General features: G+C 66.0%; 55 protein-coding genes (1 of these 55 only partly in view). 27 read left to right on the top strand and 28 right to left on the bottom strand.

The features are described 5' to 3' along the window. Positions 1-1,435, top strand: the 3' portion of a protein-coding gene (locus Q0R27_RS10530; protein WP_293944189.1) for a DUF2309 domain-containing protein. Its footprint begins 950 nt before the window's first position; 1,435 of the gene's 2,385 nt are visible here — the last part of the coding sequence; its start codon lies off the left edge, out of view; its stop codon occupies positions 1,433-1,435. A gap of 38 nt (positions 1,436-1,473) precedes the next feature. Here Q0R27_RS10530 and Q0R27_RS10525 read toward each other — a convergent pair whose 3' ends face one another. Continuing rightward, a complete protein-coding gene (locus Q0R27_RS10525) occupies positions 1,474-4,542 on the bottom strand; it encodes a TonB-dependent receptor (protein ID WP_293944187.1) in 3,069 nt (1,022 codons plus the stop codon). 140 nt (positions 4,543-4,682) lie between these two features. Here Q0R27_RS10525 and Q0R27_RS10520 point away from each other — a divergent pair, with 140 nt between their 5' ends. From Q0R27_RS10520 to Q0R27_RS10500, 5 genes are read left to right on the top strand one after another with little or no spacing between them, the layout of a single operon-like run. Then, positions 4,683-5,540: a GntR family transcriptional regulator gene (locus Q0R27_RS10520; RefSeq protein ID WP_293944185.1), complete on the top strand. Its 858-nt coding sequence runs from the start codon at positions 4,683-4,685 to the stop codon at positions 5,538-5,540. Beyond that, complete coding sequence (locus Q0R27_RS10515) at positions 5,540-7,072, top strand: NAD(P)/FAD-dependent oxidoreductase (protein WP_293944180.1); 1,533 nt, start codon at positions 5,540-5,542, stop codon at positions 7,070-7,072. Before Q0R27_RS10520 ends, Q0R27_RS10515 begins: the two co-directional genes overlap by 1 nt. Further along, positions 7,069-7,890 (top strand): SDR family oxidoreductase, encoded by an 822-nt coding sequence (locus tag Q0R27_RS10510; protein ID WP_293944175.1) that lies wholly within the window; start codon positions 7,069-7,071, stop codon positions 7,888-7,890. The genes Q0R27_RS10515 and Q0R27_RS10510 overlap by 4 nt, the downstream gene beginning before the upstream one ends. Beyond that, on the top strand, positions 7,887-8,834 hold the full coding sequence (locus Q0R27_RS10505; protein WP_293944173.1) for an alpha/beta hydrolase: 948 nt from the start codon (positions 7,887-7,889) through the stop codon (positions 8,832-8,834). Before Q0R27_RS10510 ends, Q0R27_RS10505 begins: the two co-directional genes overlap by 4 nt. Then, complete coding sequence (locus Q0R27_RS10500; protein WP_293944171.1) at positions 8,827-10,491, top strand: choline dehydrogenase; 1,665 nt, start codon at positions 8,827-8,829, stop codon at positions 10,489-10,491. The genes Q0R27_RS10505 and Q0R27_RS10500 overlap by 8 nt, the downstream gene beginning before the upstream one ends. An 11-nt stretch (positions 10,492-10,502) precedes the next feature. Here the strand turns inward: Q0R27_RS10500 and Q0R27_RS10495 are convergent, their stop codons facing one another. Further along, the gene (locus tag Q0R27_RS10495) at positions 10,503-11,930 is read right to left on the bottom strand and encodes a coniferyl aldehyde dehydrogenase (protein ID WP_293944170.1); all 1,428 of its coding nucleotides are present in this window, start codon (positions 11,928-11,930) and stop codon (positions 10,503-10,505) included. A 174-nt stretch (positions 11,931-12,104) separates the two neighbouring features. On the opposite strand from Q0R27_RS10495, the gene Q0R27_RS10490 reads away from it, so the two are divergent. The 3 genes from Q0R27_RS10490 to Q0R27_RS10480 are packed head-to-tail and all read left to right on the top strand — an operon-like array spanning position 12,105 to position 14,961. Continuing rightward, positions 12,105-12,680, top strand: a complete 576-nt coding sequence (locus Q0R27_RS10490; protein WP_293944166.1) for a hypothetical protein — start codon at positions 12,105-12,107, stop codon at positions 12,678-12,680. A gap of 8 nt (positions 12,681-12,688) precedes the next feature. After that, complete coding sequence (locus tag Q0R27_RS10485; protein ID WP_293944165.1) at positions 12,689-13,810, top strand: CaiB/BaiF CoA-transferase family protein; 1,122 nt, start codon at positions 12,689-12,691, stop codon at positions 13,808-13,810. Further along, the gene (locus Q0R27_RS10480; RefSeq protein WP_293944163.1) at positions 13,807-14,961 is read left to right on the top strand and encodes an aminotransferase; all 1,155 of its coding nucleotides are present in this window, start codon (positions 13,807-13,809) and stop codon (positions 14,959-14,961) included. Before Q0R27_RS10485 ends, Q0R27_RS10480 begins: the two co-directional genes overlap by 4 nt. On the opposite strand, the gene Q0R27_RS10475 is transcribed toward Q0R27_RS10480, so the two are convergent. Further along, positions 14,933-15,763 carry an EAL domain-containing protein gene (locus Q0R27_RS10475; protein WP_293944161.1) on the bottom strand — a complete coding sequence of 277 codons (831 nt, stop codon included), beginning with the start codon at positions 15,761-15,763 and terminating at the stop codon, positions 14,933-14,935. The genes Q0R27_RS10480 and Q0R27_RS10475 overlap by 29 nt on opposite strands. A 13-nt stretch (positions 15,764-15,776) precedes the next feature. Beyond that, entirely contained in the window at positions 15,777-16,175 is a 399-nt protein-coding gene (locus Q0R27_RS10470) for a response regulator (protein WP_293944159.1), read from the bottom strand. A gap of 126 nt (positions 16,176-16,301) precedes the next feature. Here Q0R27_RS10470 and Q0R27_RS10465 point away from each other — a divergent pair, with 126 nt between their 5' ends. Genes Q0R27_RS10465 through msrA form a run of 3 tightly spaced genes read left to right on the top strand, consistent with a single transcriptional unit; the run spans position 16,302 to position 18,397 of the window. After that, on the top strand, positions 16,302-17,003 hold the full coding sequence (locus Q0R27_RS10465; RefSeq protein ID WP_293944157.1) for a PilZ domain-containing protein: 702 nt from the start codon (positions 16,302-16,304) through the stop codon (positions 17,001-17,003). Positions 17,004-17,057: 54 nt separating this feature from the next. Beyond that, positions 17,058-17,813, top strand: coding sequence for a queuosine precursor transporter (locus Q0R27_RS10460; protein WP_293944155.1), 756 nt, complete (start codon positions 17,058-17,060; stop codon positions 17,811-17,813). A gap of 44 nt (positions 17,814-17,857) precedes the next feature. Beyond that, on the top strand, positions 17,858-18,397 hold the full coding sequence (msrA, locus tag Q0R27_RS10455; protein ID WP_293944153.1) for a peptide-methionine (S)-S-oxide reductase MsrA: 540 nt from the start codon (positions 17,858-17,860) through the stop codon (positions 18,395-18,397). Positions 18,398-18,502: 105 nt separating this feature from the next. Here msrA and Q0R27_RS10450 read toward each other — a convergent pair whose 3' ends face one another. Beyond that, on the bottom strand, positions 18,503-19,420 hold the full coding sequence (locus Q0R27_RS10450) for an L-threonylcarbamoyladenylate synthase (RefSeq protein WP_293944151.1): 918 nt from the start codon (positions 19,418-19,420) through the stop codon (positions 18,503-18,505). 47 nt (positions 19,421-19,467) lie between these two features. On the opposite strand from Q0R27_RS10450, the gene Q0R27_RS10445 reads away from it, so the two are divergent. Beyond that, positions 19,468-21,138, top strand: a complete 1,671-nt coding sequence (locus tag Q0R27_RS10445; protein ID WP_293944149.1) for an acyl-CoA dehydrogenase — start codon at positions 19,468-19,470, stop codon at positions 21,136-21,138. On the opposite strand, the gene Q0R27_RS10440 is transcribed toward Q0R27_RS10445, so the two are convergent. After that, positions 21,135-21,491 (bottom strand): GntR family transcriptional regulator, encoded by a 357-nt coding sequence (locus Q0R27_RS10440; protein ID WP_293944147.1) that lies wholly within the window; start codon positions 21,489-21,491, stop codon positions 21,135-21,137. The two genes, Q0R27_RS10445 and Q0R27_RS10440, sit on opposite strands and share 4 nt — an antisense overlap. A gap of 39 nt (positions 21,492-21,530) precedes the next feature. Further along, complete coding sequence (locus Q0R27_RS10435) at positions 21,531-22,118, bottom strand: nitroreductase (protein WP_293944144.1); 588 nt, start codon at positions 22,116-22,118, stop codon at positions 21,531-21,533. On the opposite strand from Q0R27_RS10435, the gene Q0R27_RS10430 reads away from it, so the two are divergent. Further along, on the top strand, positions 22,111-23,139 hold the full coding sequence (locus Q0R27_RS10430) for a J domain-containing protein (protein WP_293944142.1): 1,029 nt from the start codon (positions 22,111-22,113) through the stop codon (positions 23,137-23,139). The genes Q0R27_RS10435 and Q0R27_RS10430 overlap by 8 nt on opposite strands. On the opposite strand, the gene Q0R27_RS10425 is transcribed toward Q0R27_RS10430, so the two are convergent. From Q0R27_RS10425 to Q0R27_RS10400, 6 genes are all read right to left on the bottom strand, one after another. Further along, positions 23,136-23,588 carry a hypothetical protein gene (locus tag Q0R27_RS10425; protein WP_293944140.1) on the bottom strand — a complete coding sequence of 151 codons (453 nt, stop codon included), beginning with the start codon at positions 23,586-23,588 and terminating at the stop codon, positions 23,136-23,138. The two genes, Q0R27_RS10430 and Q0R27_RS10425, sit on opposite strands and share 4 nt — an antisense overlap. Positions 23,589-23,620: 32 nt before the next feature. Then, entirely contained in the window at positions 23,621-24,718 is a 1,098-nt protein-coding gene (locus tag Q0R27_RS10420; RefSeq protein ID WP_293944138.1) for a cell wall hydrolase, read from the bottom strand. Between the two features lie 33 nt (positions 24,719-24,751). After that, positions 24,752-24,949, bottom strand: a complete 198-nt coding sequence (locus Q0R27_RS10415; protein WP_293944136.1) for a DUF2842 domain-containing protein — start codon at positions 24,947-24,949, stop codon at positions 24,752-24,754. Next, on the bottom strand, positions 24,946-25,533 hold the full coding sequence (locus tag Q0R27_RS10410; protein ID WP_293944134.1) for a 5-formyltetrahydrofolate cyclo-ligase: 588 nt from the start codon (positions 25,531-25,533) through the stop codon (positions 24,946-24,948). The genes Q0R27_RS10415 and Q0R27_RS10410 overlap by 4 nt, the downstream gene beginning before the upstream one ends. A 153-nt stretch (positions 25,534-25,686) precedes the next feature. Then, positions 25,687-26,001, bottom strand: a complete 315-nt coding sequence (locus Q0R27_RS10405) for a cell division protein ZapA (protein ID WP_293944132.1) — start codon at positions 25,999-26,001, stop codon at positions 25,687-25,689. Further along, entirely contained in the window at positions 26,002-26,178 is a 177-nt protein-coding gene (locus Q0R27_RS10400; protein WP_293944131.1) for a hypothetical protein, read from the bottom strand. It abuts the gene before it with no gap. Between the two features lie 131 nt (positions 26,179-26,309). Between Q0R27_RS10400 and tkt the strand changes: the two genes are divergently transcribed. The 4 genes from tkt to Q0R27_RS10380 all read left to right on the top strand — a co-directional run bounded on the left by tkt (position 26,310) and on the right by Q0R27_RS10380 (position 30,804). Then, on the top strand, positions 26,310-28,298 hold the full coding sequence (gene tkt, locus Q0R27_RS10395) for a transketolase (RefSeq protein WP_293944129.1): 1,989 nt from the start codon (positions 26,310-26,312) through the stop codon (positions 28,296-28,298). Then, positions 28,295-29,302 carry a type I glyceraldehyde-3-phosphate dehydrogenase gene (gene gap / locus Q0R27_RS10390; protein WP_293944127.1) on the top strand — a complete coding sequence of 336 codons (1,008 nt, stop codon included), beginning with the start codon at positions 28,295-28,297 and terminating at the stop codon, positions 29,300-29,302. Before tkt ends, gap begins: the two co-directional genes overlap by 4 nt. A 102-nt stretch (positions 29,303-29,404) precedes the next feature. Next, positions 29,405-30,481, top strand: coding sequence for a dihydropteroate synthase (gene folP / locus Q0R27_RS10385; protein WP_293944126.1), 1,077 nt, complete (start codon positions 29,405-29,407; stop codon positions 30,479-30,481). Between the two features lie 20 nt (positions 30,482-30,501). Continuing rightward, positions 30,502-30,804: a hypothetical protein gene (locus Q0R27_RS10380; RefSeq protein ID WP_293944125.1), complete on the top strand. Its 303-nt coding sequence runs from the start codon at positions 30,502-30,504 to the stop codon at positions 30,802-30,804. 543 nt (positions 30,805-31,347) lie between these two features. Here Q0R27_RS10380 and Q0R27_RS10375 read toward each other — a convergent pair. Next, on the bottom strand, positions 31,348-32,781 hold the full coding sequence (locus Q0R27_RS10375) for a sigma-54 dependent transcriptional regulator (RefSeq protein WP_293944123.1): 1,434 nt from the start codon (positions 32,779-32,781) through the stop codon (positions 31,348-31,350). Positions 32,782-32,898: 117 nt separating this feature from the next. Between Q0R27_RS10375 and Q0R27_RS10370 the strand changes: the two genes are divergently transcribed. After that, positions 32,899-33,051, top strand: coding sequence for an aa3-type cytochrome c oxidase subunit IV (locus Q0R27_RS10370; RefSeq protein WP_293944121.1), 153 nt, complete (start codon positions 32,899-32,901; stop codon positions 33,049-33,051). Between the two features lie 4 nt (positions 33,052-33,055). Beyond that, positions 33,056-34,180, top strand: a complete 1,125-nt coding sequence (locus tag Q0R27_RS10365) for an NAD(P) transhydrogenase subunit alpha (protein WP_293944119.1) — start codon at positions 33,056-33,058, stop codon at positions 34,178-34,180. Between the two features lie 300 nt (positions 34,181-34,480). Here the strand turns inward: Q0R27_RS10365 and Q0R27_RS10360 are convergent, their stop codons facing one another. Beyond that, on the bottom strand, positions 34,481-36,751 hold the full coding sequence (locus Q0R27_RS10360) for an EAL domain-containing protein (protein WP_293944117.1): 2,271 nt from the start codon (positions 36,749-36,751) through the stop codon (positions 34,481-34,483). A 182-nt stretch (positions 36,752-36,933) separates the two neighbouring features. Here Q0R27_RS10360 and Q0R27_RS10355 point away from each other — a divergent pair, with 182 nt between their 5' ends. The 3 genes from Q0R27_RS10355 (at position 36,934) to Q0R27_RS10345 (ending at position 39,577) form a co-directional block, all read left to right on the top strand. Next, on the top strand, positions 36,934-37,215 hold the full coding sequence (locus Q0R27_RS10355; RefSeq protein WP_293944115.1) for an NAD(P) transhydrogenase subunit alpha: 282 nt from the start codon (positions 36,934-36,936) through the stop codon (positions 37,213-37,215). A 1-nt stretch (position 37,216) separates the two neighbouring features. Continuing rightward, a complete protein-coding gene (locus Q0R27_RS10350) occupies positions 37,217-38,650 on the top strand; it encodes an NAD(P)(+) transhydrogenase (Re/Si-specific) subunit beta (protein WP_293944113.1) in 1,434 nt (477 codons plus the stop codon). A gap of 207 nt (positions 38,651-38,857) precedes the next feature. Further along, complete coding sequence (locus Q0R27_RS10345; RefSeq protein ID WP_293944111.1) at positions 38,858-39,577, top strand: amino acid racemase; 720 nt, start codon at positions 38,858-38,860, stop codon at positions 39,575-39,577. 9 nt (positions 39,578-39,586) lie between these two features. Here the strand turns inward: Q0R27_RS10345 and Q0R27_RS10340 are convergent, their stop codons facing one another. After that, positions 39,587-39,769, bottom strand: coding sequence for a hypothetical protein (locus Q0R27_RS10340; protein WP_293944109.1), 183 nt, complete (start codon positions 39,767-39,769; stop codon positions 39,587-39,589). Between the two features lie 112 nt (positions 39,770-39,881). On the opposite strand from Q0R27_RS10340, the gene Q0R27_RS10335 reads away from it, so the two are divergent. Next, positions 39,882-40,091 (top strand): hypothetical protein, encoded by a 210-nt coding sequence (locus Q0R27_RS10335; RefSeq protein ID WP_293944107.1) that lies wholly within the window; start codon positions 39,882-39,884, stop codon positions 40,089-40,091. Between the two features lie 92 nt (positions 40,092-40,183). Then, positions 40,184-41,563, top strand: a complete 1,380-nt coding sequence (locus Q0R27_RS10330; RefSeq protein WP_293944235.1) for an amino acid permease — start codon at positions 40,184-40,186, stop codon at positions 41,561-41,563. On the opposite strand, the gene Q0R27_RS10325 is transcribed toward Q0R27_RS10330, so the two are convergent. The 12 genes from Q0R27_RS10325 to map form a co-directional block, all read right to left on the bottom strand. Further along, positions 41,560-42,597, bottom strand: a complete 1,038-nt coding sequence (locus Q0R27_RS10325) for a glycosyltransferase (protein WP_293944105.1) — start codon at positions 42,595-42,597, stop codon at positions 41,560-41,562. The genes Q0R27_RS10330 and Q0R27_RS10325 overlap by 4 nt on opposite strands. Beyond that, positions 42,594-43,730, bottom strand: coding sequence for a glycosyltransferase family 4 protein (locus Q0R27_RS10320; RefSeq protein WP_293944103.1), 1,137 nt, complete (start codon positions 43,728-43,730; stop codon positions 42,594-42,596). The genes Q0R27_RS10325 and Q0R27_RS10320 overlap by 4 nt, the downstream gene beginning before the upstream one ends. A gap of 71 nt (positions 43,731-43,801) precedes the next feature. Further along, a complete protein-coding gene (locus tag Q0R27_RS10315) occupies positions 43,802-44,767 on the bottom strand; it encodes a UDP-glucuronic acid decarboxylase family protein (RefSeq protein WP_293944100.1) in 966 nt (321 codons plus the stop codon). 77 nt (positions 44,768-44,844) lie between these two features. Further along, positions 44,845-45,768, bottom strand: coding sequence for a PilZ domain-containing protein (locus tag Q0R27_RS10310; protein WP_293944098.1), 924 nt, complete (start codon positions 45,766-45,768; stop codon positions 44,845-44,847). Positions 45,769-45,898: 130 nt separating this feature from the next. Further along, entirely contained in the window at positions 45,899-47,308 is a 1,410-nt protein-coding gene (gene glnA / locus Q0R27_RS10305; protein WP_293944095.1) for a type I glutamate--ammonia ligase, read from the bottom strand. 192 nt (positions 47,309-47,500) lie between these two features. Beyond that, positions 47,501-48,073, bottom strand: a complete 573-nt coding sequence (locus tag Q0R27_RS10300; RefSeq protein WP_293944093.1) for a hypothetical protein — start codon at positions 48,071-48,073, stop codon at positions 47,501-47,503. A 342-nt stretch (positions 48,074-48,415) separates the two neighbouring features. Then, positions 48,416-50,104 carry a tetratricopeptide repeat protein gene (locus tag Q0R27_RS10295; RefSeq protein ID WP_293944091.1) on the bottom strand — a complete coding sequence of 563 codons (1,689 nt, stop codon included), beginning with the start codon at positions 50,102-50,104 and terminating at the stop codon, positions 48,416-48,418. A 157-nt stretch (positions 50,105-50,261) separates the two neighbouring features. Further along, a complete protein-coding gene (locus Q0R27_RS10290; RefSeq protein ID WP_293944089.1) occupies positions 50,262-51,560 on the bottom strand; it encodes an amidohydrolase family protein in 1,299 nt (432 codons plus the stop codon). 99 nt (positions 51,561-51,659) lie between these two features. After that, positions 51,660-51,875 carry a helix-turn-helix domain-containing protein gene (locus Q0R27_RS10285; RefSeq protein WP_293944087.1) on the bottom strand — a complete coding sequence of 72 codons (216 nt, stop codon included), beginning with the start codon at positions 51,873-51,875 and terminating at the stop codon, positions 51,660-51,662. A 49-nt stretch (positions 51,876-51,924) separates the two neighbouring features. Further along, on the bottom strand, positions 51,925-52,932 hold the full coding sequence (locus Q0R27_RS10280) for an LLM class flavin-dependent oxidoreductase (RefSeq protein ID WP_293944233.1): 1,008 nt from the start codon (positions 52,930-52,932) through the stop codon (positions 51,925-51,927). Between the two features lie 78 nt (positions 52,933-53,010). After that, entirely contained in the window at positions 53,011-53,349 is a 339-nt protein-coding gene (locus Q0R27_RS10275) for a P-II family nitrogen regulator (RefSeq protein WP_293944085.1), read from the bottom strand. A gap of 108 nt (positions 53,350-53,457) precedes the next feature. Further along, positions 53,458-54,285, bottom strand: coding sequence for a type I methionyl aminopeptidase (gene map / locus Q0R27_RS10270; protein WP_293944083.1), 828 nt, complete (start codon positions 54,283-54,285; stop codon positions 53,458-53,460). A gap of 48 nt (positions 54,286-54,333) precedes the next feature. On the opposite strand from map, the gene Q0R27_RS10265 reads away from it, so the two are divergent. Both Q0R27_RS10265 and Q0R27_RS10260 read left to right on the top strand, forming a co-directional pair. Next, a complete protein-coding gene (locus tag Q0R27_RS10265; RefSeq protein WP_293944231.1) occupies positions 54,334-55,089 on the top strand; it encodes a molybdopterin-binding protein in 756 nt (251 codons plus the stop codon). A gap of 147 nt (positions 55,090-55,236) precedes the next feature. Next, positions 55,237-56,268: FAD-binding oxidoreductase (locus Q0R27_RS10260; protein ID WP_293944081.1), on the top strand; the 1,032-nt coding region annotated here is incomplete at its 3' end.

The following is a 56,268-nucleotide window of genomic DNA, read 5'->3' as shown; positions in this document are numbered from 1 at the left end:
CGCCGCGCCGGCATCGGCCGCTGCGAAGTGGCAAGCCGCCTTCTGCATCGATGTCCGTTCGGAACGGTTTCGCCGCGCGCTGGAAGTTGCCGATCCAACCGTCCGCACACTGGGGTTCGCGGGCTTCTTCGGGCTCCGTGCGGCGCATCGGCGGTTCGGATCCGACGTTGTCGAGCAGCATCTTCCGGTACTGTTGTCGCCCACCGTTTCGTCCCGATCGGGTGGCCCCGGGGAAGAAGCACGCGAGCTTGACGATCGGACCAGGGCGCGCGCCGCACGCGCGTGGGGGCGATTCAAACTCGCCGCCGTATCGTCATTCGCCTTCGTCGAAGCGGCGGGACCGATGTACGTCGCCAAGCTGGTCCGCGACGCACTTGGATTGAGCCACAGGTCTGGCGGCGTCGAACCGGCCCCGCGCTTCGATCCGCCGCTTTCTTCCGCTGACCGGATTGCCACGGCCGAGGCGGTCTTGCGCGCAATGTCGCTGACGAGCGACTTCGCCTCGCTGGTCCTGCTCGTCGGCCACGGCGCGGGCGTGACAAACAACCCGCATGCCAGCGGCCTGCACTGCGGCGCATGCGGCGGATATGCCGGCGACGTGAATGCGCGCCTGCTGGCGGGGCTGCTCAATGACCCCGACGTGCGCCTTGGGCTCGCCGAACGGGGGCTTGTCGTTCCCGCCGCGACCCGCTTCGTCGGCGCTTTGCATGACACGACCAGCGACCGAGTGACCATCTTTGCCGATGGAGCGAAACCGGAGCAGATCGGCCCGATCGAATTGAGCCTGACCGCGGCGGGACGCGCCACCCGCGGCGAACGCGCTGCGTCTTTGCCGCGCGCGAGAAACGAAACGATGGTCGCCAGACGAGGCAAGGATTGGGCCGAGGTTCGTCCCGAATGGGGACTTGCCGGCTGCCAGGCCTTCATCGCCGCCCCGCGCACGCGCACCGCGGGTCGCAACCTCGCGGGTCGCGCCTTCCTCCACGACTATGATTGGCAGGACGACGAGGGGTTCTCGACGCTCGAACTGATCCTCACCGCCCCGGTCGTCGTGGCAAGCTGGATCAGCCTGCAATATTATGGCTCGACCGTCGTCCCGGCGCTGTTCGGGGGCGGCAACAAGCTTCTCCACAACGTGGTTGGCGGCGTCGGCGTCCTTGAAGGCAATGGTGGACCGATCCGCGCCGGCCTGCCCTGGCAGTCAGTCCACGACGGCCATGACTTCGTCCACGATCCGCTCCGCCTGACGGTCTGCATTGAAGCACCCGGCGACGCGATTTCGGCTATTCTGGAAAGACATGACGGGGTCCGTGCACTGTTCGAAAATCGTTGGCTCAGCCTGTTCATTCTTGACGAGCGGGGAACCCTGTCATCGCGCTACACGGGGGCAGGAAACTGGCAGGCTTGCGCGCTTGGCGAGAGCGGCCACGAGTGACCGGCTGAAACGGGCAACCCAATCGGCGATCGCATGGCCTAGAATTTGACTCCCGCGCTCATGCCATAGCGGCGCGGCTCGAGCGTGAAGACGTTGGTGAACAGGCCCGCCGACTGATCGGTCAGATACTGGCCGGTGATCGAATTGCTGTTGGCCAGGTTCTGGACGAACGCGCGAACGAAATAACGATCGTCGGGGGCGTTGAGCTGCACTTGTGCGTTGACCACGGTGAAGCCCTTGATGCGGTCGATCGGCTGGTTGAAGCTGCGCGAGAAGAAACGCCCGGTGAACGCGACATCGACGCGCGGCACGAGCGTGAATCCCTGTCCGAAGCGGAAGGTATATTGCGCGCCCGCAGCCAGCTTGACGTTCGGCGCCTGGGGCAATTGATTGCCGGTAACGTTGATCGCGTTGCCGTCGCTCACGATGAACGGCAGCGCCCCGATAGGCACGCCGAACGCAGCGCGCAGTGCCGGTGACGGGTTGGCGGCGGCGCCGGCGAGCACGGAACACAGCCCGAAGGCGCCCGTCGTCCCGGTTCCCGGCACTGGGACCGGGGCGGTAAGGCCGATCGCGCCATTGACCGCCCCGACGAACGCGTTGGCGCCCGCTCCATTGCCTGCGGTGGTCGGGGTGACGACGCAGTTGGAGGCATTGGAGACGTCCTTGATGATCACCGAGTCGGTGCGGCCGCCGGCGACATTGCGCGGATCGACCAACGATAGATTGCCGATCTTCGACTTGAGGTAGCTCGCCGAGACGTTGAACAGCAGGTCGCGGGTCGGGCGGAACACGCCTTCGGCCTCGAGACCGTAAATCTTGGCGTCGGTGTTGTCGTTGACTGAGGTGCGCGCGACGATCCGGCTCAGCTGCAGGCCCTTGTAGTCATAGTAGAAGGCGCTGAGGTTGAGACGAACAGCGTTGTTCAGGAAGCCGTTCTTCGAGCCCAGTTCGAAGGCGTTGATGCTTTCGGGTTGGAAGAAGCGGTTGACGTTGAAGCTCGGATCAACCGGCGGGTTGATGCCGCCCGATTTATAACCGCGCGAATAGGACGCGTAGACGAGATTGTCGCGGCTGAGCTGATAGTCCGCGACGAGGCGACCGGTGACGCGACCGAAACGCACCTTGTCGCGAACGAAATCCTGAATTCCGGGAGTAAGCGGGTCGGCGTCATAACCGGCCGCGAACGGTGAAGCGTTGGCGTCGGTAATTCCGAACGGCACCGCGAAGGCCAGGAGCGGAGCGCGCGCTACCTGGGTCTTGCGATCGTCGCTGTAGCGGACACCGGCGGTGAACTTGAGCTTGTCACTGGCCTGGAAATAAGCCTCCCCGAACACGCCGTAGCTCTTGAGCCCGAACGCCCTGACTTCGTTGATGAAATAGGGCGGCGAAAGGAACACGTTCGGATATGTTGAGGCCCCAAGTGCATGAGCGCCGAGTGTTGTAGCAGCGCCGAGGATGCCGGCGCCGTAATCAAGACCGAACGAGGCAACGTAATAGTTGGAATCCGTGAAGCGGTTGTCGAGGTAAATGCCGCCGATCAGGAAATTGAATGGCCCGCTGAACTTGCTGTCGAGATGCGCCTCGATCGAAATCTGCCGGGAATGGTCCACCGAGCGGTCATAGTCGGCGCTTCCCGCAGAGCATGCCTCGGAAAAGCCGCCGTAGATGCCGGTATTGCTGGCGTTGATGGTCGACGTGCAGACCCCGCCCGCGGGGCCGCGCGGGATCAGCGCGGCGGCGACGGGGGTGAACGGATTGCTGCCGCCGAACACCGCGCCGGGGAGGGCGGCAAAGCCCGCAAGATTGAGCAGTCCGAAATTGTTGGCCAGACTGCTTCCGGTGAGCAGATTAAAGTCTGTTTTGCTGTCGACCGACTCGGTGTGATAGCCGCCGGTCACGGTCAGACCGAAGGTCGTGCCGATGTCCTGCTCGAGGCGCGCTTCGATGAAGCTTTCCTTGGCCTTGTAGCTCGGGTGATAGTCAGAGTTGACCGTGCGCAGATCCTGCGGGTTCTGCGTGTCGCCGAAGAAAGGATCGGGCGCGGTGGGGGTGAGGTCGACGAGGCCGAAATTCGTAAAGAACGGCCCGGCCTTGAGCGTGAACAGCTGGCGCGACGACAGCGCCGCAGCGATCGAAGCCTTGCCGTTGGTGGTCTCGTACGCCAGCGAGTCGGGCTGGCAGCCGAGGATCCCGGTCGGGTCGCGGTGGCATAGCTGCTTGGTCGCGCGCGAGCGGTCGTCGCTTTCGTGGAAGGTGTAGCCGATGATGTCGAGCGTGGTGCTATCCGTCGGGCGGATGCGCAGAGTGCCGCGCAGCGCGTAGAGGTCGCGCCCGTCGATGCGGCCGCCGTCGAACAGGTTCTTGGTAAAGCCATCGCGCTTCAGATAATATCCCGCGGCGCGCAAGCCGACGCCGCGCATCAGCGGGATGTTGATCATCGCGTTGAGCTTGCGGCTTTTGTAATTGCCGATTTCGGCCGAGGCACTGGCGTGGACGGCGGATAGATCCGGGCGCGCGGTGATGAAGTTGACCACGCCCGAGGTCGCGTTGCGGCCGAACAGGGTGCCCTGCGGACCGCGCAGCACCTCGACGCGCTCGAGGTCGAAATATTCGGTCTCGAACAGGCGGGTGGAGACGAGCGGCATGTCGTTGACATGGATGCCCGTCGCGCCGTCGCAGCTGAAGCCGACGCACAGGTCGCCGATGCCGCGGATGGTGAAGCTCGACGAGGTGAAATTGGTCTTGGTGAACGTGACGTTGGGGAGGCTGAGCTGGAGGTCTGAGGCGTTGTTGATCTGCTGCCGCTCGAGCGCCTGAGCATTGAAGGCCGACACCGCGATCGGCACGCGCTGCAGCGATTCTGCGCGGCGCTGCGCGGTGACGATGATGTCGGTCGGGTCGCCCGTCTGCTGCGCCGAGCGCTGACCGGCCTGCGCCGTGCCACTCTGCGCCGGGGCGGAGGTGCCGGGGTTGGCGCCGGGGCCGACGTCGGTCTTCTGCTGCGGCTGGTCGCCGGGGGCGGGGATTGTCTGCGAGGCTGCCGGCGTGACCGCGACCAGGGCGCCAAGCGAAATGCCACCGAGATACATTGCCAGACGCTTCATCGTTTTTCCCCTAGATCGGCCGCACGGCAGGCGGTTCAGTTCCCTTTCGAACTATCGTCGACTTGTTGAACAAGTCTGACGAACTTGTCGTACAATCCACTTGCGGACCGCGCCCTGTCAAGGCACTTGTGTGCGGGTAGATGACAGACGCGAAACAGATCGGATTAGACCGCGAAGCGCGGCGCAGCGTGCCCGAGTGGATCGCCGATGCGATTGATTACGACATTGCGGCGCAAACGCTGGTGATCGGCGAGCGGCTGGTCGAGAAGCAGATCGCCGAGCGTCTGGGGGCCAGCCGCGGGTCGGTACGCGAGGCATTGCGATTGCTGGCGAGCCGCGGGTCGGTCGAGCTGACCCCCCAGCGCGGCGCGGTAGTGACGGGCTATTCGCTCGATCGCATGGCCGATGTGTTCGCGGTCGGCGGGATGCTGATGGCCTTGGCGGCGCGCTATGTTGCGCGGCACCGGAATGCCGGCAGCCTGCAACGGATCGGTGAGCGTGTCGCGCGGGTCGAGGCAATGACGGCGCGGGGCTTTTCGCCGCCGCTCGACTTTGCCACCGCGCTTGGTGGAGTTACCGCAGCAGTGGTGGTCGAAAGCGGCAATCCGGTCATCCGGGCGGAAGTGTCGGCGGTGTTCAACCGCTCGGTATGGCGGGCGATGTGGGAACATCCGTGCGATCATTTGACGATCGAACGCCAGCGCGAGGAAGCGGCCTTCGCCCGGCGCCTGCTTGAGGCTATCGGCGACGGCGACGCTGATCGCGCCGAATTCGAATTGCGGCAGTTCCAGCAGCGCCTGGCCGACCGGGTAACGACCGAACTGGCGCGGCAGCGCGGCGAGCGTCCGCCCGCGAGCGCGCCCCTGGGGCTGGATTCGCCGCAGATCGGAGACCAGGAGTTCGATGACCGACTGGCGCGTATCGAAGCCAAACTCGACGCGCTTTGCGAACCGTCGGCGTCGGCCATGCGCCCGCCCTCTCTGGCAAAGGTGCGCTGATGGCCGATTTTGATCCTCGACCCGCGTCCCGTGCGGCGACCGGTGGCCAGCCGGGCGTCGTCGATGTCGACGTACTGATCGTCGGCGCCGGCCTGTCCGGAATTGGCGCCGCCTGGTATCTCCAGCATCTCTGTCCCGACCGTAGCTTCGCGATCCTCGAGGGGCGCGGCGCAATTGGCGGGACGTGGGACCTGTTCCGCTATCCGGGGGTCCGCTCTGACAGCGACATGTTCACGTTGGGCTATGCGTTCCGACCGTGGACCGAGGCCAAGGCGATCGCCGATGGGCCATCGATCCTGCAATATGTCCGCGATACCGCGCACGAGGCGGCGATCGATCGCCACATCCGCTTCCACCATCACGTCAAGCGCGCGAGCTGGTCGAGCGAGCAGGCGCGCTGGACGGTCGAGGCGGAGCGCCTGGACAGCGGCGAAACGGTGACCCTGACCTGCCGCTGGATTCACATGTGCAGCGGCTATTATGATTACGCCGAGGGGCATCTTCCCGAGTTCGCCGGGCGCGAAGCGTACAAGGGCGATTTCGTCCACCCCCAATTCTGGCCCGAGGATCTCGATTATTCGGGCAAGCGCGTGGTGGTAATCGGCAGCGGCGCGACGGCGGTGACGCTCGTCCCCGAAATGGCCAAGGCGGCGGCGCATGTGACGATGCTGCAACGCTCTCCAACCTACGTCGTCAGCCGCCCGGCGGAGGACGGGGTCGCCAATTGGCTGCGCCAGAAGCTTCCGGCCCAGGTTGCCTATGCCATCGTGCGCTGGCGCAACGTGTTGCTGCAACTGTTCTTCTTCCAGCTGTCGCGGCGGCGCCCGGCGATGGTCAAGAAGCAGATGGTGAAGGGCGTAAGCGACGCGCTCGGACCCGATTACGACGTCGGCAAGCATTTCACCCCGAGCTACAATCCGTGGGACCAGCGCGTCTGCCTGGTGCCCGACGCCGATTTGTTCGAGGCGATCAACAGCGGCAAGGCCGAGGTCGTGACCGACACGATCGACACGCTGACCCCCGACGGCATCCGCCTGCGGTCGGGGGAGGAGCTGAAGGCCGACGTGATCGTCGCCGCGACCGGGCTCAAATTGCAATTGCTGAGCGATGTCGAGTTCAGCGTCGATGGCGCGGTGCGGCGATTGAACGAAACGCTGACCTACAAGGGGCTGATGTTCAGCGACGTGCCCAATCTGAGCTACAGCTTCGGCTACACCAATGCGTCGTGGACGCTGAAGGCCGACCTGACCGCGGGATTCGTGTGCCGGCTGCTCAACCATCTTCGCGACCGGGGCTGCCACATTGCGGTAGCGCATCGCGACCCCGGCGTGGCCGAGGCGCCGTTCCTCGATTTTACGTCAGGCTATGTCCAGCGCGCCGCCTCGATCCTGCCCAAGCAGGGCGCAACCAAACCGTGGAAGCTTAACCAGAATTACGCGCTCGACATGGCCGCGCTGAAACTCGGCAAGCTGGACGACGGAGTGATGAAGTTCATGCGCTGCGGAGCGCCGGTGGGGGTTAAGGTGGCATGAAACTTGGCGGACGGACGGCGGTAATCACCGGCGCGGGAAGCGGGATCGGTCGCGGCATTGCCCTCGCCCTGGCAAAGCGTGGCTGCAACCTCGCGCTGGCCGACGTCAATCAGGCGGGCATCGACGAGACCGCGGCAATGGTCGGCAACGTCGAGGTCAGTACTCATTGCATCGACGTCGGCGACCGCGAGCAATGTCTGGCGCTGCCCGCCGCGGTGCTCGCTGCGCATGGCCGCGTGGACCTGCTGTTCAACAACGCCGGGGTCGCGATCGGCGGGACGTTCGAGCAGGTCGACGAGGCCGATTTCGACTGGCTGATGGGAATCAACTTCGCTGCGGTGGTGCGACTGACGCGGGCGTTCCTGCCGCATCTGAAAACACGCGACGCGGCGCGGATCGTGAATACTTCGAGCCTGTTCGGACTGATCGCCCCGCCGAACAATACCGCTTATTGTGCAAGCAAGTTCGCGGTGCGCGGCTTTTCGGAATCGCTGCGCAACGAGCTGGCGCTGGCCGGGTCGAAGGTCGGGATAAGCGTGGTACATCCAGGCGGGATCCGCACCTCGATCGCGCGCAATGCGCGGGCACCAAAGCACGTCACCAACGCCGAGGCGGTCGAGGCCGAGGCGATGCGCGCCAAATTCGACACGAAATTCCTCAAGATGCCGCCCGAGCGCGCGGGCGAGATCATCGTCAGCGGGGTCGAACAGGATCGCCCGCGGATCATCGTCGGCAATGACGCGAAGTTCGGCGCCCTGATCGAACGATTGGCGCCGGTGAGCTATTGGAAATTCCTCGGGCGGAGCATGAGCGCATGAAAAAGGGCAGGCTGGCAATCGGCGCGGCGACTGCGGCGGCGGCGGCGGGCGCGTTATTCTTCACCGCAAGGACCGCGCGCAAGGTAGAGGCACTGGTGCCGCGCGACGGGCGCATGGTCGAGGTCGACGGGCAACAACTGCATGTCGCCGAGGAAGGCGCTGGTCCGCCGTTGCTGCTGATCCATGGGCTGGGCGGGCAGATGCGCAATTTCGGGCGCGACCTCATCGACGATCTGGCTCGCGACTACCGCGTGATCCGCGTCGATCGGCCCGGCTCGGGATATTCGCCGCGTGCCGCCGGGACTCCGGCCGACCTGCGCACCCAGGCCAGGCTGATGGCCGGGCTGATCGACGAATTGCGGCTGGAGAAGCCGTGGCTGGTCGGGCATTCGCTCGGCGGCGCACTCGCGCTGACGATCGCGGTGCTTCATCCCGACAAGGTCGGCGGCCTGTTGCTGATCGCGCCCGCATCGCAGCCGGTGACGGAGGTGTCCAAGGCGTTTAAGGGGCTGATGGTGCCGCCGCGGATGCGCGGCATGATCGCGCACAGCATCGCGGTGCCGATGTCGATCCTGGCTTCCAAGGCGGTGATGGCCGAGGTGTTCAAGCCCGAGCCGGTGCCAGAGGATTTCGCGATTGCGGGCGGTGGCGCGCTGGGGATGCGGCCATCGGCGTTCATCGGGGCGTCGGCCGATCTGGCCGAGGCGGGGACCGACATGTCGGATGTCGTTGCCGGCTATGCCGATCTCACGCTGCCGACGCACATCCTGTTCGCGCGCGGCGACGCCCTCCTCGACCACCGCGATCACGGCGAGCGCACCGCACGTGAAATCCCCGGCGCGCGGCTGACGCTGGTAGAAGGCGGCCACATGCTGCCCTTCACCCAAGGCCGCGAGACGGCGCAGTGGATCCGCCAATCGATCGAGGCAGGCGCCAATGGCTGACATCACCGAGGCCGATTATGTCATCGTCGGCGCGGGCTCTGCCGGGTGCGTGCTCGCCGCGCGGCTCAGCGAAGATCCCGACACGCGCGTGGTGCTGCTCGAGGCGGGAAATGACGACCGGCCGATGAAGGCTCCGGGGCAATTCCTGTCGAACGTGATGATCCACGTCCCCGTCGGCTATGCGCAAACGCTCAAGGATCCCAAGGTCAACTGGCTGTATGTGACCGAGCCCGACGCGGGGACGCACGGGCGCCCGCATGTCTGGCCACGCGGCAAGGTCCTCGGCGGGTCGTCGTCGATCAATGCGATGCTGTACGTACGCGGGCAGCGATCGGACTATGACCACTGGCGCCAGCTCGGCTGCGAGGGCTGGGCGTGGGACGATGTCTTTCCGTATTTTCGCAAATCGCAGGACCAGGAAAATGGCGCGTGCGAAAACCATGCCGTCGGTGGTCCGCTGCATGTCTCCGACGTGCGCGACAAGCATGCGATTTCCGAGGCGGTGATCGAAGCGTGCGAGGCGCTGGGCCTGCCGCGGCGCGACCCGAATGGGCCGGAGCAGGAGGGCGCGAGCTGGTTCCAGCTGACGATCAAGGAAGGCAAGCGGCACTCGGCGGCGGTGGCCTATCTGCATCCCGCAATGGGACGCGCCAATCTGGCGGTCGAGACGGGCGCGCTGGCGAGCCGCGTCCTGTTCGAGGGCAAGCGCGCGATCGGGGTCGAGTTCTCCCAAGGTGGCCGAACGCGTACGGTGAAGGCGCGACGCGAGGTGATCCTGGCGGGGGGCACGATCAATTCGCCGCAACTCCTCGAGCTGTCGGGGATCGGCCAGGGCGAGCGGTTGCGCGCGCTCGGGATCGACGTGATCGCCGATCTGCCAGGCGTGGGCGAGAATCTTCAGGACCATTTCGTGGTTGGCGAACGCTTCCGGCTCAAGGCAAACGTGATGTCGGTCAACGAAATGGCGCGCGGGGTGCGGTTCCTTGGCGAGGCCGCCAAATATCTGTTCCAGAAGCGCGGGCTGCTGACGCTGTCGGCGGCGCATATCGCGGTGTTCTGCCGCTCGCGCCCCGAGCTTGCCGGGCCCGACATTCAGTTTCACATTCTGCCCGCGACGATGGACATCGACAAGCTCGCCAACGAGCAGAAGATGGAGCTGGAGAAGCAACCCGGGCTGACCATTGCGCCGTGCCAGCTGCGCCCCGAATCGCGAGGCTCGGTGCACCTGCGCAGCGCCAACCCGGCCAATCATCCGGCGATCCAGACCAATTATCTGAGCGCCGCAGAGGATCAGCGCGTGATCGTCTCGGCGCTTCGGTGGGGTCGGCGGATCGCCGCCCAGCCGGTTCTCGACCGTTATATCGATCATGAGATGAACCCCGGGCCGGAGTTACAGTCGGACGAACAATTGCTCGAATTCGCGCGGGAAACGGGGACCACCATCTATCACCCGGTGGGTACTTGCGCGATGGGGCATGACGCGCGCGCGGTCGTCGATCCGCAGTTGCGCGTGCACGGGGTCGAGGGGCTTCGCGTGGTCGATGCCTCGATCATGCCGCGGCTGATTTCGGGCAATACCAATGCGCCGACGATCATGATCGCGGAGAAAGCCGCCGACATGATCCTGGGCAAACGGGCGCTATCGGCGGCGGCCTAGCGGCCAGCGCGCTAACGGGTCAGCATTCTCGCAACGAAGGCGGCGGTCTTGCCCCACGGCGGCCCCATCCGCTCGAACACATTGACCGCGCCGATCTTGTGGATCGCGCGGGCGTGGCTGAAGCGCTTGAACCCTTCCTCGCCATGATAGGCGCCGATCCCGCTCGCGCCGACCCCGCCGAAGGGCAGGCTCTCCTGCGCGATGTGCATCAGCGTGCCGTTGAGCGTGACCCCGCCCGAGATGACCCGGTCGAGCAGGCGCCAATGGTCGGACGAGCGGTCGCTGAACGCATAAAGCGCCAGCGGGCGTTCGCGCGCCAGCATGAAGGCAATCGCCTCGTCTTCGCTGTCGTAGGGGATGATTGGCAGGATCGGACCGAAGATCTCCTCGCCGAGCAACAGCCCTTCGGCGGGGGCGCCCAGCACGATCGTCGGGCCGATCTTGCCCGCCGCACTTGTCCCCTCATCCTCGTGCGCGAGGATGGTGGCCCCCGCGTCACGCGCCGCCTCGATGGCGCCCGTCAGACGCAGGCGATGGCGTTCGGAGATGACTCCGGAATAGTCGGCATTGCCGGCCACCTGGGGGTAGGAGTGCCGCGTCTGGGCGAGGATCGCCTCGGCGAGCGCCTGTGCCTTGGCCCTGGGGACGAGCACATAGTCGGGCGCGATGCAGGTCTGGCCGGCATTGACGAACTTGCCAAAGGCAATGCTGCGCGCGGCCTTCTCGATCGAGTAATCGTCGAACAGCATCGCCGGCGACTTGCCGCCAAGCTCGAGCGTTACGGGCACCAAATTGGCCGCGGCCGCCTTGTAGACTTCGCGCCCGACCGCGGTCGATCCGGTGAAAAGGAGGTGGTCGAACGGCAGCGAGGAAAACGCCTTGCCGGTCTCGGTCCCGCCGGTAACGACGGTTACTTCGTCGGCGGCGAACTGCGCGGCGATGGTGCTTTCGAGCAGCGCCGAGAAAGCGGGGGTCAGCTCGGACGGCTTGAGCATCGCGCGATTGCCCGCCGCCAGCGCGTCGACCAGCGGCGACAGCGCGAGTTGGAGCGGGTAATTCCACGGCGAGATAATTCCGATCACCCCTAGCGGCTCGTGGCGGACCCACGCCTTGGCGGGCTGGAAGGTAGCCTCGACGCGGCGGCGCTCGGGCTTCATCCATCGCGAAACAGCCTTTCGCGCATGCTTGATCGCGCTGAGCGTGGGAATAATCTCCAGCAGCTTGGTCTCGGTTCGGGAGCGCGTGCCGAAGTCGGCGGAAATGGCGTCGGCAAAGGCATCGGCGTTCACAAGGACCAGCTGTTTCAGCCGATCGAGCCGGTCGCGACGGGCGGCGGCGCTGGGGATGCCGCCGTTGCGCGACGCAGCGTGCTGGACGTCGAACGCGGCGCGCATTGCCGCAGCGGCGAGGGACGGGTCGCGGGGGTTGGCGTCGGCCATGGAAGATCGTCCTCGAGTGAGCGGCTTGATATTCGGATTACAGCAGCGCTCGCCCGAGCGGAAGACGGTGATGGTGCCCGCGGCGCGCGTGATCCACCTCAATGACTTCACAGGCCGCGATATTGCCCGCATTCGGTCAATGACGTGGCGCCGGGGAGGTGCTAGCCTTTGTCCGTGACAGGTGTTTCGCACGACATGGATCATGCTCGCCGAGCGCGGTGGATCGCCGCGGCGGGGTGGTCGATCATCTTGCTCAGCGCCGGCGCGGCGGTGCTGCCGCTGGTCGGGCCGGCGAGCGGCGCGGCGATCATCGGGGCATTGCTGGGGCTCGCCGGGGCCGCCGAAATCATTGCCGCCACCCGGCGCCAGGAAACGCGGCGGCTGGCACTGCTCGCGGGGGGGCTGACGGTCGTCGCCGGTCTGCTGTTCGCGACCGATCCGGCGACAAAATTCCTGCCGACGGTGACGATCATCATGGGCTGGCTGTTCCTGCGCAGCCTCGTGCTGGCGGCGGCGAGCCTGCTCCAGCATGGCTCGGTGCGGCTGTGGAGCGCAGTGTCGGCGGCGACCGATTTCGTGCTCGCGCTGGTGCTTGGCGTGGGGCTGTCGATCTCGACACTGGTGGTAACGTTGTTCGGCGCAACGACGCCGATGGTGGCGAGCTTCGCCTGGGTGCTGGCGATCAGCTTCATCGCGACCGGCGCGCTGCTGCTCGAGGTCGCCAGCTTCGCGCGGCGCGAGGACGTCTGAGCCCGGGAATGGCCGCGCCGCTCGAGGGGATGAGGATCGTCGAGCTTGGCGGGATCGGGCCGGGGCCGTTCGCGGCGATGATGCTCGCCGATCATGGCGCCGAGGTGATACGCATCGAGCGCGCGGGCATGCTCGAGATCTCCAACGACCCGATGATGCGCGGGCGACGATCGCTTTGCCTCGACCTGCGCAGGGACGAGGCGCAAGCGGTGGTGCGGCGGATCGCGGGAACCGCGGACGGGCTGATCGAGGGCTATCGGCCGGGCGCGATGGAGCGGCTCGGGCTGGGGCCGGAGGTGCTGCTCGGTGACAATCCGCGGCTGGTCTATGGGCGCGTGACCGGGTGGGGGCAGGACGGTCCGCTGGCGGGGGAGGCCGGGCACGACCTCAATTATCTTGCGCTGAGCGGGTTGCTCCACACGATCGGACGCCCGGGCGAACCACCGGTGCCGCCGCTCAACCTCGTCGGCGATTATGCCGGCGGGGGGATGATGCTGGCGTTCGGGATGGTCGCGGCGCTGCTTGGCGTGGCGCGCGGCGGGGCGGGGCAGGTGATTGACGTGGCGATGAGCGATGGGGCCGCGCTGATTGGGACGATTGCCTATGCGATGAAGGCGGCCGGGCAGTGGACCGACCAACGCGGCGCGAACCTGCTCGACGGCGGGGCGGCGCTGTATGGCTGCTACGAATGCGCCGACGGTCGCCATGTCGCGGTCGCGGCGCTGGAGCCGCAATTCCGGCGGGTGCTGCTCGACGGGCTCGGGCTGGCGGACGAGCCGCTGTTCGATACGCAGTTCAAGCCTGCCGACTGGCCGGCGCAGAAGGCGCGGCTGGCGGCGGTGCTGGCGACGCGGGGGCGGGACGATTGGGTCGCGCACTTCGCCGGCAAGGACGCGTGCCTGTCGCCGGTGCTGACGCTGGCCGAGGCGCCGCTGCATCCGCACAATGTGGCGCGGGAGACGTTTGTCGCGGCCAAGGGTGGTGTTCGGCCGGCGGCGGCGCCGCGCTTTTCGGCGGCTTCCGATGAGCGGGCGGAGGCCAGGCCCGGCGGCACAATGCTGCTCGTCGAGTCCGGCTTCAGCGACGCGGAGATCGCGGACTTGCGCGCAAGCGGGGCGCTGACCGCGTGAACCCGCTCTATGAATCGATGGCGACGAGCGTGTTCGAGCGCATGTCGCTCGCCGCGGCGGCGCGCGGGGCGATCAACCTTGGGCAGGGTTTCCCCGATTTCGGCTGGGAGCCCGCGATGCTGGCCGAGGCGGCGCGGGCGCTGACCGGGGGATCGAACCAATACGCCCCGTCGCGCGGGCTGCCGGTGCTGCGCGAGGCGGTGGCGGCGCATTATGGCCGGCATTTCGGTCAGACGCTGACCGCCGACCAGTTGTGCGTGACGAGCGGCGCGACCGAGGCAATCGCGGCGGCGCTGCTCGCGACGGTGTCGCCGGGCGACGAGGTGATCGTCATGACCCCGGCCTACGATGCCTATGCGCCACTGGTGCGCCGCGCCGGCGGTGCGGTGCGCGAGGTGACGCTGCGGCTGCCGGGCTGGCGGATCGACCGCGACGCACTCCAGGCGGCGGTCACGCCGCGCACCCGCGCGATCATCCTCAACAATCCGCATAATCCGACCGGCCGGCTGTTCGACCGGTATGAGCTCGCGGCGGTCGCGGCGGTGGCGGTGGCGCACGACCTGATCGTCATCGCCGACGAGGTGTGGGAGCATGTCCTGCTCGATGGCCAGCGGTTCACGCCGATCGCGACGCTGCCGGGAATGGCGGCTCGGACGATCAAGTGCGGCTCGGCGGGGAAGATATTTTCGCTCACCGGGTGGAAGATCGGCTGGCTGGTGGCCGCGCCGGAGCTGGCCGCGCTGGCGGCGCGCGCGCACCAGTTCCTGACCTTCGCATCGGCGCCCAATCTGCAGGCGGCGGTGGCCTATGGCCTGAACGAGGGCGATGGCTGGCTCGACCCGATGCGCGTCCGCTTTGCCCGCGCACGCGACCGGCTGGCGGCGGGATTGACCGAGGCGGGCTATGCCGTGCTGCCGAGCGCCTCGACCTATTTCCTGTGCGTCGACCTCGCCGCATCGGGGATCGTGCTCGACGACGAGGCGTTCGCGGCGCTTGCGCTCGATCAGGCCGGGGTCGCGGTCATCCCGCTGTCGCCGTTCGCCGAAGTCGCGCCGCCGCGTCACCTGATCCGGCTGTGCTTCGCCAAGCAGGACGCGACGATCGACGCGGGGGTCGCGGCGCTCAGGCGGGCGCGGGAACTGGCGGCCTGAGCGGTTCGATGAGCGGCGGCCAGCGCTGGTTCCAGTCGCGCAGCCACTCAGCCAGCGTGTCGGGCGCGAGCGGCCGCGATATGAGATAGCCCTGCGCGACGTCGCAGCCGAAGTCGCGCAGCAGGTGCAGCTGTTCCTCGGTTTCGACCCCTTCGGCGGTCGCGGTCATGCCGAGCCCGTGGGCGAGGTCGATCATCATCCGGACAATCATCCGGCTGTCGGCGCTGGCGATCATGTCGGTCACGAAGAAGCGGTCGATCTTCAACTCGGTGAAGGGCAGCTGGCGCAGCTGCATCAGGGTCGAATAGCCGGTGCCGAAATCGTCGATGGCAAGCCCGATCCCCTTGATCCGGAAGCGGGTCAGTGTGTCCATCAGCTTGATCAGCGGTTGGGTCGAGCCCTCGGTCAGCTCGAGCACCAGCCGGTCGGTCGGCACGTCGAGTGCGCGGCACATGCGTTCGACGAGGTCGGGGAAATCGAGCTGATCGAGGCTCAGCGCCGAGATGTTGAAGGCAAGGCAGAGGTCGATCCCCTGCGCGTGCCAATCGCGCCATTGGCGCAGCGCGGTGCGCAGACCCCAGTGGGTCAGCGGGTCGATCATGCCGTGACGTTCGGCGAGCGGGACGAAGCGCGAAGGCGGCACTGACCCCAGTGCCGGATCGTCCCACCGGACGAGCGCCTCGACCCGCTTGAGCGTCCCGTCGGCGAGGCTGACCTTGGGCTGGTAGACGAGGTGCAGGCGGTTGTTGATCAGCGCCCGCTCGAATCCGTCGAGCAGCCCGATATCCGCCTGCGCGATCATGGCCGCCGGCGGGTCACGGGACGAGCGACGGCTTGAGGTTGGTCAGCAGGGTCTCGATTTCCTCCAGCCGGGTCGGCTTCTCGAGCGGTCCGGCCATCGTCAGGCCGAGCGCCTCGCCGAGGCGGAAGGCGCTTTCGAGCACCCGGCGGTCGAACCCGCTGATGATCAGCACCGGGGCGTCATAATGCTCGGCGGCGAGGAAGCGGAGCAATTCGACCCCGTCCATTCCCGGCATCCCGAGGTCGATTGCGACCATTTGTGGGCGCTCGTCGTGGAACGACCGGCGAAATTCACTGTCATCGACCGTGACCACCGGATCATACCCGCTGAGCTTCGCGGCGTCGGCAAGGAAGGCGGCAAGGGCAGGCTCATCGTCGATCAGCAGCAGTTTTGGCTTTGCCGGTTGCGTCATTTATTCCTCGACCGGTGGGATACTCGCGCTTCGCCACAAACAGCCAGCGGAATCGACGCAACGGGATCTTAACCCACTACGCGCTAGATGTCGCCATTCTGGCGCTAATTACTTTGTGAGGCTATCATGTTTGGCGCGTTTATCCGTCGCAAACCGGCCCGGTCATTCGAGCAAGACGATGCCGCGTTCGATTCCACGACATTTTCGCTGACCACGGCAGTGCCGCGGCCGGCCGAGCGGCGATCGGACGATCGGATGCCGGCGCTGCTTCGTGTTGCCAAGCTCATCACGCCCGAGGGCGAACAATTGATCCGCGTGCGCAACATGTCGGCCGGCGGGCTGTCGGCCGAACATGGCCAGCAACTGAGCGTCGGCGAAATCGTGTCGCTCGAGATCGGGTCGCAGAGGGTCCCCGCCACGGTCGTGTGGAAGCGCGAGGGAATTTGCGGGATCAAATTCGATTCGAGCGTCGATCTGGGTGAACTGCTCGCCGGGCGCAAGCCGCGCCACGGCTTTCGCGCCCGCCCGCCGCGGCTCGAGGTCCAGTGCAAGGCCAGCCTGCGGATCGACAAGACCTATTACACGGTCGACGTCCACGATCTCTCGCTCGGCGGATTGAAGGTCGAGCCGATCGAGGAATATTGCCTCGGCAAGCAAGTCGTGGTGGTCGTCGAGAGCCTGCGCCCGGTGAAAGGCGAGGTGCGCTGGTTCGCCGATCGCAAGGCGGGCATCGTGTTCGACCAGCCGCTGAAATTCGAGGAGCTCGCCGAATGGATGGGCAAGCGGCTCGAAATGGCCAGCCTCAAGGCGAGCTACAAGCGCGACTAGAGCTTTCAATCGGCGCGCTGGCCTTCATCGGATATTCCCGATAATCATTCCCCGATGGGGGGTATCGATCACGAGCCAGCGGGCGTGCGCGCGGTCGAGGCGAGCGAGGTCGCCGGGCGGCCGATGCGATTGTTCGACTTCGTCATGGTCGCGTTCGTCGTCATCCTGCTGCTGTCGAACGTCATCGGCGCGGGCAAGCGCGCGGTCATCGACCTGCCGTTCGTCGGGCCGTGGCCGTTCGGCGCGGGTATCCTGTTCTTTCCTTTGAGCTACGTGCTCGGCGACGTGCTGACCGAGGTGTACGGCTATGCCCGCGCCCGCCGCTGCATCTGGGCCGGGTTTTGCGCGCTGCTGTTCATGGTCGCGATGAGCCTGGTCGTCGTCGCGCTTCCGCCCGATGCCGGCTGGACGGGGCAGGCTGCATATGAAGCGGTGTTCGGCCAGGTCCCGCGGATCGTGTTCGCCTCGATCGCCGCCTTCTGGGTCGGCGAATTCGCCAACAGCGTCGTGCTGGCGCGGATGAAGGTGTGGACGCGGGGGCGGATGCTGTGGACGCGGACGATCGGGTCGACCGTCGTGGGGCAGGGGTTCGACAGCCTGATCTTTTACCCGCTCGCCTTCTGGGGCGTGGCCGGCTGGCCGGTCGACACGCTCGGCAAGGTGATGGCGACGCAGTTCGTGCTGAAGGTCGGCTGGGAAGCATTGCTGACCCCGGTGACCTATCTCGTCGTCGGCTGGCTCAAGCGCAAGGAGGGGCTCGATGTGTACGATACGGCGACCGCCCTCACGCCGTTCGCCTTGCGCACCTGATTGTGCTTCCTACATCCTGTCCAACAGACTGAAAGGACAAAATGATGGCCGACGAAACCGCGATCCTGGCCGGTGGCTGTTTCTGGTGCACCGAGGCGATTTTCCTCGACCTGTTCGGGGTCAAGTCGGTCGAAAGCGGCTACACCGGCGGGCAGACCGCCGAGCCGACCTACAAGGCGGTGTGCGGCGGGGATACCGGCCACGCCGAGGCGGTCAAGATCGTGTTCGACCCCGCCGAGCTGTCCTTTGGCGACCTGCTCGACATCTATTTCGCGACGCATGACCCGACCCAGCTCAATCGCCAGGGCGGCGACGTCGGCACCCAGTATCGCTCGGCGATCTTCCCCCAGTCGCCCGAGCAGGACGGCGAGGCACGGGCCGGAATCGCACGCGCCAACGAGGGTCATGACGGCCGGGTGGTGACCACGATCGAGCCCGCCGCGACCTGGTATCCGGCCGAGGACTATCACCAGAATTACTGGGACGGCGAGGGCCAGCGCAATCCCTACTGCCTCGCGACGATCCCGCCCAAGCTGGCGAAATTGCGCAAGAGCCAGGCGAGGCTGAAGAGCGAACAAGTATAGCGTCGTCCCGGCGAAAGCCGGGATCCCGGGAGGCTGGAGGGCGAAAGGTCTCTCGGTTGCCGTGCGCTTTTTGCGACCGGGATCCCGGCTTGCGCCGGGACGACGTCAGCGTGGGGCAGCTGCTCTGCTGAGCCGGTCGCGGATCGCGGCGGCCAGGCCGTCACCCGCTACTGGCGCGACCGCGATGCGCGGCTCGGGCGCGGCGTCGGCTTGGTGAAGCAGGTCGAACAATTGCGCGGCGGCTTCGATCGGGTCGCCCGACGGGCTCAGCGACGTGGTTCCGGTGACGGGGCCGAAGCCGATCAGATACTCGTCGGGTTCGGCGGTCGTGGCGTCGAGGCGCAGCGGCTTCGACGGCGCATAGTGGCTCGCCAGCTGGCCCGGCGCTTCGATCCCGCGCGTTTCCTCCGCCGCGTCGATCTCGATCGGCCCTCGCCGGAGCAACCGTGGCGCTCCCCCGGTCGCGGCGACGATGGTGCTCTCGATCCCCTGCGAACAAGGTCCGCCGTCGATGATCAGCGCGATGCGACCCCCGAGGCTCGCCCGCACATGGTCCGCGCGGGTCGCGCTGATCTTGCCGCTGGCATTGGCCGAGGGGGCGGCGAGCGGCTTTCCCGTCGCCGCGAGCAGCGCCTGCATCGCCGGGTGGGCGGGAACGCGCAGCGCGATGGTCGCAAGGCCGGCGGTGACCAGCGGCGCGATCCCGGCATCTTCCCGCAACGGCACGACCAGCGTCAGCGGCCCCGGCCAATGCGCCTCGGCCAGCGCCCGCGCGGTCTCGTCGAACACCCCGATCCCTTCCGCCGCCGCCAGGTCCGCGACATGCACGATCAGCGGATTGAAACTCGGCCTGCCCTTCGCGGCATAGATCAGCGCAACCGCCTCGCCGTTGGTCGCGTCGGCGGCGAGGCCGTAGACCGTCTCGGTCGGCATCGCGACCGGCTCGCCCGCCGCGATCAGGCGCGCGGCTTCGGCGATCGCGGCGGGGCTAAAGCGCAGGGTGCGGGTCACTGGCGAGGCCATCGGACGGCGGCTATAGTGCGGACAGTTTCAAGCCAAGGAAAACCCGCATGAGCTTTGCCTGCCCGGTGCGCGACCAGCGCCTTGTTCTCGACCAGTTGGTGCGGATCGGCGAGCTCGCGGCGGGGGAGCGGTTCGCCGACGCGACCCCCGACACGATCGACGCGGTGCTCGACGGTGCGGCGCGGTTCGCGGAAGGCGAATTCGCCCCGCTTGACCGGATCGGCGACACCGTCGGCGCGCGCTGGAGCGACACGGTTGTGACCATGCCGCCGGGCTTTCGCGCGGCCTATGCCGCGTTCGTCGAGGGCGGCTGGATGACCCTCGCCGCGCCGGTCGAAGCGGGCGGGCAGGGGCTTCCGCTGGCGCTGTCGGCGGCGCTGATGGAGGACCTCAACGCCGCCAATGTCGGCTTTGCGCTGTGCCCGATGCTCAGCCTCGGGGCGATCGAGGCGCTCGAGGCGCATGGCTCGGACGAACAGAAGCGCGATTACCTGCCGCGTATCGTCAGCGGCGAGCTGCCCGCGACGATGAACCTGACCGAGCCGCAGGCGGGAAGCGACGTCGGCGCGCTCAAGACCCGCGCCGAGCCGGTCGGCGACGGATCGTGGAAGATCACGGGGTCGAAAATCTACATCACCTATGGCGAGCATGACCTGGCCCCGAACATCGTCCACCTGGTCCTCGCCCGCACGCCCGGCGCGCCCGAGGGGACCAAGGGCATCTCGCTGTTCCTGGTGCCCAAAATCATGCCCGACGGCAGCCGCAACGACGTCCACTGCGCTTCCATCGAGCACAAGCTCGGCATCCACGCCTCGCCGACCTGCGTGATGAGCTATGGCGATGCGGGCGGGGCGATCGGCTGGCTGATCGGCGACGAACTGGCCGGCATGAAAGCGATGTTCACGATGATGAACAATGCCCGGCTCAACGTCGCGCTGCAGGGGGTCGGGATCGCCGAGCGGGCGACCCAGCGGGCGGTGGCCTATGCGCTCGATCGGCGCCAGCTTGGGCGCGCGATCGCCGATCATCCCGACGTGCGGCGGATGCTGCTGAGGATGCGTGCGCTGACCAACGGCGCGCGGGCGCTGACCTATTATGCGTTCGGCCAGCTCGACCGCAGGGCGGCGGGGGACGCGGCGGCGGGTCATCGCGCCGAAGTGCTGATCCCGCTGGCCAAGGCGTGGGGCACCGATATCGGCTGCGAGGTCGCCAGCCTTGGCGTGCAGGTCCACGGCGGGATGGGCTATATCGAGGAAACCGGCGCTGCCCAGCATTTGCGCGACGCGCGCATCGCGCCGATTTACGAGGGCACGAACGGCATCCAGGCGGCGGACCTCGTCGGGCGCAAGCTCGGGCTCGACGACGGCGCGGCATTCGACCTGCTGATCGCCGACATTCGCGCCGAGATCGCCGATCCGCGGCTGGTCGCGCTGGCCGACGCGGTCGAAGCGGTGGCCGCGACGCTGCGCCAGTCGGGCGCGGAGGATCGGCTCGCCGGCAGCTACCCGTTCCTGACGATGTGCGCGGTGCTGGCCGCGGGCTGGCTGATGGAGCGCCTGGCGCGAGCAACCCCGGGCGCGGATGGGTTCGAGCAACGCACGCGGGCCGCGGCGGATTATTTCATCGCGGCGATCGTGCCCGAGGCGACGGGCCTGGCGGCGGCGGCGGCGGGTGGCGCAGCGGCGCTTTACGCGCTCCCGGCGGAGGCGCTGGGTTAGGCTTTTTCGCCCTCGACCAGATCGGCCGGCTCGATGCCAAGCCGCTTCATGCGGTCGCGGATCGCGGGCCATTCGGTGGTGATGAACTGGTTTCGCTCACTGTTGCGCAAGCGCGCGCAGGCGCCGCTGGCGACGAACATGCCGATACCGCGTTTGACCAGCACGAGGCCCTCGTCCTGGAAACCCTGGTAGGCCTTGGCGACGGTCAGCGGGTTGGCGCCCTGTTCGGCGGCGAGTGCGCGGACCGAGGGCAGCGGGTCGCCGTCGCTGAACCGTCCGGCGAGGATCGCGTCGGCAATCACCTCGCGCAGGCGGACGTAGACCGGCTTGTCGGAACTGGAGTGGAGCGTCATGCTGTCATAATACAGCACGGCGCACGAAACGCAAGCAAGTCAGTTGGTTGGGCCGACCCAGTGGCGGACAAGCTGGCTCATCTCGGGGCGCGGGCGTTCCTCGAGCGGGCGGCCGGGCGAGCCCAGGAACAGGAAGCCCGCGATCCGCTCGCCCGGCGCGCACAGATTGTGGCGAACGAATTCCGAATAGGTCGGCCAACCGGTGATCCAGCCGCCGACATAGCCGAGCGCGGTCGTCGCGGTGAGCAGGTTCATCGCCGCCGCGCCGGCCGACAATTCCTGTTCCCACGGCGGGATCTTGTGGTCGGCAATCGGGGCGGAGACGAGCACGACGAGGCTCGGCGCCTGGTGCGCGAATTCGATCGCCTGGTCGCGCTTGGCCATCCGTCCGTCGGGATCCTCGACTTCGAGCGCGCGAACCAGCATCTCGCCTAGCGCCGCGCGCTGGTCTTCACCGACGATCACGAACCGCCACGGGAATAGCTTGCCGTGATCGGGCGTGCGCGCGGCGATGGCGAGGATCTGGTCGAGTTCGGCCTCGCTCGGCCCCGGCGCGACCATTTCGCGCGGCTTGCCCGAGCGGCGCGTGGCGAGCAGGGCGAGCGTCGAGGAGCGATCGTTGAGCATCGCCGCCCTCTACGGTTTGCCGAACGACCGGGCAACATCGCCGCGCGATCAACCCATCGTCACACCAATCCATTGCGACGGACGCGATCGGACCGTAGCACAGGCGCTGTCGATGTCCGCCAGTCCTGCCTCTTTCGCCGTCTTGGGATTATCGCCCGGTGCCGACCGCGCCGCCGTCGACCGCGCCTATCGCGCGCTGATGAAGCGTCACCATCCCGACCTCGGCGGAGATGCCGAACGCGCGGCGGCGATCAACCGCGCCTATGCGGAGATCACCCGGCCCGGTGTGACGGCGGCGGCGCCAATAATGGCCGGCCCGGACCTTGCGACCGCGATGTACGAGCGGCGCATCGAACTTCGCCGGCGCGCGGCCACCCGCCGCATCCGCCGCCGGTCGCGCTGGCCGTGGTGGCTACTCATCGCCGCGCTGCTGGGATTTTTCGGCTGGACCAACCGCGAAGCGCTCGCCGATCTCGCGTGGACGCTGCAGTGGCGCTATTTCCAGCCCGCCGCGCAAACCGGAGGCGTGCGCGAGGACGAGGCGGCGGCCGCGAGCAGCGACGCGGGCAATGGCCGTTTCAGCGGAACTCCGGTGAGCCAGACGGCGATCCGGGCGGCGCTGACAGAAACCCGGGCCGCGTTCGCGCGGGGCGGCATCGGCGCGGCCCGCGATGCGAGTTCGCTCTGTTACCAGCGGTTCGCCGGCCAGCCTTCGCTCGCCGGTTTCGACCGCTGCGTCGCGATCGACGATGCGGTGCTGTTCGTCGCCGGAGCGGTCGTGGCCGACCGCGGCGGGTTCGGCGCGGCGTCGCTGACCGCCCGCCAGCTTGCCGCGGGACGGCTGCTGGCGGGCGATTTCGACATGATCGAGGAACGGCTCGACCGCGTCCGCGCAAGCACCCTGCATGCGCTCCAGCCGGGACGGGGGGTGGTTGCGCTGTCGCCGGTTTCGGCCGACTTCGGCAATAATGCCTTGCCCGCGCCGCAGCCGGGCAGACTGAACGGCGCAACCGCGCTCTAGCGCGTCTTGACCGATCGGCCGGGCTGGGCGGCGCGGCGCTCGAACTGCACGCCGATCATGCGGCACCGCATCAGCGCCTCGCGCGCTTCCTGCGACAGGCGTTGCGGTGGTTTGCTCAGGAACGACAACAGCCCGCGCCTCGCTGCGTGGACGTGCGGGCCGAGGTCGCGGCCGAGCCGTTCGGCGTCTGTGAGTGCGCCGCTGAGCGAGGCGGGCAGCGCGTAGCCGCGAATGGTCAGCGGGCTGCGGCCGTCGGCGGCAATTCCGCGCAATAATTCGGAGGCGACGAGGACGCGCGCCAGGGTCGGGTCGTTGGGCGGAAATTCGGCGCGCTGGAGGATCTCGCGCAATCGTCTTGCCCAGTCGACGCCAAGATCGTGCAGGCCTTTGACGAGCTGGCGATAATGATCGTCGACCGCGGTCCGCTCGGCTGGTGAGAAACCACTCATGCAGGCGGCGTTAGCGGTTTAGCGGCGGATCGTCACGAGCCGAGCGAAGTCTGGCCGAGCGAAGGCTGGCCGAACGGCTTTTGATCGGTGGCTGGTGCGCCCGCATCGAGCACGCTGTTAATCGGTGAACTGGCGGATGTGGGGCGTGGCTTGCTCAGCGCCGCCTCGACCGCGGCGCGGGCCTGCGGGGTGAAGTGGAGGCTGACGCGGCCGTTGGCCTGCTGCGTGACCGGAAGCCCGCCCGCCTGGACCGTCGCGACGGCTGGCGAGGCGTGGCTGGCGGTCGGTGTGCCGGCGGCGACGTAGGCGGCGTGGGCCGACAGGGCAGCGCTGCGCAGCATGTCGGCGCTGGCTTCGCGGCCACTGTATCGCTGGACGAACGCGCCCGGCTGGCCCCATCCGCCGTTCCAGCGATAGAACAGGTGTGCGCCGATCACGTCGGTCTTGGCTAGCGTGCCCGCCCAGGTCGGGAGGACATAGTTGGCGTGATAATGGGTGGCGTTGCCGACTTCGCCGACGACCGCGCCGCCCAGCGCGGCGGCGGCGACGCGGCGGGCGCGGTCCCAGCCGGCTTGGTCGGGGCGGCGATCGAGCGAGCCGTCGCAGGTAAAGGTGAACTGGCAGCCGGTCGGCCGGGTCGCGCCTTGATAGACGACGCCGCAGACGCTCGCCGGGAAGGCCGGGTGGCGCACGCGGTTGAGTACGACCTGTGCGACCCCGCGCTGGCCCGCATCGCTTTCGTTGCCGGCTTCGTAATAGACCGCCTGTGACAGGCAGGTCAGCGCGGCATTATGCGCGGCAAGGCTGGCGCGCCCGATCGAGAAGGGCGCGGCGGCGGGGCCGGCGGCGGCGCTGACCGGGATGTCGCGGTTGATCTCGACCGCCTGCTCGGGGGCGACCGCTTGAACCGTCATGTCGGGTACCGCCGGTGGCGGGGCGCCTTGGGCGGCGTTCGGTGGTGTCAGCGGGGTGCTGTGAGTAGCTGTGCTAAGAACGCTGGCCATCGCGGCGGCGCTGAACGCCAGCGCGCCGAGGGCAAGCGCGGCCTCGCGCGGATAGGCACGGGCCAGCCTGAGCGGCTCCTTGTATGTCAGCGAAACCATGAAGCGGCTGATATAGGTATGTAACACGCCGCGTTCAAGTTATGGCGCAAGTTATTGATTTTACTCTTTGTTCATCCACACAAGGAGAGGCTTCATCGGCAGCAGCCAGGCCAGGCCGGCGATGAGGTAGAACAGGCTCTGCCCCCAGATCGGCCAAGGCGCGATGCGATTGGCGAAGGCGACGACGATCAGTGCGAGCAACCCGATCAGTGCGAGGATGGTGAACAGCCCAATCAGGGTGCGGCCGCTTCGGGTCATGAAAACTCCAACAGTCCATCGGGTGAGGCAAAGGCGTCGAGCCGCACGTCCCACGAATCGGGAACGAGCGGTTCGTCCAATAGCTGCATCGCCCAGCCGATCCCGATGATTTTGGCGCCTTGGTCGCGAAGTGCGGGGAGGGCGCGGTCGTAATGGCCACCGCCCTGACCGATGCGGTTGCCGTGGCGGTCGGCGGCGAGCAGCGGGACGAGGATGAGGTCGGGCTTAACCTCTTTCGCCTGATGCGGCGGCTGAACCCCGCCGACCGGGCAATCCTCGGCGCAAGTGCCGGAGCGGAAGACCATCGGCGAGGTCGCGCTGGCGAAGGCCGGGCAGGCGGTCGTGATCAAGGCGTTCCCGGCGTGCCACAGCAGCATTTGCGGATCGATCTCGCTACCGCGCGCGGCATAGCCGGCGATGACACTCGCGTGTTTGGCCCAAGGCCAGATGATGTCGGTGAGTTTGGTTTGCAGTTCGGTCCGCTGATCCAGCGTCAAGCCTGCGACGAAGGCATTGCGCCGCGCGCGCAATTCCTTGCGGAGATCGGCCTTGGCGGCGGCGGATGGGGTAAGTGACGGGACCACAAATGCCGTTTGCAGGAAATCCTCTGACGCCACAAACGTCAGGTGGGGACCAGATAGACCGGACCAGGATCCGGCCAGGGCCAGCCCCCTAGGATATTGAATCGCCTCAGGGATGTCCGAAGCTCGTACGAAGCAGTACCCGTCGGACCCTATCTACTCCTTCGGAGCGTCTTTCTCAAGGGAATCCGCAAGTTGCTCGAGCCGCTCGGCGAGTCTCACGACGCGTCCCGTCAGCGCGGGGTCGGGAGCGGCGCCCGGCTCTTCGGCGCGATTATCGATGATCTGGTCGGCCAGCAGCAACGAGGCGAACAGCAATTGGCGCGATTCGGACAGGACACCGAGCCCGGCAAGCGCCTCGCGGCTCTTGCCGTCGACCAGCTGCGCGGCGTGGCGCAGCGTCTCCTCCTCACCGGTGCGGCAGGCGACGCGGTAGGAGCGGCCGGCGATGTCGAGATCAACCTCGGCCACCTAGCGCGCTCCCGCGGCGCGGATCATCGCGTCGAGTTCCTCGACCACGCCGCGGACCTTGGCGCGCAGCTGCTGGTCGCGATCCTGTCCGGTGCGCAGCGTGGCAGAGGTGCGCTCGATCCGGTCGAGCGCCCGTTCGGCACGGCTGAGGGCATCGGCGAGGGTCGTTTGATCCATGGATTGAAAGCCTACGCGGGTTAAATCCGACCGGCAAGCGGGAGCGAAGGTTGACGCTCCACGGCCGAGCGACAATAGGCACCGACTCATCGGCCACCCGGCGTGGGCAGCGGCCGCTTAACGAGGTGCCCATGCAGCCGACCCAACGCCGACTCGCCAATGCGATCCGGGCACTCGCCATGGATGCGGTCGAGGCGGCCAACTCGGGGCATCCCGGCATGCCGATGGGCATGGCCGATGCTGCGACCGCGCTGTTCACTCGGCACCTCAAATATGATCCGGCCGATCCCCACTGGCCCGACCGCGACCGGTTCATCCTGTCGGCGGGGCATGGGTCGATGCTGATCTACGCCGCACTCCACCTCACCGGCTATGCCCGGCCGACGATGGACGATATCCGCAATTTCCGGAAGCTGCACAGCCCGTGCGCCGGGCATCCGGAGAATTTCGAGTTGACGGGGGTCGAGGCGACCACCGGGCCGCTCGGGCAGGGGCTGGCGATGGGGGTCGGCATGGCGATCGCCGAGCGCCACCTGAACGCGATCTATGGCGACGAGCTGGTCGACCACCGGACCTATGTCATCGCCGGCGACGGCTGCCTGATGGAGGGCATCAACCATGAGGCGGTCGGCCTCGCCGGGCATCTCAAGCTCGGCCGGCTGATCGTGCTGTGGGACGACAACCGGATCACGATCGACGGATCGACCGACCTCAGCCGCAACGAGGACGTCATGGCGCGTCATGCGGCGTGCGGCTGGCACACGCTGGAATGCGACGGGCTCGACGCGGGCAAGGTTTCCCAGGCAATCGAGAAGGCCATCGCCGACGAGCGGCCGTCGCTGATCCGCTGCAAGACGATCATCGGCTATGGCGCGCCGAACAAGCAGGGCACCTCCGCGACCCACGGGTCCGCGCTCGGCAAGACCGAAGTCGAGGCGGCGCGCAAGGAGCTCGGGCTGGTAGCGACCGACTTCACCATCCCCGACGACGTGCTGTCGGCGTGGCGCACGGCGGGCAGCCGGTGCGCGGACGAACATTCGGCCTGGTCGAAGCGACTCGCGGCGAGCAGCAAGAAGGACGAGTTTGAGGCTCGGCTGGCGGGCAAGTGCGACGATGCGTGGTTGAAGCCCTACCTCGACCAGTTGCTCGAGAAACCGCCGACCGTCGCGACGCGCAAGGCGTCGGAGATGGCGCTCGAGGCGATCAATGTCGCCATCCCCGCGACAATCGGCGGGTCGGCCGATCTGACCGGGTCGAACAACACCAAGACCAAGGCGCAACAGCCGCTCGACGCGAAGAATTACGGCGGGCGATATGTCTATTACGGCATCCGCGAATTCGGCATGGCGGCGGCGATGAACGGCATGGCGCTGCACGGCGGGGTGGTGCCCTATGGCGGCACTTTCCTGGTTTTCTCGGACTATTGCCGCCCGGCGATCCGGCTGTCGGCGCTACAGCGCGCCAGGGTCATTTACGTGATGACGCATGATTCGATCGGGCTCGGCGAGGATGGGCCGACTCACCAGCCGATCGAGCATCTCCAGAGCCTTCGGGTTATGCCCGGGCTGGCGGTGTACCGGCCGTGCGACGCGGTCGAGGCGGCGGAATGCTGGGCGGCGGCGCTGGCCGACGACGGGCCATCGCTGCTCGCGCTGTCGCGCCAGAATCTGGCGCCGATGCGGACCGTGGCGGAGGCGGAGAATCTGTCGGCCAAGGGTGCGTACCGGCTTCGCTCGGCCACGGGGCCACGCAAGGTGATCCTGCTCGCCACCGGGTCCGAAGTTGAAATCGCGCGCGATGTCGCCGATGCGCTCGAGGCGCGGGGGATCGGCGCCGATCTCGTGTCGATGCCGTCGACCGACCGCTTCGACCTGCAGGACGAAGCGTATCGCGAGGACATCCTGCCCGACGTGTCGAACCGCGAGATACTGCGCGTGTCGATCGAGGCCGGGACGACGATCGGCTGGGAACGCTATACCGGGCTGCACGGCCTGCGCATCGGCATCGACCACTTCGGCGCGTCGGCGCCGGCGCCCGATCTGTACAAGGAATTCGGCCTGACCGCCCCCAAGATCATCGAGCGCGTTACCGCGCTGCTCCAACAAAGGGACATGCTATGACCAAGGTTGCCATCAACGGATTCGGGCGCATCGGCCGGCTCGTCGCCCGCGCCATCCTCGAGCGCGACGACCATGACCTCGAACTGGTCGCGATCAACGACCTCGCCGACGCCAAATCGAACGCGATGCTGTTCAAGCGCGACAGCGTCCACGGGCCGTTCCCGGGAACGGTCGAGGCCGACGGCAACGACATCATCGTCAACGGCAAGCGGATCCACGTCACCGCCGAGCGCGACCCGGCCAAGCTGCCCCACGCCGCCAACGGAATCGACATCGCGTTGGAATGCACCGGCTTCTTCACCGACAAGGAAGGCGGGCAGAAGCACCTCGATGCGGGCGCCAAGCGGGTCTTGATCTCGGCCCCGGCGAAGGGTGCCGACCTGACCGTCGTGTTCGGGGTCAATCATGACAAGCTGACGGCCGAGCACAGGATCGTGTCGAACGCGTCGTGCACGACCAACTGCCTGGCGCCGGTTGCCAAGGTGCTCAACGATGCGATCGGGATCGAGCGCGGGCTGATGACGACGATCCACAGCTATACCAACGACCAGAAGATCCTCGACCAGATCCATCCCGACATGCGCCGCGCGCGGGCGGCGGCGATGAACATCATCCCGACGACGACCGGTGCGGCGCGCGCGGTGGGCGAGGTGCTGCCCGAGCTCAAGGGCAAGCTCGACGGATCGGCGATCCGCGTGCCGACGCCAAACGTCAGCCTGATCGACCTGACCTTCACGCCCAAGCGCGATACGACATTCGAGGAGGTCAACCGGGTGCTCAAGGCGGCGGCGGATACGGGGCCGCTCAAGGGCATCCTCGCCTACACCGACGAGCCGCTGGTCTCGATTGACCTCAATCACAATCCGGCCAGCTCGACCGTCGACAGCCTCGAGACCGCGGTGCTCGAGGGCAAGCTGGTGCGGGTCGTCAGCTGGTACGACAACGAGTGGGGTTTCTCGAACCGCATGGTCGATACCGCCGGCGCGATGGCGAAGCTCGGCTAGCCCACCATGAATTTCGTCATTGCGAGGCGCGTAGCAACGAAGCAACCCAGCGGCGTGAAGCTGGATTGCTTCGCTGCGCTCGCAACGACGGGCGGATAAGGAATGTCCGTCCGTATCCTGCTTCGCCCGACCGGCTTCGTCGATTCGCCGTTCGGTCACGACGGCAAGGTCGCGCGGCTGGCGGGCGGGCTGAACTGGTTCGCGAGCGTCGAGCTGCTGACGATCGAGGGCCGACGGCGGGTGGCGAGCGAACTTGTGCCGGTCGAGGGGATCGAGGCGCGGTTCGACGAGGCAATGGCGGCGGACTGGGCTCAGCTTGCGGCCCCGCGCACTCCGCTCCAGATGGGCGAGCGGACGATCCGCCTCGACCAGCCGCAGGTAATGGGGATCGTCAATGCGACCCCCGACAGCTTTTCGGGCGACGGCCACGCCAACGACAGCGCCGAAGCCGCCGAGGCCGGCGCGACGATGGCGGGGCAGGGAGCGGCGATCCTCGATGTCGGCGGCGAAAGCACGCGACCAGGGGCCAAGGTCGTCTGGGAAGGCGACGAGATCGAGCGAGTCGTGCCGGTTATACGCCAGCTCGCGGCGGGCGGCGCGGCGGTGTCGATCGATACGCGCAAGGCGGCGGTGGTCGAGGCGGCGCTGGCGGCGGGCGCGCGGCTGGTCAACGACGTGTCAGGATTGACCTACGATGAGCGAATGGCCGGCGTGATCGCGGCTGCTGGCGTGCCGGTCGTGCTGATGCACCATCAGGGCGACCCCGCGTCGATGCAGGACGACCCACGCTACGACGATGTGCTGGTCGAGGTTTATCTGTGGCTCGAGGAGCGGTTCGCGGTGGCCGAGGTGGCGGGGATCGCTCGCGACAAGATCTTGATCGACCCGGGGTTCGGCTTTGGCAAGTCGGTAGCGCACAACCTCGAGCTGATGAACGGCCTCGCGCTGTTCCACGGCCTTGGATGCCCGCTGGTCCTTGGCGCAAGCCGCAAGCGCACCATCGGCGCGCTGTCGAACGAAGCCCCCGCCGACCAGCGCCTCGCCGGAAGCCTCGCCTTCGCGCTCAAGGCCGCAGACCAGGGTGCGCAGTTACTACGCGTCCACGACGTCCCCGAAACCGTCCAGGCGCTCAAGGTGTGGCGCGGCCTCCGCGACCAGGCGCTAACGCCTCGGCGATAAAGGGCAGGGCGTTCGCCGAGATGACCGCTTTCGACCCGAAAGCGGACCGCTACAAGCGAGTTGCGGAAACCCCACTAATGCGCAATACTCAACGGATGCAAACATTGATCAGGCGACTGGGGATTTCGCTGCTTGCGAGCGGGATCGCATTTGTCGCGGCCTACCAACTCATCTTCCATATACTTTGGTTAGAAGCCCTCCATGACGCTTCTGGTGACGGACAGTCCGGTATGGGTGCGTATTTCGGTGCAGCCTATTGGGCCCTTGTTATTGGAGTAATGACCTTCGTGCTGATCTTCTGGCGAAGTCGAACATGGTGGTAGCGTCCGTTTTCTACCCGTTGCGGACATTGGCGTGGGTCGCGATAGTGCAGGGATGCTCTTGCTCCTCATAGCCCTTGCAGCGTCATGGCCTCCGCAGGTTTGGTGGTGGAAGGACTTTCAGACGGAATACAAACGCTGTGGAGTGACCTTTAATGTGGATGGTCCCGGTCCCGCCGGTGACGGCATCTGGATTGCGAAGGATTACAGCGGCTTAATAGTCAGTCGGAACACTGCTCGCGCTCAGAAGCCCATCAAATGCATTGTCGCGTGGTCCAAGAAGCACGGACTTCCGGTCCGCTACAATCGAAACTGACACAGGATTAGTGAGCGTCCGCTTTCCACCAAAAGCCGACGTTCGATTTTCCTGTCCTACAGCGCGTTGATTATGGCATGGCGGCGGCGCGGTCCGGTGCCGCCGATCGCGTTCAGAGAGAATTGCAAAAAACAGGACGTCACCGCGAACATTGGGAACATTCGCGGGACCGTGCAACGTTTGAACGAGCGCTCAGGGGCTGACTTTAGACTGACTTTCCGGCCAGGAGGTCAGGCCGCCGTATCGATCCCGAGCTCGCCGAGCTTGCGATAGAGCGTCGACCGCCCGATCCCCAGCCGACGCGCGACTTCGGTCATGCGCCCGCGATAATGGCCGATGGCGAGGCGGATCAGGTCGGCCTCAATCTCTTCCATGCTGCGGATATGGCCGTCGGGGCGGAAAAGGGTGACGGGCGCGGCGGCGGCGAGCGCGGCGTCCTGGGTTGATTCGCTCAGCTGGGGCGCGAAGTCGCTGCGGCGTCCGGTGAAGCGCGACTGGACCGCGATATGCGGGAAATGCTCGGCGGTGAGCGCCGATTCCTCGGTCAGCGCGGCGCGAAACAGGACTCCGGCGAGCTGGCGGACATTGCCCGGCCAGCCGTAGCGCATCAGCACCGCCAGCGCGTCGTTGCCGATCGACAGGGTGCGCATTCCGGGCTGGCGGGCGTGGCGGACGAGCAGATGACGGGCGAGCGCGGGGATGTCGCCGCTGCGCTCTCGCAAGGGCGGGATGGTGACAGTGGTCGCGCCGATCCGCGCGGCGAGACCGGGATGGAGGCGGTCGAGCACCGGGCGGGTCGAGGTGGCGATGACCCGCACATCGACCGAGGTCGAGCCGTTGCAGCCGACCGGGCGGACCTCGCCGGTCGCCAGCACGCGGTCGAGCGCGGCTTGCGTCGCTTCGGGAAGTTCGCCGATCTCGTCAAGCAGCAGCGTGCCGCCGTCGGCCTCGACCATCCGCCCGACCTTCTCGGCGAAGGCGCCGGGGAAGGCGCCGGGAACGTGGCCGAATAATTCGCTGTCGACGATGTTCGCGGGGACCGCCTTGCAGTCGAGGATGATGAGGGGTGAGCGCGCGCGCAGCGAGGCTGCGTGGATCGCGCGGGCGAAAGTTTCCTTGCCCGCGCCGGCCTCGCCGATGACGAGGATCGGCAGGCGGTTGCGCGCAGCCTTGGCGGCGACGGCGAGCGCGGCGCGGAAATCGGGGGCGGCGCCGACCAGTTCTTCGAGCGCGAGCGCGTCGCCGAGCTTTTCGGACAGTGGCGCCATTTCACCCGCGGCGCGGCGACGGTCGGCGTTGACGGTGAGCGCTTCGAGCAGGCGCTCGGGCGCAACCGGCTTGACGAGGTAGTCGGACGCGCCGGCGCGCATTGCTTCGATCGCCAGCGCGCGGCTGGAATTTTCGGCCAGCACCAGCACCGGCAATGCTTCGCGGCAGCGGCGCAGCGCGGCGATCAGGGCAGGGCCGTTCTCGCCGTCCCAGGTGGACAGCAGCGCGGCCTGGACTTCGCGGCCGTGCGGACCCTGGAGGAGGCCGACGGCGGTCTCGCTGTCCGCCGCACCGACCACGCTCCAGCCAGCGCGCGCGGCGATCGCCGCGACAAGCCGACGCTCGCCAGCGTCGGCGTCGACCAGTAGCAGGGAACGGAAGGTTTCGTCGCGCATGGATTCTCCGATCTGCGGACGTTAGCAGCGACAGGTAAAGGTCCGCTTAAAAGGCTTGGGATGGCGCGGGCAGCTTGTTATGGACACAACCGAACCGAGTTTCACGAAGGAGGGCATATGGCCGCCGACAGCATTCAGCAGCAGGACGCCGTGACGGACGACGTCGAGGTCCATGAGCGCAATTATCACGGCTTTCTCAAGGTATTGAAGTGGTCGATGGTGGCGGTCGCGATCATCACGGCGATCGTCGTCCTGATCATCGCGCGCTGATCCGTTGAAGATTGCGATCCTTCGGGAAGCCGCTGGCGAAAGCCGCGTCGCCGCGATTCCCGAGACGGTGAAGAAATTCATCGGGCTCGGCGCATCGGTCGCGGTCGAGAAGGGCGCGGGCGAGGGAGCGAGCCTGGGCGATGAGGCGTTCGCCGAAGCGGGTGCAGCGATCGAGGATCGCGCGGCACTGGTCGCCGACGCCGACATCATCCTATGCATTTCGGGGCCTGATGGTCTTGGGCAGACCAAGCCGGGGGCGTTGCTGATCGGCGCGCTCGACCCGGTGCGGCGCGGTGAGGCGGTCAAGGTTTATGCCGCCGCCGGGCTCGAAGCGCTGGCGATGGAGTGGATGCCGCGCATTACCCGTGCCCAGTCGATGGACATCTTGTCGTCACAGTCCAATCTGGCCGGCTACAAGGCGGTGGTTGATGCGGCGGCGAGTTATGGCCGCGCATTCCCGATGATGATGACCGCAGCCGGGACGATCAGCCCGACAAGGCTGTTCGTGATGGGGGTCGGGGTGGCCGGATTGCAGGCGATCGCGACCGGGCGGCGGCTTGGCGCACAGGTCAGCGCGACCGATGTGCGTTCGGCAACCAGGGAGCAGATCCAGTCGCTCGGCGCGAAGCCGATTTTCGTCGACAATGTCGCGGGGATCGAGGGCGAGGGAACGGGCGGCTACGCGGGCGAGACCTCGGACGAATATAAGGCGGCGCAGGCGGAGCTGGTTTCGGCGCACATCGCCAAGCAGGATATCGTCATCACCACCGCGCTCATCCCGGGGCGACCCGCGCCGCGGCTGGTGAGCGACGCACAGGTCGCGACGATGCGCCGGGGCAGCGTGATCGTCGACCTCGCGGCGGATGCCGGGGGCAATGTCGAGGGTTGCGTGCCTGGCGAGACGGTCGAGCGCCACGGCGTGACGATCATCGGCGCGCGCAACCTTGCGCAGGGGTTGGCGGCGGATTCATCGGCGCTGTTCGCGCGCAACCTCTATAATTTCCTCGCCGCCTTCTGGGACAAGGATGCCGGGCGGCCGGTGCTTCCCGACGAGGACGAGATCGTCAAGGCGATCCGACTGACGAAGGATGGCAAGGTCGTCAATGAACGGTTGCTCGTTAACGCCTGACGGCATTAACACTAATTCTGCTCCGCAATGGCGAAGTTAGCTCGCTCTAACTGACGGGAGACAGAAACAAAAAAAGCCGCCTCGGCACGAGGACGGCTTTCCTTGACGTCAGCCAGGAAAGTCGGAAGCGTTTAGCCGCCCGACCCGCCGGCGCCACCGCCGACACCCATCAGCCAACCCCAGAAGGAAAATTTTGTTGCGGGCTTCTTCATGGCAAATCCCCTTGTTTACGCAGCGACTCACATCACTGCCGAAGGAGATATTAACCTTAATAGAGATGGTTAGCAATACTTTAAGACTTTAGGCCACGCGAAGGCCTTTGTCGACATTCATCCTCTTGATAATGCTTCGTAAACTGGTCGCGCGTCCAATGATGAACCCTTGCGCGATGTCGCAACCCATGCTGGTCAGCTGGTCGAGGGTGTCGCGATCCTCGACACCTTCGGCAACCACGATTCGGCCCAGCGAATGGGCCAGCGCGATTGTCGACTGGACCATCACCCGGTCGCTGCGGTGGTCGCGCATCGACTTGATAAAGCTCTGGTCGATCTTGATTTCAGCGGCCGGAACTTTCTTCAGATAGTCGAGCGTCGACAGGCCGGTACCATAATCGTCGATCGAAATCTTGACCCCGAGATCGCGCAGCCGGCCGAGCATTTCGATGTCCTGACCGCTTCCGGCGAGGGCCGCTGTTTCGGTCAGTTCCAAGGTCAATTGGTTGGCGGGAAAGCCGTGACGGGCAAGGCAATCACTGACCCGGCGGGGCAACTGCTGGTCGTTGAGCAATCGCGCCGAAAGATTGACCGCGAGGCCAAGCGGCCGGCCCTGACGAGCGGCGTGCGCCACGGCAGAGACCGCCTCGTCCATGATGAAATCGGTCAGTCGCTCGATGCGGTCATGCTGTTCGGCGGCACCGATGAATTCGGCAGGACTGATCGGTCCCTTGTCCGGGTGCGTCCAGCGCGCGAGCGCCTCGACACCGACGATCAGTCCGCTCGCGAGTTCGAGCTTGGGTTGATAGGCGACCCAGACCTCGCCCTTTTCGATCGCGTCGTCGAGCTGGCTGAGCAGAGACAGTTTCCAGGAGGCGTCGGCGAGCCGTGCGGGATCGTGATATTTCCACTTGAGTCCCTCGGCCTCGGCCTCATCGGCGGCGACCAGCGCGCTGCCGAGCCGATTCGAGGCGGCCCGGCCGCTGCCGATGTCGACGCCAAAGCTGATCATCACGTCATACTGGCTGCCGCGGACCTTGATCGGGCTGCGAAACAGCGCGTGAAGCGCCTCGAGGTGATGACCGAGCGGAATGTCATTCTCGGCGAACCAGGCGAACACGCCTTCGTCACCATGGAACAGTTTCCGGGTGGACGCGCCGACGCAAAGCCGCGACGTGACCTGCTCGACGAAGTGACGCTCGGCGTCGGTCGGCAGGGCGGACACGATCTCGGCGTAGTTGCGCAGCCGTGCCACGACCAGCGGACGATCGCGTGCCGACGCATCGGCGCGCAAGGCGACGAGGTTCGGCAGGCCGCTCACTTCGTTGACCGTGCTGCGCTGGCGCAACCGCTTCCAGTTGAGATGCCAGGCGATCACCGCGAGAACGAACCAACCTGGCGAGATGTCGAAGAACAACAAATCCCGTTCAAGCTGTATCGGGATGGCGAACAAGACGATCGCACAAGCAAGCAACACCAGATTTTGCCCGACCGCGTGGCGCCGCGTCATCGCAAATGCGCTGGCGAGCGCCGCAAGGAGGTAAGCGGGAATCCACCCGAAATCGGTCGGTATCCCCTTCATGAGGTTCTCGGCAGCAATAGCATGGATATACACGCCGCCCATGCGACCGTGGCGGGGCAGGATGAACTGGTCACCGATGCTGTCCGTTGTCGTCCCGATCAACGCGACCTTGCCCGAAATCTGAGCAGCGCTGATCTTGTGATTGATGAGGTCTGCTGCCGATACTGTCGCAAAGGTTCGTGGATCGACCGAATAGTCGATCGGGTAATGCCCGGACGGAAATATCTTCCAGCCTGCTATGCTGGTAGCGAGGGCAGGGACGACCTGGGCGCCGATGGTCGATGAATAGTTCATCTCGTGAACGCGCGTATCGAAATCATACGACAGGAACACGTCCGCGATCTTCGCATGAGCGGCGAAGTCGGGAAGTGGAAGCTGCGTTTTACCCGTTGGTGAGACCTTTACGCCAAGCGTCACGCGACCCGATCGCCGCAAGGCATCGGCAAAAGCGGCATCGCCCGCCGGGTCCCCGCGAAACGTGAACATGACGTCGTAGATTATCTGCCGAGCGCCGAGCCGTGACAGTTCATCGACGAGCTTGGCCTGGGCAGAACGCGGCCATGGCCAGTTACCGATCCGGCGCAGACTTTCGTCGTCGATCTTGACAATGACGATGTTGGAACTCGCGGGGTGCTGGTTGACGACCGTTCGGCCGGCACGCATCGCAACGTCGAGGGGTAGCCCAAGGCCGATCAACCCAAACACCAACCCCGCGAGCAGCGTCCACAGCAGGACGCGCCGTGGCGCCGCCGGTTTCTTGCGTTCCTTGACAGTCATGGCATCGCCGTCGCGCACGGTTTTCCTTCTCGCTGATCTGCTGCTAGCAACGAAAAGGTTATTATTTCGGAAACCTTGCTCCATTTCCGCGGTTAACAAACACTCGAAACTCCACTGCGCATCCGGCCTCGACAGCAAGGCGGCAGCGCGCCACAAGGCGGCTCGCATCGCGTGGAGAAACCATGGACTTCATCTCGATACTGTCGATTTTCGTGCTGGCCTGCTTCGTCGGCTATTATGTCGTGTGGTCGGTGACCCCTGCGCTGCACACGCCGCTGATGGCGGTGACCAACGCCATCTCTTCGGTGATCATCGTCGGCGCGCTGGTCGCGAGCGCGGCGGAAGGGAGCCCGGTTGCCAAGTGGCTCGGGCTCGGCGCGGTCGCGCTGGCATCGGTCAATATCTTCGGCGGGTTTGCGGTGACCGCCCGGATGCTGGCGATGTACAAGAAGAAGGAGCGCTAGGATGGCTTCGGCGGTCCGCACCGACCTGCTCTTCAGCATCTCCGACAGCTGGATCGCGCTCGCTTACCTGATCGCGGGGGCGTGCTTCATCCTCGCGCTGCGCGGGCTGTCGAGCCCGGTGACGTCGCAGCGCGGCAACCGCCTCGGCATGATCGGGATGGGGATCGCGGTCGTCACGACCCTGATCACGCACGGCATCGCGTCCATTGGCGAAATCCTGATCGCGATCGCGATCGGCGGCGGGATCGGCCTCGTCACCGCGCGGCGGATCCAGATGACCGCCATGCCGCAGCTTGTCGCCGCGTTCCACAGTCTGGTCGGCATGGCGGCGGTGCTGGTCGGGGTGGCGGCTTACCTCAACCCGGCCAGTTTCCACATCCTCGACGCGGCGGGAGCCGACATCCTCCAGACCAGCCGGATTGAGATGGGGCTTAGCGTCGCGATCGGCGCGATTACCTTCTCGGGCTCGGTCATCGCCTTCCTCAAGCTGAACGGCAACATGTCGGGCAAGCCGATCCTGCTGCCCGGTCGTCACGTCATCAACCTGTCCGCGCTGGTCGCGATCCTTGTTCTGATCGCGCTGTTCCACTGGTCGACCCCGGCGTTGTTCTGGGCGATCCTCGGCCTGTCGTTCGCGATCGGCTTCCTGCTGATCATTCCGATCGGCGGCGCCGACATGCCGGTCGTGGTGTCGATGCTCAACAGCTACTCGGGCTGGGCGGCGGCGGCGATGGGCTTCACGCTTCACAACAGCGCGATGATCATCACCGGCGCGCTGGTCGGATCATCGGGCGCGATCCTGAGCTACATCATGTGCCGGGCAATGAACCGCAGCTTCATCTCGGTCATCGCCGGCGGATTCGGCGCGATAGCGGGGCCCGCGGGCGGAGCGGAAGCGATCGACCGCCCCTACAAGCGCGGATCGGCCGAAGACGCCGCCTTCCTGTTGAGCCAGGCCGATCAGGTGATCATCGTCCCCGGGTACGGCATGGCGGTGGCGCAGGCGCAGCATGTGCTGCGCGAGATGGGCGACCAGCTCAAGAAGAAGGGGGTGCGGGTTAAATACGCCATCCACCCCGTCGCGGGCCGCATGCCAGGACACATGAACGTGCTGCTCGCCGAGGCTAACGTCCCCTATGACGAGGTGTTCGAGCTCGAGGACATCAATTCCGAGTTCGCGCAGACCGACGTCGCCTTCGTCATCGGCGCCAACGATGTCACCAACCCGGCGGCGAAGACCGACAAGACATCGCCAATCTATGGCATGCCGGTGCTCGACGTCGAAAAGGCCCGGACCGTCCTGTTCATCAAGCGATCGATGGGCGGCGCGGGTTACGCCGGGGTCGATAACGAGCTGTTCTACCGCGACAATACGATGATGCTTCTCGCCGACGCGAAGAAAATGGTCGAAGAGATAGTCAAGGCGCTGGGGTGATAGTCGCGCTCAGTGGGGAGCGATGGGCGACCTGATCATCCTTCATGGCAGCGATTCAAGCGCCGTTTCGAGTGCCCGCGATTAACCCGTTCTGACACCGTTAAGCGCTTGGTTTAACAGCGCCGATTCGCTACCGAAAGGATATCGTTTCTGGGTTCAAGCCCCCAGCCGGAACCTCCGGCGTGGCGGGTTGCGGGGAGAGCGGACGTGAACAAGCTGGGGATCATCGGCGGGACGAGCTGGGCTTCGACCGCGCTCTATTACGAACAGATCAACAAGGGCGTCGCAGTGCGACTCGGGGGGCTGCACAGCGCGCGGCTGGCGATCGAGAGCCTCGATTTCGGTCCGCTGGCGGCGATGCATCAAGCCGGTGACTGGGATGGCGCGATCCGCGTCGCGGTCGAGGCGGCAGTGCGGCTCAAGGCATCGGGCGCCGAGGGGCTGCTGATCGCGTCGAACACGATGCACAAGGCGCGTGCGGCGGTCGAAGCAGCAACCGGGCTGGAGGTGATCGATATCGCCGCGGCGACCGCCGAGCGGATCGCGGCTGACGGGCGCAGCCATGTCGCCCTGCTCGGAACGCGGTTCACGATGACCGAGCCGTTCGCGCGCGAGGCCTATGAGCAGCGCGGAATCGTGTTCCATGAGCTTAATGGGCAGTGGCGGTCCGAGGTCGACCGGATCATCTACGAGGAACTCGCCGCGGGCCGCGTGGTCCGAGAAAGCCAGCGCAAGTTGAAGACGCTGATCACCGAACTCGCTAAGCAGAAGGTCCAGGCGATCATCCTCGGCTGCACCGAACTGGTGCTCGCGGTCGATGCGCGCGCCAATGTCCTGCCGGTCTATGACACCACCGCGATCCACGCGCGCGCGGCGGTCGAGTGGATGCTTGACGACGTCGCGGCGGCGCGGCGCAAGGCCGCCTGAAAACCTAGCTCAGCCGGCGGGCGGGCGGCGCCGGCGGTCAATCAGCCAGACGACCAGCGCAATCACGACGCCGATGCCCGTGCCTCGCAGTACGCCGAGCATCGGCTGGCCGACGTAAACGCCCCAGATTGTTCCAAGGACGATCGCGAGCATGAGGAACAGGCCGCCGGCCTGGCTGGTGCGGTTGGGCATGGCGCGCCTTGGCAGAAGCGCGTGGCCGGCGCCAGCGTCGATAACGTGGTTGATGTCCCACTAACGATGCTTGGTCGCTGTCCGCAAACAGGTCGCGGGTTAAAGCAGCGCCATGGAAGCACCTTATATTGCTGGTCGCGGGGCGCTCGATGACGCCGCCGGCCTGATCGAGGCATTCGGCGACGATGCCGGGTTCGAAGCCGCGGCGCGCGCTATCGCCAGCCGCGACGCGGGCAATGTCCAGCGCTTCTGCCACTGGCGCCAGATCGAGCGGGTCATCGCCACGCTCAGCTGCGACGAGGTCGTCGGCACGGTTCACTAGTCGCGGTTCGCGCGCTAGGCTCACCCCGAACCAGGGGAGGTCGAGCGTTGAAGAACTGGAATGTGCGCAAGGTCGTCGTCTCGCGCGAGGACATGCCCGAGCATCACCGGCTGGCGCGATCACTGTCGTGGCCGCACCTCGTCGCGCTGGGTGTCGGGGCGATCGTCGGGACGGGTATCCTCACGCTGATCGGGGTCGGCGCGGCCAAGGCCGGACCGTCGGTAATCCTATCGTTCGCCATTGCCGGGCTGATCTGCGCCTCTGCCGCGCTGGCCTATGCCGAAATGGCGACGATGATCCCGGCGTCGGGGTCGGCCTATACCTATTCCTATGTGGTGTTCGGGGAGTTGCTGGCGTGGGTCGTCGGCTGGTCGCTGATCCTGGAATATAGCCTGGTCGTCAGCGCGGTCGCGGTCGGCTGGTCGGGCTATGCCTCGGGCTTCCTGGCAAGCGTCGGCGCGGGACTGCCGGCGGCGCTGACCAACGGGCCCGAGCTTGGCGGTGTGTTCAACCTGCCCGCAGTGTTGATCATCGCCGTGGTCGCCGCGGTGCTGTCGGCCGGAACGCGGGAGAGCGCGACGCTCAACGCGGTGCTGGTGGTGATCAAGATGCTAGCCCTGGCATTGTTCATCGTCGTCGCGCTCAAATCGTTCGACGCAAGCCACTTTCACCCGTTCATGCCCAACGGGTTTTCGAGCCACATCGGGGTCGGCGTCGACGGCAAGCCGGTCGAGGTCGGCGTGATGGCTGCGGCGGCGATCATCTTCTTCGCCTTCTACGGGTTCGACGCGATCGCCACGGCAGCCGAGGAAACCAAGAACCCCGACCGCGACCTGGCGATCGGCATCGTCGGATCGATGGTCGCCTGCGTCGCTATCTACATGGCGGTCGCGGCGGCGGCGGTCGGGGCGCTGGCTTATTCGCGGTTTGCCAACAGCCCCGAACCGCTGGCGCTGATCCTGCGAGAGATCGGGCAGGGCTGGGCGGCTCGAATCCTCGGGCTGTCGGCGGTGGTCGCGCTGCCGACCGTCATCCTCGCCTTCTTCTTCGGACAGAGCCGGATCTTCTTCACCATGGCGCGCGATGGCCTGCTCCCACAAGGCCTCGCGCGGGTGTCGAAGCGGGGGACCCCGGTGCGGATCACGATCTTCACCGCGATCGTGGTGGCGATCATCGCCGCGCTGTTCCCGCTCAACGAGATCGCCGCGCTGGCCAATGCTGGCACGCTGACCGCGTTCGTCGCGGTGTGCGCGGCGATGCTGGCGATGCGCCGCCGCGAGCCCGACCGCCCGCGCAAGTTCACCACCCCGCTGCCGTGGCTGGTCGGCACGGTCGGCATCCTTGGCTGCGCCTATCTGTTCTGGAGCCTGCCGGTGCGGACGCAGACCTATTTCCTCGGCTGGAACCTGTTCGGGCTGCTGGTGTACCTGGTCTACGGCGCACCGCGGGCGGAACGGGCGCGGGCCACCTAGCGCCGGGCGAGCCGTTCTTCGACGATCCGGGCAATCTCTCGTCCGCGTTCGGTGTAGCTGTAAGCAGGCACCGCGCGTGCATGACCGCGCGCGGCAACCGCTTCGCGTTCCTGGGGATGGTCGAGCCAGTAACCGATCTTCGCGATCATCTCCGCGTCGTTCGCGAAGGTGTCGATCTCGGACGGGACGTCGAACAGCGAGCGGACCTCGGGATTGTCGACATGCAGCATGAACCCGCCGCACGCGGGGATCTCGAAGGTGCGGGTCGAGACGAGATCCTGAAACCCGGTCTTTGGATTCTCGCCCATGTGGAAGGCGAGAACGATTTTCGCATTAGCGATTTCGGCGGCATAATAATCGCCATGAACGGCGTTTCCCAACGCGGCGGCTTCGAGTGCGGTGCCCTTGGCATGGTCGAGCCAACGATGGCCGACGACCCTGATCTTGAGGCCGGGCAAGGTTTCGGCCAGCGCAATCATCAGGCGGGCCTTATACGCTCCCGCATTGCCGATGTAGAGAACGTCGACCGGCTCCCGATCGGGCGTCAACGCGACCGGGCGGTGGAGTTCGGCGTCGTAACCATGATTGATCAAGACAAATCGCTCATCCGGTAAATGCTGGGCGAGGGGATCAAAATGAAATGACTTGGTCGTCGCGACCAGATCGTAATCGGCCATGCGTTTGATTGGGACGTCGCGGTCGGGGTAATAGTTGACGACGAAAACACCCATGTCGCGGAGCTGTGCAAGCGTCGCTTGTGTCACATTACCGCCCTTGACCGTAATCATGACCTCGGCACGGTGGGTTCGGGCGGCGGCTAGGATTGCTGCTTGGTAGTCGGCGGTACGCTGACGCCGCCTGAGCCGGGCTTCAAGTCGTTGGGCGAGCGACATCGAATTCGGGAAAAAGCGTTGATCGTCGATTTCGTCGACCAGCCAGCCGGCGGCGCGAAGACCCGGCGCGATGCCCCGGGCAGTGGCACCCGGCCAGAATTCGCTGGCGAGGATTGCGCGTACTGGCCCGCCGTCCGTCATTGCGATAGTCGTTTCGTCGCGACCAATGCCGCGCGAAGCCCTTCTAGGTCTTCCCCATATCCCCAGCCGGCAACGATCCTGCGGCTTTCCGCGCCCATCTCGCTCGTCCGACCGGGATGCTGGACGAGATCACGAAGGACAGTGGTTAATTGCGCGATGTTGCCCGCGTCGAACAACCGCCCGTTGACCCCTTCGTGAACCAGGTCGGGTACCGCGCCGACTTCGCGCGACGTGACGATGGCGAGGCCCGCGCACATCGCTTCGTTGATGATCAAACCCCACGGCTCATTCTCGGCAGGCAGGATGAAGATGTCGCTTGCGCCCAGCACCGCGGGCAGCTCGGTCTGGTTGAGGAAACCGGCGAACAGCGGCGGCGGACCGGGGAAGTTGGCGGCAGCGGCGTTGCGAAGTTCTCCCTCCATCTCTCCGGTGCCGACAAACAGCAGGTCAAAATCGAGCCCTTCACGGCGCAGGCTTCGCGCCGCTTCAAGCAAGTCGTCGGGATGCTTCCGGCGGGTCAGTTTCGAAGCATAGACAAGAAGCGGGATCCCGTCGCGCGCGCCAAGCTCGCGTCGCTTCGCCGAGCGCTGGGACGACGAAAGGGACGAGTTTGCGATCATCCGCTCATTATCGACCGCATAAGGCACGTCGAAGACCTTTGAGCCCGGAACGCCCATCGCCCGATAGAATAAGTGGTTGCGGGTGCCGATAGCGAGGAAGCCATCCAGCAACTTGTAATAGCCACCCATCAAGAGGCGGCGAGCGATGCGCTTCGCCTTTCCACGCGGCAGCAGAAGATGCGTCTCGGAGCGGTAGAAGACCGGAATTCCGATACTCTTGGCGGCGAGCACTGCAATATGCACGGCAAGCTGGACGTGGCCCTGAACGACGAGCGCATCGAGCCGGGCCTCGCGCACGATCTTCCATACTTGCGGGGCGGGCATTGCCGTGAGCCCGGTGCTGACCTCGCGGGTTTTATAGCCATCGACGAAGATCGGGTCAGTGCCTTCGAGCAGGTCGATGTCCCAAACGACTTTGACCCCGAACTGCTTGTCGACTGCCCCGCGCAGGCTGAAATCGGTCAGGTAAATCGGCACCGCCTCGATGTCGGCCGAGCGATTAATCAGGCGCATCAGGGGCGCGGCGTATTGGATGGGGTGCGTGTACAGAAAGCCGACGCGCACTCGGCGTCCGGAGGCGTGCGTCATGGGGCGCCGAAGCCGCGCTCGCGAAAATAGGCGATGGTGTGGTCGAGGCCGTCGGCAAGCGCGACGGTCGGTTCCCAGCCAAGCAGTGAGCGCGCCTTGCTGATGTCGGGCTGGCGCTGGCGGGGGTCGTCGGATGGCAGCGGTTCGAACTTGATCTCGGATTTGCTGCCGGTCTTTGCGAGCACCTGCTCGGCGAGCTGACGCATGCTGAACTCGACTGGATTGCCGAGGTTGATCGGGCCAGTGATCTCGCCTGACGAATCCATCAAACGCACGAACCCCTCGATCAGGTCGGAGACGAAGCAGAAGCTGCGCGACTGTTCGCCGTCGCCGTAAAGCGTGATCGGCACACCGGTCAGCGCCTGGACGATAAAGTTCGAGACCACCCGGCCGTCGGCATGGTGCATGCGCGGGCCGTAGGTGTTGAAGATCCGGGCGACCTTGATTTCGAGCCCGCACTGGCGGTGATAGTCGAAGAACAGCGTCTCGGCGCAACGCTTGCCTTCATCGTAGCAGCTGCGCAGGCCGATCGGGTTGACGTGGCCCCAATATTCCTCGGTCTGCGGGTGGACGACAGGGTCACCATAGACCTCGCTGGTTGACGCCTGGAAGATGCGGATGCCGAGCCGCTTGGCGAGCCCCAGCATGTTGATCGCGCCGTGAACCGAGGTCTTGGTCGTCTGTACGGGGTCGTGCTGATAGTGGATTGGGGAGGCAGGGCACGCGAGATTGAATATCTCGTCGACCTCGATGAACAAGGGGAAGGTCACGTCGTGGCGGAGCAGCTCGAACTTCGGGTTCGGGAGGAGATGCGTGATATTGGCCTTGTCGCCGGTAAAGAAATTGTCGAGGCAGATGACCTCATGGCCATCGGCGAGGAGGCGGTCACACAGGTGTGAGCCCAGGAAACCGGCGCCACCGGTCACCAATATGCGTTTGCTGCTGCCATAAAGCCGCGCCATGCAGTTCAATCCGTCCCTGTCGCCGAAGTGACCGGCGATAGCCGATCATACGGTCAACGCAAGGCGCGGTGAACGGTTCAGTGCTTGAGGTAGCCCTCGAGCGAGTTCTTCAGTTCTTCGACGGTGAGGCGGCCCCAGCCGGCGGACCAGGGGGAGTCATCGCTTTTGTCCTGGCGGAGGTATTGCGGGCTCGACCAGCGCTGGGGGGTGAGGCCGGGGCGGGCCTTGGCGAGGTCGGCGATGTTGAAGGTCTGGGCGAATTCGAGCCCGACCTGGTCGCCGTGCGCCCAGCTGACCGTGGCGAACAGGCTGCCCGCTTCGCCAAGGTCGAGGAACAGCTCGGCTCCGGCGGGGAAGGCGAGCGGGCTTTCGATCATAGCGCCGTGGGGCGAGACGTTGCGCAGTCGGACGGGATATGAATCATGCTGGAACAGCACGGTGCCCGACCAGATCATCGGGTGACGCGGTGAGCCGCGGCGTGCGGCGTCGGCGTCGGATGGCACGGCCGCCGGCTCGACCGCGCCAGTTGACGCGATTGTCGTCGGAGCAAGGTCGGGGAAGGAGCGGCGGATAACGTCGAGCAGCATGGCGTCGCGTTCGCGCGGATCGCCGTGGATCTGGGTTTCGTGGGCGAATTCGAGGCCGAAGCGGTCGTCGCGGATCCAGCGGACGGCGCATTCGACCGTGCCATGTTCGCCAAGGTTGAGCTGGACCGGTTCCCACAACTGCGGTGCAAAGTCGCCGCGGACCATCGCCCCGCCGCCCGACAGGTTGATCAGATCGACCGGCAGGAGTGTGCCGCGGAAGAGGACGACGGCGGTCTCGGTGGTGAGGCGGTGGCGGTCGTCGCCGCGATGGTCGGCGGAGCGCGACACCTCGCGTGTGACCGCGATGCTGTCGAGCCCGTCGCCGGCCGTGCTGCGGCGTTTCTTGCCGGTCACCAGCGGCTGCTCGGGTTCGCGGCCCTTGCCTAACAGCAGCGCCGCGCGGAAATTGTTCATCGAAACGACCTCGCACCCCATGATGAGTAGCTTTTAGGGGGCGAGGGTTACGAAAAGGTGATCAAGCCGCCATCTGGCGCGATCGAGGGCCATCCTCCTCCCCGGCGATCACCGGGGAGGAGGAGCGCGATCAGCTCGAGTAATACATGTCGAATTCGACCGGGCTGGGGGCGGTTTCCCAGCGGATGACCTCTTCCCACTTGAGCTCAATGTAGGCGTCGATCTGGTCCTCGGTGAACACGTCGCCCTTGAGCAGGTAATCGCGGTCGGCGACGAGGCTGGTCAGCGCCTCGCGCAAGGACCCGCACACGGTCGGAACCGCGACCAGCTCGGCCGGCGGCAGGTCGTAGAGGTTCTTGTCCATCGCCTCGCCCGGATGGATGCGGCTCTGGATGCCGTCGAGCCCGGCCATCAGGATCGCGGCATAGGCGAGGTAGGGGTTGGCCATCGCATCGGGGAAACGGAACTCGACCCGCTTGGCCTTGTCGCCGGTGCCATATGGAATGCGGCACGACGCCGAGCGGTTGCGCGACGAGTAAGCCAGCAGAACGGGCGCCTCGAACCCAGGGACCAGCCGCTTGTAACTGTTGGTCGTCGGGTTGGTGAAGGCGTTGAGCGAGCGGGCATGCTTGATCACGCCGCCGATGAAGTAGAGCGCGGTCTCCGACAGGCCGGCATAGCCGTTGCCAGCGAACAGCGGCTTGCCGCCCTCCCACAGCGAGAAGTGGGTGTGCATTCCCGAACCGTTATCCTGGGCGATCGGCTTGGGCATGAACGTCGCGGTCTTGCCATAGGCGTGGGCGACCATGTGGACGACATATTTGTAGACCTGCATGCGGTCGGCGGTCTCGACCAGCGTGCCGTAGGTCAGCCCGAGTTCGTGCTGCGACGCGGCGACCTCGTGGTGATGCTTGTCGCACGGCAGCCCCATTTCGAGCATGGTCGAGACCATCTCGGAGCGGATGTCGACCGCGCTGTCGACCGGCGCGACGGGGAAGTATCCGCCCTTGGCGCGCGGGCGGTGACCAAGGTTGCCGCCCTCATAGTCGCGGCTGGTGTTGGTCGGCAGCTCGATGTCGTCGATCTTGAACGAGCTCTCGTTGTAGGTGTTGGCGAACTTGACGTCGTCGAACATGAAGAACTCGGCTTCGGGGCCGACGTAGACGGTGTCGGCGATGCCGGTCTGCTTGAGATAGGCCTCGGCGCGGGTCGCGGTCGAGCGCGGGTCGCGGGTATAGAGCTCGCCGGTGCCGGGCTCGACGACGTTGCAGACGAGGATCAGCATCGGCGTCGCGCTGAACGGATCGATGTAGGTCGCGCCGAGATCGGGCATGAGGATCATGTCGCTCTCGTTGATCGCCTTCCACCCGGCGATCGACGAGCCGTCGAACATGAAACCGTCGTTGAGCATATCCTCGTCGATCACGCCCGCAACCATCGACAGGTGCTGCCACTTGCCCTTGGGGTCGGTGAAGCGGAGGTCGACCCACTCGATCTCGTTTTCCTCGATGAGCTTCAGTACCTTGCCTGCTTCGGACATGTCGGACGCCTCTATGTTGACTTGATTCGCCGCCCCGCGCGGCATCACGACGCCTTGCCGCTTGTTGCACTGCGGAATCCAGCGCGGAGCGGGTTGGGGGTGAATATTTCACCGCTGATTTTGAGGGAGGAAAGCGCGATCTGCGCGCCGGGCGTGGGGCCCGATGAGCGTCCAACATGGACAAGATGGACACTAGCTCCCCCTTGCGCGGGCCTTGGTTGTGCGCGCAGTGGTTGCGCGGCGCTGGCGGCGGTTGGGCTGGTTGGTCAGCATAAATTCGACGTCTTCCCATTCGGCGGCCTGCGCATCGATCCGGCGGATGTGGTAGATCGTTGCGCCGACATCGTCTTCGCGCAGGTCATCAGTCAGCTCGCGGGGGCGGGCAAAATTGGCGGGATCGCGGGCGCGCAGCAGGAACTGGGTCAGCCGCTCGTCATAATAGCGTCGCTCGCCGACCTGCTTGCCCTGATAGAAAATCGGCCGCGCGACGCCGTTGATGGCGCGCGACAAGGCGGCGCCGTAAAGCCGCTGGATCGCCATATCGAGCGCGGCGTCCCACGCGAGCCGGAAGCGCGCGGCATGGATGCGGTTGCGCAGCGCGTAGGCGGCGCTGCGGCTGACCCCGACCGAGCGGCAGGCTTCGTCGACGCAGCCGCTTTCGGCGAGCGCGTCGAGAAATTCGACCTGGCGCAGAGGAGTGAAGCCGTCGTGGCGCTGGCGAAGCTCGATCGGCTCGAACGGTGGTTCTAAATGTTCGTCTTCCATGAACCGCATTGGATCATGAAGTGGCTGGTGTAGGAAAGTGTTTTTTGGATTTATCGTGCGGCGGCGGGGAGCATGTGGTGCGGTGCCAAGGCTTGGGACCGCAAGTCGGGGCTGATCGACGGGCTCCACCGCGTCATTTCAAAAGGGGACTGATTACCCAGGTCGCAGAACCAGAAGCTGCCAGTCGTAGTGAACACTGTCCTGCACACCCGAGTCTGAGCGTAAGCTGAAATTCCAGCGTCAGTTAACAGGACAAACTCCTACTTAGCTTAGATTGCGTGAAATCAGATTTCCGCCCTCCACCACTGACGGACACCCTCGCTTGCCGCGGAATGAGGCTTTCTAGAATGCCGAGGCCATGAGCGGCACATCGGCGCTGCGCCAGGCCTGTTCGAACTGCTTCTTCACGGCGGCGGCATCGTCATCCTTTTTCTGAGCCGTGAGTGCCTGGCTGAGGCCAAGATAGGCCCAGCCATTGTTCGGATGCTGCTTCAAATCTTCGCGATAGACGGCTTCGGCTTTCGCCGGCTCACCGGCCGCCAATAACTCCGCACCGAGCAGGTGGCGGGTTGCGAAGATCATGTCGCTGGGCTCATTATAGGCGAGCTTGTCCTCGGCCGCGACCGCGTCGGTCAGCAGCCGGATCGCTTCGTCGCGCTTGCCTTCGGCGGTCGCGAGGCGCGCCTGGGCCTTGATCTGGCCGATTTCGTAGAGCGGCTTCGCCCCGTTATTGCCCTGGAACGCCTCGGCCGAAACGGCGGCGATCAGCTGGTCGGTCTTGGCCAGTTCGATCCTGGCCTCGTCGAGCTTGCCGGTTGCCGCGAGGGCAATCGCGCGCGATTGGTGGAAGCTGATCGTGGCGCCGGGCAGCTTCGGGTTCGGCGCCGGCTCGTTCAGCATGTCGCCCCACATGCCGAACTTGGTGTAGCCATCGTAGATGAAGCTCGCGGTCCAATCGAGGCCGGGCATTTCAAGCAGCATCTGGTCGGAGCTATGCGTTCGCGCATCCCTCAGGGCCGCGATCGCCTCCGCGCGCCGTCCCTCCATCGCCGCCGCGCTCCCAAGGAACTGGAAGTTGTGAATGAGGTACATCGGATAATAATCGGGCGCGGCGGTGGCCTTGAGATAGGCCAGATCGGCGGCCGCGCCCTTGCGGTTGGCTTCGGCGGCTTCCTCGTACCGGCCGACGCGTTGCATGATGTGCGCCGGCATATGTTCGAGGTGGCCCGCCGCCGGCATCATTCCGGTCAGGACTTCGGCCGAGGCGAGCGCCTGCTCGGGGTGGGGCGAGGCTTCGATTGCATGGATGTAATAATGATTGGCGCCCGGATGTTTGGGATCGCGCTTGAGGACGGACTGGAGCGCGTCGAGCACCTGCTGCGTACCCGGATTCTGCGTCCCGTCGGCGTTCCACAGCTTCCACGGGTTCGTGTTCATGAGGCCCTCGGCGTACATCGTCTGCACGTCGAGATCGTTCGGATATTTCGCGGCGACGGCGCGCATGGCGGTCACATAGGCTTGCAACAAAGGCTTGCTGTTGGAGGGATCGACTTCGCCGCTGCCGCGATAGCGCGTTGCGACGGCGGCGATCAGCGCGCGTTCGATCGGGGTCGCGCGGCGGGCATTCGCTTGCGCCCGGCGCACCGCCTGCCAGCCCACGCGACCGCGCGGCGAGCTCATCATCGGCATATTATAATTGACCCCGAGCGAAAGCGCGACGCCCCAGTAGCAGCTCGCGCAGGTGGGGTCGGTCATCGCGGCCTTCGCAAACGACCGCGTCGCCTCGTCGTGGTTGAACGCCCACGACAAGCGCATCCCCTGATCGAAGTATTTCTGCGCCAGGGAAGAGCGAGTCGTGATCTTGCGGTGATAGGTGCCGAGCCCGTCGAACAATTGTGCGCCGTGCGCCCAACCCGCGAGCGTCTCCGGTTTCGCTGCCGGCGCGTGGTTGTGCGGCGCCTGTGCCCAAAGGGGGGCGGCCGGAAGAAAGGCAACGACCGAGATTAAAGATGGCAGGACAGCTTTGCGCATGTGGCACCCCCTACGGACCTGCTCGAATTTACGCTCATCGAGAAGTTAGTCAAAGGTCGGCTCCACGCCGGCCCGACGGCCGGTACTTCTAGCGAGTCACCATCTGCGAACGTTCGCCTTCCATCATCGTTGGAACTGGCATTTGTGGGTTCACGACCTAGTTCGCGTTCATCGCGATCGGCCTGCCCATGACCATCACATAGCCGACGTGGGTGACCGCCGCCGGGTCGCTCAGCGGGTCGCCGTCGACCGCGATCAGGTCGGCCGATTTGCCCGGATCGAGCGTGCCGGTTTCGGCGGAAAGCCCCATGAGGTCGGGCCCGCCTTTGGTCGCGGCGATCAGCGCGTCGCGCGGGGTCATCCCGCCCTTCGACACCATCAGGCCGAGTTCTTCGCCGGCGCGGGCATGCGGTGCGACCGCCGAATCCGTGCCGAGCGCGATCTTGACCCCGCCGCGATAGGCCAGGTTCAAGCCATTGCCCCACCGCGCCAGGATGATCCGCGCCTTGCTTTCCATTTCCGGGGTCAGCTTGCCTGTGCCGAGCAGGCCATTGACCCCGCTGAACGCCATCAGCGTTGCCGAGTAATAGGTGCCATGGGCCTTCATCGCCTTGACCCCGGCCTCGTCGATCAGCGTGCCATGCTCGATCGAATCGACCCCGGCGTTGGTCGCCGCCTCGATCCCGCGCGCGCCATGAGCATGGGCGGCGACCTTGAGGTGGAGCGAGTGCGCCATGTCGACGATCCCCTTCATCTCGTCGTTGGTGAAGTGCTGCTCGAGCCCCATCGCGCCGGGATCGAGCACCCCGCCGGTGGCCATGATCTTGATCACGTCGACTCCGGCCGAAGCGAGCTTGCGAACCACTTCCTGGCACTGCTGCACACCGGTGCAGACCGAGCGGTTGAGGTGAGCGGTGTCGATCGCCGCCGCCAGTTCGGGCGGCAGGCCGGTGGCCGGGTCGCCATGCCCGCCGATCATCGACAGTCCCGCGCCCGACACCCTGATCCGCGGCCCCGCAAAGCGCCCCTCGGCAACCGCGTCGCGCAGCGCGATCACCGCCGACGTGTCGCCGCCAAGGTCCTGAACGGTGGTGAACCCGGCCCGCGCCATTTCCAGCGCGTGGGTCAGGCCCATCGTGGTGGCATAAGGTGCCGAATATTTGCGCGTGAATCCGATGTACCAGGGCTCGCCGGAATTCATCGTCAGGTGAACATGGACGTCGGTCATTCCCGGCATGACGGTGCGGCCGCGCTGGTCGACGACGGTCGCTCCGGCGGGAGCGGTCGCGCCGGGCTGGATCGCGATGATGCGACCGTCGGTGACGATCACCGTCGAGGGGCCGAGCGCGGGCTTGGCCGCGTCGACGATCAACCGGCCGGCCTGGATCGCATAGGTTTCGGCATTGGCGGTCCCGGCGGCAAGCAGAGCGACGGCGGTGATGATCAGATTGCGCAAAGTGAAGTCTCCCCCTGTTGGCAGCTAGTGTAGCGGCTTGCCAATCAGCTTCAAGTCACCAGTCTTGTCGGTGCGAGTGGGAGATTGCGAGTCTACCGCCTAATAGGCGCGGCGCTGGGCGGCGACGAGCATGCGCAGGAGCATGGCGATCGGGCGGGGGACGCCGACCTTGCCCTCGAGCCACAGGCTGACCGCCGAGCGGCTGACGCCGATCGCGGCGGCGAGTTCGGCCTGAGTCTTGTAGCCGAGTTTGGTCATCGAGTTCTTGAGCTCGTCGGGGGGCATCGAGGCGAGGGGGTTTTCTTCCGTCAACAATGCACTGCTCCCGATCATGCCGCAGTGCAGCATAAATCGAAGCTCATGCCTAGACGGTAGCGTGGTTTTTCGCCAGTAAATTGGCCGCCAGTATCTCGTAGGAACGCAGTCGCGCGGTGTGATCGTAGATTTGCGCGGTGACCATCAATTCATCGGCGCCGGTGCGGGCAATGAAGGCCTCGGTGGCGGCGCGAACGGTCGCCGGAGAGCCGATCGCCGAACAGCTCAACCGCTCGTCGAGCGAGGCGCGCCATTCGAGCGGGAGGGTCTCGGCATAGCCGCGCAGGGGCGGCCTGAGCTGGCCCGGCTGGCCGGTGCGCAGCGCGACGAACGCCTGTTCGAGCGAGGTGGCGAGGAGGCGGGCCTCGTCGTCGGTGTCTGCTGCGAAGACGTTGAAGCCGAGCATCACATAAGGTGCGTCAAGCCATTGCGACGGCTGGAAATCGCGGCGGTAGATGCGCAGCGCCTCGTCGAGCTGCTCGGGCGCGAAGTGCGAAGCGAAGGCGTAGGGCAGGCCAAGATGCGCTGCGAGGCTCGCGCCGAACAGGCTGGAGCCGAGGATCCAGACGGGGACTTCGAGGCCTTCGCCGGGGATCGCGCGGACGCGGGCGGGCGGGTCGGATGGGGGCTCGAAGTAGCGGATCAGCTCGACGACATCGCGCGGGAACTGGTTGACGTCGGCGGCGATGTTGCGGCGCATGGCGTAGGCGGCGGCCTGATCGGTCCCGGGCGCGCGGCCAAGCCCGAGGTCGATCCGGCCGGGGTAGAGCGCGGCGAGCGTTCCGAACTGCTCGGCGACCTGTAGCGGGGAGTGGTTGGGGAGCATGATCCCGCCGGCGCCGATGCGGATGGTGGTGGTGCCCTCGGCGACAAAGCCGAGCGCGACGGCGGTCGCGGCGCTGGCGATGCCGGGCATCGAGTGGTGCTCGGCCATCCAGAAGCGGTGGTAGCCAAGCCGCTCCGCATGGCGCGCAAGGTCGCGGGCGTTGCGCAGTGCGGTGCCGGCGTCGCTACCCTGGGTGATCGGCGCGAGGTCGAGGACGGAGAGGCGGGACATGCCGAGGTATGTGGGGGCGGGGGAGGAGATTAGCCAGCGTGGCTTATCCACCCCCGCTCGCCTTGAGCGAGTCGCGCGTTAGATCGCGTCGCTACCGCGGTCGCCGGTTCGGATGCGGACGGCTTGCTCGACGGCGGTGACGAAAATCTTGCCGTCGCCAATACGGCCGGTCTTGGCCGAGGTCTCGATCGCTTCGATGACGCGGTCGACGAGGCCGTCCTCCACAACCACTTCGACCTTCACCTTGGGCAGGAAATCGACGACATATTCGGCGCCGCGATAGAGTTCGGTGTGACCCTTCTGGCGGCCGAAACCCTTCACCTCGGAGACGGTGATGCCCGACACGCCAACTTCGTGGAGCGCGTCCTTCACGTCGTCGAGCTTGAATGGTTTGATGATGGCTTCGATTTTCTTCACGCGTGGCCCCCGCTCTGGTCGCTATCAGGCCCTGTTGTAGCTTTGCGCCGCGCAACCGCAAAGAATTTGTGTGCACTGCACAATAGGGCGAAAATCGTTGTTTTTCCGTCAGTAAGGCGGTCGGTCGAAGCCCACCGGGCTGGTGGTGAAGATTTCGCAACCGGTTTCGGTGATGCCGATCGAATGTTCGAACTGCGCCGACAGCGATCGGTCGCGGGTCACCGCGGTCCAGCCGTCGTCGAGCAATTTGCAGTCGGACTTGCCGGCGTTGATCATCGGTTCGACGGTGAAAATCATGCCGGGACGAAGTTCGGGACCGGTGCCGGGGCGGCCGGCGTGGATCACTTCGGGCGTGTCGTGGAACAGCCGGCCGACGCCATGCCCGCAGAAATCGCGGACGACGCCGTAGCGCTGCTTTTCGGCATGGACCTGGATGGCGTTGGCGATATCGCCGAGGCGGTTGCCGGGCCGCGCCTGATCGAGCCCGAGCATGAGGCACTCGTAGGTCACATCGACCAGCTTGCGTGCTTTGAGCGGCACGTCGCCGACGAGGAACATGCGGCTGGTGTCGCCGTGCCAGCCGTCGAGCATCGGGGTCACGTCGATGTTGACGATGTCGCCGTTCTTGAGCGCCTTGTCGCCGGGAATGCCGTGGCACACGACATGGTTGATCGAGGTGCAACAGCTTTTGGTGAAGCCGCGATAGCCGAGCGTGGCGGGGACGCCGCCAGCGGCAACCGTCATGCGGTGGACGATATCGTCGATCTCGCCGGTGGTGACGCCGGGGACGACGTGGGGGATGAGCGCGTCGAGGATGGTCGCGGCGAGCTGGCCGGCGGCGCGCATCGCGGCGAACGCTTCGGGGCCGTGGAGCTTGATCACGCCCGAACGGGATTCGGCGCGATCATCGACGGCGACGCTGACATATTCGGTCATCACCACTAGATAGGGTCCGGGCAGCGCAAAGTCGAGGTGAGCATGACGGTGAATGGACGAACCTGGACCGCGGCGCTGGTCGTCATCGGCGACGAGATATTGTCGGGCCGGACGCAGGACCGCAACATCGCGCAGGTCGCCAGCTGGCTCAACGTGCAGGGTATCCGGCTGCGCGAGGTCCGCGTGGTGGCCGACGTGCCGCCCGCGATCGGCGACGCGGTGACGGCGATGATGGCGGCGCATGACTATGTCTTCACGACCGGCGGGATCGGGCCGACGCACGACGACATCACGGTCGATTCGATCGCCGCGGCGATGGGGGTGCCGGTGGTGATCCATCCCGAGGCGCGGGCGATCCTCGAGCGATATTACGAGACGCGCGGGGGAATTACCGACGCGCGGCTGCGGATGGCGCGGGTGCCGCAAGGGGCGGAGCTGATCGACAACCGCATGTCGGGCGCGCCGGGCATCCGGCTGGGCAAGCTGTTCATCCTGGCAGGAGTGCCGCACATCACGGCGGGGATGCTCGACGCGCTGACCGGGACGCTCGAGGGCGGGCGGCCGCTGGTATCGGTGACGCTCGGCGGGTTCGTGCCCGAGAGCGAGGTCGCCGACCTGCTCGGCGCGACCGAAAAGGCGCACGAAGGCGTGTCGATCGGGAGCTATCCGTTCTTCAAGGATGGCCGCGTCGGCGCGAATTTCGTCGTGCGGTCGGAAGATGAGGCGCTGGCCGAGAACTGCGCTGCGAAATTAGCGGAAGGCCTTGCCGCCGTGGGGTATGAGACGGTCAGCGGAGGGATCTGACAAGGCTGGGACGCTCGGTGTCCGATGCCCTCGATTTGTGTGGGATTGCATCCAATTTTTCTATGGCTTCGGCCACTGCGCTTACGATAGGAACGGGGTTTGGCCCTGCGGCATTTCCGCGGCGACCGACTGGTAGAAGGGCGGACCATGAAATCATCGGCGCGGGTGGTCGTGATCGGCGGCGGCGTGGTCGGAATCAGCACGCTCTACCACCTCGCCCGGATGGGCTGGTCGGATGCAGTGCTGATCGAGCGCAAGGAGTTGACGTCGGGGTCGACGTGGCACGCGGCGGGGCTGCTGCCGCTGTTCAACCTGAGCTATGCGGTTGGCCAGCTTCATAAATATTCGGTCGGCTTTTATCCCACGCTCGAGGCCGAGACCGAGCTCAACGTCGGCTTTTCGAACGTGTCGAACATCCGCCTTGCCCGCACCCCCGACCGGATGGACGAATTTCATTATTATGCCGGGGTCGCGAAGACGATCGGGGTCGAGGTCAATTTCCTGACCACGGGTGAGCTCGCCGAGATCTGGCCACTGTGCAACACCGACGGGATCCTCGGCGCGATTCAGCATCCAGCCGACGGCTATATCCAGCCCGCCGACCTGAGCCAGGCGCTGGCAAAGGGGGCGCGCAAGCGCGGCGCCGAGATTTATCGCAACACCGCGGTGACCGCGATCAGCCGCAAGCCGAACGGCGAATGGCTGGTGACCACCGACATGGGCGAGATTAGTTGCGAGCATGTCGTGTCGGCGACGGGTAACTTCGCCCGCCAGACTGGCGCGATGATCGGGCTCGACGTGCCAGTGATCCCGGTCGAGCATCAGTATATCGTCACCGAACAGCATCCCGCGATCATGGAGCGGCGGGCCAAGGGGCTGCCCGAGATGGGGGTCCTGCGCGAGTCGGATTCGAGCTGGTACATGCGCGAGGAAGCCGGCGGGCTGCTGCTCGGGCCATACGAGTTGGGCGCGCCGGCCTGCTATGTCGACGGGCCGTCGGCCAACAGCGAGTATGAACTCTTCCCCGACGCGCTGGAACGGCTCGAGCCCTATATCATGACCGCGATCGAGCGGGTCCCGGCGTTCGGTGAAGTCGGGATCAAGCGCGTCTATAACGGCGCGATCGCCTACACCCCCGACGGCAGCCCGATCGTCGGCCCGGCGTGGGGCCACAAGAAT

It is taken from the genome of Sphingomonas sp. (assembly GCF_025362505.1).
GTDB lineage: Bacteria > Pseudomonadota > Alphaproteobacteria > Sphingomonadales > Sphingomonadaceae > Sphingomicrobium.
Note: the sequence above shows the minus strand (reverse complement) of the source record. Positions and strands in the feature narration are given on the sequence as shown.

Coding starts and splice junctions, on each gene's coding strand:
- Q0R27_RS10525 (WP_293944187.1), bottom strand. CDS start 4,542: ATGAAGCGTCTGGCAATGTATCTCGGTGGCATTTCGCTTGGCGCCCTG.
- Q0R27_RS10520 (WP_293944185.1), top strand. CDS start 4,683: ATGACAGACGCGAAACAGATCGGATTAGACCGCGAAGCGCGGCGCAGC.
- Q0R27_RS10515 (WP_293944180.1), top strand. CDS start 5,540: ATGGCCGATTTTGATCCTCGACCCGCGTCCCGTGCGGCGACCGGTGGC.
- Q0R27_RS10510 (WP_293944175.1), top strand. CDS start 7,069: ATGAAACTTGGCGGACGGACGGCGGTAATCACCGGCGCGGGAAGCGGG.
- Q0R27_RS10505 (WP_293944173.1), top strand. CDS start 7,887: ATGAAAAAGGGCAGGCTGGCAATCGGCGCGGCGACTGCGGCGGCGGCG.
- Q0R27_RS10500 (WP_293944171.1), top strand. CDS start 8,827: ATGGCTGACATCACCGAGGCCGATTATGTCATCGTCGGCGCGGGCTCT.
- Q0R27_RS10495 (WP_293944170.1), bottom strand. CDS start 11,930: ATGGCCGACGCCAACCCCCGCGACCCGTCCCTCGCCGCTGCGGCAATG.
- Q0R27_RS10485 (WP_293944165.1), top strand. CDS start 12,689: ATGGCCGCGCCGCTCGAGGGGATGAGGATCGTCGAGCTTGGCGGGATC.
- Q0R27_RS10475 (WP_293944161.1), bottom strand. CDS start 15,763: ATGATCGCGCAGGCGGATATCGGGCTGCTCGACGGATTCGAGCGGGCG.
- Q0R27_RS10470 (WP_293944159.1), bottom strand. CDS start 16,175: ATGACGCAACCGGCAAAGCCAAAACTGCTGCTGATCGACGATGAGCCT.
- Q0R27_RS10465 (WP_293944157.1), top strand. CDS start 16,302: ATGTTTGGCGCGTTTATCCGTCGCAAACCGGCCCGGTCATTCGAGCAA.
- Q0R27_RS10460 (WP_293944155.1), top strand. CDS start 17,058: ATGGGGGGTATCGATCACGAGCCAGCGGGCGTGCGCGCGGTCGAGGCG.
- msrA (WP_293944153.1), top strand. CDS start 17,858: ATGGCCGACGAAACCGCGATCCTGGCCGGTGGCTGTTTCTGGTGCACC.
- Q0R27_RS10450 (WP_293944151.1), bottom strand. CDS start 19,420: ATGGCCTCGCCAGTGACCCGCACCCTGCGCTTTAGCCCCGCCGCGATC.
- Q0R27_RS10445 (WP_293944149.1), top strand. CDS start 19,468: ATGAGCTTTGCCTGCCCGGTGCGCGACCAGCGCCTTGTTCTCGACCAG.
- Q0R27_RS10440 (WP_293944147.1), bottom strand. CDS start 21,491: ATGACGCTCCACTCCAGTTCCGACAAGCCGGTCTACGTCCGCCTGCGC.
- Q0R27_RS10435 (WP_293944144.1), bottom strand. CDS start 22,118: ATGCTCAACGATCGCTCCTCGACGCTCGCCCTGCTCGCCACGCGCCGC.
- Q0R27_RS10425 (WP_293944140.1), bottom strand. CDS start 23,588: ATGAGTGGTTTCTCACCAGCCGAGCGGACCGCGGTCGACGATCATTAT.
- Q0R27_RS10415 (WP_293944136.1), bottom strand. CDS start 24,949: ATGACCCGAAGCGGCCGCACCCTGATTGGGCTGTTCACCATCCTCGCA.
- Q0R27_RS10400 (WP_293944131.1), bottom strand. CDS start 26,178: ATGGATCAAACGACCCTCGCCGATGCCCTCAGCCGTGCCGAACGGGCG.
- tkt (WP_293944129.1), top strand. CDS start 26,310: ATGCAGCCGACCCAACGCCGACTCGCCAATGCGATCCGGGCACTCGCC.
- gap (WP_293944127.1), top strand. CDS start 28,295: ATGACCAAGGTTGCCATCAACGGATTCGGGCGCATCGGCCGGCTCGTC.
- folP (WP_293944126.1), top strand. CDS start 29,405: ATGTCCGTCCGTATCCTGCTTCGCCCGACCGGCTTCGTCGATTCGCCG.
- Q0R27_RS10380 (WP_293944125.1), top strand. CDS start 30,502: ATGACCGCTTTCGACCCGAAAGCGGACCGCTACAAGCGAGTTGCGGAA.
- Q0R27_RS10375 (WP_293944123.1), bottom strand. CDS start 32,781: ATGCGCGACGAAACCTTCCGTTCCCTGCTACTGGTCGACGCCGACGCT.
- Q0R27_RS10370 (WP_293944121.1), top strand. CDS start 32,899: ATGGCCGCCGACAGCATTCAGCAGCAGGACGCCGTGACGGACGACGTC.
- Q0R27_RS10360 (WP_293944117.1), bottom strand. CDS start 36,751: ATGACTGTCAAGGAACGCAAGAAACCGGCGGCGCCACGGCGCGTCCTG.
- Q0R27_RS10355 (WP_293944115.1), top strand. CDS start 36,934: ATGGACTTCATCTCGATACTGTCGATTTTCGTGCTGGCCTGCTTCGTC.
- Q0R27_RS10350 (WP_293944113.1), top strand. CDS start 37,217: ATGGCTTCGGCGGTCCGCACCGACCTGCTCTTCAGCATCTCCGACAGC.
- Q0R27_RS10340 (WP_293944109.1), bottom strand. CDS start 39,769: ATGCCCAACCGCACCAGCCAGGCCGGCGGCCTGTTCCTCATGCTCGCG.
- Q0R27_RS10335 (WP_293944107.1), top strand. CDS start 39,882: ATGGAAGCACCTTATATTGCTGGTCGCGGGGCGCTCGATGACGCCGCC.
- Q0R27_RS10330 (WP_293944235.1), top strand. CDS start 40,184: ATGCCCGAGCATCACCGGCTGGCGCGATCACTGTCGTGGCCGCACCTC.
- Q0R27_RS10325 (WP_293944105.1), bottom strand. CDS start 42,597: ATGACGGACGGCGGGCCAGTACGCGCAATCCTCGCCAGCGAATTCTGG.
- Q0R27_RS10320 (WP_293944103.1), bottom strand. CDS start 43,730: ATGCGCCTGATTAATCGCTCGGCCGACATCGAGGCGGTGCCGATTTAC.
- Q0R27_RS10315 (WP_293944100.1), bottom strand. CDS start 44,767: ATGGCGCGGCTTTATGGCAGCAGCAAACGCATATTGGTGACCGGTGGC.
- Q0R27_RS10310 (WP_293944098.1), bottom strand. CDS start 45,768: ATGAACAATTTCCGCGCGGCGCTGCTGTTAGGCAAGGGCCGCGAACCC.
- glnA (WP_293944095.1), bottom strand. CDS start 47,308: ATGTCCGAAGCAGGCAAGGTACTGAAGCTCATCGAGGAAAACGAGATC.
- Q0R27_RS10300 (WP_293944093.1), bottom strand. CDS start 48,073: ATGGAAGACGAACATTTAGAACCACCGTTCGAGCCGATCGAGCTTCGC.
- Q0R27_RS10295 (WP_293944091.1), bottom strand. CDS start 50,104: ATGCGCAAAGCTGTCCTGCCATCTTTAATCTCGGTCGTTGCCTTTCTT.
- Q0R27_RS10280 (WP_293944233.1), bottom strand. CDS start 52,932: ATGTCCCGCCTCTCCGTCCTCGACCTCGCGCCGATCACCCAGGGTAGC.
- map (WP_293944083.1), bottom strand. CDS start 54,285: ATGACCGAATATGTCAGCGTCGCCGTCGATGATCGCGCCGAATCCCGT.